A 53922-nucleotide genomic window follows, 5' to 3' on the forward strand; every position below is an offset into this window, starting at 1 on the left:
CATACAGCGTATCGTTGCCGGCAAGGCCCAGGATCGTCTCGTCGCCGTCACCCCCGGACAACAGATCGGGCCCGTCGGTCCCTTCCAGCGGCGGATTGGCCCTCAGGTCCGGCGGGATCGGGCTTCGCTCGGGGGCGGTCATCAGCGCCGCCCGCACGTTGGCCGCGCTGAGCGAGGTTCCGTTCAGGGTCTGGATCACCAGGGTCTCGCCGCGCCAGGTGACGATGGCGCCGTCGGGGGTGGGGGTGATCGTCAGTTGGGCCGGGTCGTACAGAAAGGGCCAGTCGGACAGGTCGATCCTGTCCCGGCCCGGTTCGAAATCGGTGATGACGTCGGTCTGCCCGTCCGCCCGGAGCACGAAGATGTCGCGCCCGGCACCCCCCGACAGGGTGTCGAGGCCGCGCCCGTCCTCGAGGATGTCGTCGCCGGAGGCGCCCTGCAGGAGATCGTTGCCGGCCCCGCCCAGCACGATGTCGTCCAGCGCGGTCCCTGACAGGGTGCCGCCCCCCTGCGCGGCGATGAGCACCGAGCCGTTTCGGGACGTGTCGAGCGTGATCGCGGTCACGCCGGCGCTGATCTCGGAGGACAGGTACAGGTGCAGGGCGTTGCCGCCGTGGAAGGCCACGACCGCCGTCACGTTCTCGAGCCCCGTGGCGGGCGTGTCGGCCATGACGTCGATGATCTGGAGCCGCCCGTTGGGCATCAGCAGGAACACGGTCAGGCCGTCGTCGCCGCCCGCCGCGACGACATAGGTGAAGCCGTTCGAGGTCACCACGTCGAGGGTCTGGATGCCGCCGAAGCGCGTGTGCAGGGTGTCGATGACGTGATCCGTCGGCACCAGCTGCCCATCCCCCAGCAGCTCCATCACCGTGATCGCGCCCGACTGGCCGATGCCGTCGCCCGGCGCGGACCCCAGCAGCACGAAGCATCGGTTGCCCACCATCGCCGTGGCCATCGCGGTCGGGGTCATGACGCCGATGCCTTCGGCGACGCCGAGGTTCCCGGTCGCCACGAAGCGGTCCGCCTCGATGCGGTAGGCGGTGACGCCCTGGTCGGTTGCGCTGGCGCCGATCAGGTAGTCGACGCCGCCGATCGCCACGGTTTCCAGCGCAAAGACCGAATCCGCGTAGGTCGCCTGCGTGTCGGCGGCCGCGAAGGCATGGGCCAGCGTGCCGCCCTGGGCGAAGCTGTAGGCCTGGATCGACCCGGTGCCGGCGTTGGCGAGGAACAGCATGTCGTCGCCCCACTGGTCCATGTCGAGGACCGCGCCTGCTTGGCTGGCCAGCCCGGACAGCGTGCTCGACCCGTCGATGCCGCCCTGCGCACCCAGCTGATAGCCCGTCAGGTTGCCCGCACCGTCCGCCGCCACCACGAGCTTCGGCCCGTCCGCCGTGTCGATCAGCGTGAGGGTCGGCAGGATGTCCGGCGCGAGGCCGGCCGCGAAATGGGCCTGGTCGATCAGCGCAAGGTCGCCGTCCGGTCCGATGGCATAGGCGGCCAGCCCCCCGTTTGGACCCGACAGGGTATAGAGCACGGCACCCGTCCCGGTGTCGTGGATCAGGAGGTCACTGATGCCGTGGTCCAGGATGGCCTGGTTGGTCTGGGTCTGTCCTGCGACGACAAGCTGCGGCATGGGCGGCTCCATCGTGGTGTCGATGGCGCCAAGGCTGCGATGCCGCCTGGGGATGGGTGGGGACGGAATGTGGTGTGGCTGCGGAGAACCGCTCGCATTGCCGCGGTCGCGTTAACCCTTTGCTCTACCGCGCCGGGAGGCGGGCAGGGCCATGTTCCGCTTGTGGACCTCGATGGCCTCGTCAAGATCCTCGAAATACTGCAGTTTTCCGTGTTCGAGGATCAGGGCTGCGTCGCAGAATTCCTTAAGCTCGCCAAGGTTGTGATTCACCATGATCGCGTCGGAGGTCGACATGCGCTCGTGGAACAGGGCCGCGCTGCGGGTGCGGAAGGAGGCGTCGCCCGCCGCCGTCACCTCGTCGATGAGGTAGGTGTCGAACTTGATCCCCAGCGACAGGCCGAAGCTGAGCCTTGCCTTCATCCCGGAGGAATAGGTCCGCAACGGCATGTGGAAATGCGGGCCCAGCTGGGCGAAGTCCTCGACGAAATCGACCAGCTCCTCGGTGTCGACGCCGTAGACCCGCGCGATGAAGCGCGCGTTCTGCGCGCCGGTCATGTTGGGGTGGGTCGAGCCGGCCTGCCCGATCGGCCAGGAGATGGTGCCGTCGCACAGGATTCGGCCGGAATCGGGGCGCATGTTGCCCGCGATGATCGACATCAGCGTGGACTTACCGGCGCCGTTGCGCCCGAGCAGTGCCAGCGACCGCCCTGTCGCCACCGTCAGCGTCAGGTTGTCGATCACCACCTTGCGCTGCCCGTTGACCTCGAAGCTCTTGGTCAGGTTCTCGAAGCGGATCATGGCGCGCGGCCCCGTGCCCCTTACTGCCGGTCCCGGATGCTGTAGTAGATCAGCGCGAGGATCGCCCAGCCCAGCGTCAGGAACAGGAGCGCCAGCCCCGAGATCATGCTGCGCTGGGGGTATTCGGCGCTCTGCGGCAGGGTGGGGCGGATGTAGACGGCGAGGTAGCGGCTCTGCCGGGCGGCGTTGGTCCGCGCCGCGTCGAGGGCCGTCAGGGCCGCGCGGTAGCTTTCCTCCGCGAACTCGCGATCCACCACGAGGCCCTCGTAGCGGGCGAGCAGGGTCGGGTAATCCTCGCCGTCGGACCCGATGTCCTCGGTGGCGAAGTTCTGCCGCTCCTGCCGGATCCGCTCGCGGATCACCTCGATCCGCCGGGCGGACTGCACCAGCCGGGGATCGTTGGGGTTGGTCGTGTTCTCGGACAGCAGGTCGAATTCGATCAGCGCCTCGGCCAGCTGCTGCTGCAGGGTGTTCAGCACGCCGGACCGGCCCTGCAGATCGCTGGCGGGGTCGACGATCTGGGTTTCCGTGCGGAACTGCGTCAGGGCCTCGCGGGCAAGGCGCAGGCGCGCGATGGCGGCCTCGAGGTCGGCCTCGGCGTAGCGCATGGAATCGGCGCGGGCCTGGTCGTTGAGCTCGTTGATCATCGACTGGCTTTCCTCGACGATCGCCCGCGCCAGCGTCTGCGCGGTGACCGGGTCGTAGGCCAGCACCTCGAGGTCGATGAGCCCGCTGCTCTGGGTGTAGGAGACCCGCACGACACCCTGCCAGTGGTCGACGAGATCCTCGAGGGTCGCGTCGGGTTGCAGGGCGAACAGCGGGTCGGCCTCGTGGGGGGCCGAGTAATGCGCCACCAGGTCCATGCGCTCGGACAGCCGCTGCACCAGCTCGGGGCTGGTGATGAACTCGAACAGGATGTCGCCGTCGGCGCCGACGGAGGACCCCGCGAGGGACGCCAGCCCCCCCAGCAGGTCGGTCGCCGAGCTGGTTTCCTCGGTCCGGATGGTGAACCCGGCGGTCGAGGCGTACTGGTCCTGCGCGAAGGTGTAGACGTAGTACACGGTCGCCAGGAACGGCACGATCACGAGCAGGATGAAGGACAGCACCAGGCCGTAATGCCGCCGCCGCATCCGGGCGGGCTGCGCGATCGGCTTGAAGGTGGGCGCCTCGGCTGGCTCGGGTGCGCGACCGGGCTTGTTCGGCCTTGGCCGGTTCGGATCCGGCTGGCCGGGTGCGTTCGGGGCCTGTGCCGGCTTCGGGCGTGCTTGCCCATCGCCTTGTGGCTGCGGCTGCTGCTGGTTCCTCGGTTGCCCCGCCTGTCCCGCCTGTCCCTGACGCGGGCCCTGCGCCGGGCGCGCCGCACCTTGGGCCGCCGGGCGGGCCTGCGGGTCGGCGCCCTGTCCGGGGGCTGCGGCCGGACCGCCGGCAGCCCGCGCCGCCGCCCCGGCCTGTCCGGGTCCGGCAACGGGGGTAGGCCGCTGCTGAGGCTGTTCGGATGGATCGGCCAAGGACGCGGCCCTGCTCTTGTCGTTTGAACTTACCCCGACCGTCATACATACTCGCGGGGTCCAATGCCATAGCGATGGAGACGAGCCTGTCCGCCGCAGACCCCCTGCAGCCGCGTCCGCCGGCCGGCCGCGCCGTGCACATGACACGGTCCTTCGCGAGCTTCCGCTCGATCATCGCGCTGATGCTGCGCGAGATGTCGACACGCTATGGCCGGACGCCCGGGGGCTACATCTGGGCCATCGCCGAGCCGGTCGGGGCGCTGATCGTGATGGCGGTGGTCTTCTCCTTCATGTTCAGGGCTCCGTCGCTGGGGAACTCCTTCATCCTGTTCTACGCCTCGGGCTACCTGCCCTTCACCCTGTTCAGCACCATCTCGGGGCAGGTGCAGAATTCGCTCTCCTTCTCGAAACCGCTCCTGCAATACCCGGCGGTGTCCTGGATCGACGCGGTCATCGCCAAGTTCCTGCTCAATTTCCTGACCGGCGTCGCCGTCTTCGCGATCGTCCTGTTCGGGATCCTGCAGTTCGCCGAGGCCACGGCCACGCTCGACTTCGGGCCGATCGTGACCGCCATCGTCCTGTCGGCGCTCCTCGGTCTCGGGATCGGGTCCCTGAACTGCCTGCTCGAGGGCCTGTTCCCTGCCTGGGGCAATCTCTGGTCGATCGCCACACGGCCGCTCTTCATCATCGCCGGGGTCTTCTTCACCTACGACGACATGCCGACCGTGCTGCAGGATATCCTCTGGTACACCCCGTGGATCCACATCACCGGCATCTCGCGCAGCGGCATCTACCCGACCTATTCCGCCGACTACACGTCGATCCCGCTGGTCATGGCCTGGGCCATGATCCCGATGTTCTTCGGGCTGCTCCTGCTGCGCCGCTATTACCAGGACATCCTGAACCGCTGAGGCGCCGTCACGCCCGGTGGTAGGGTCCGCCCGACAGGATGGAGGCCGCGCGGTAGAGCTGTTCGGCCAGCATCACCCGCACCAGCATGTGCGGCCAGACCATGCGCCCCAGCGACACCGCCAGCGACGCCTCGGCGCAAAGGTCGGCGGCAAGGCCGTCCGCGCCGCCGATGCAGATGGCGAGGTCGCCCTGTCCCGCGTCGCGCTGCGCCGCCAGCCGTGCCGCGAAATCGGGGGAGGTCAGGGTCTCGCCGCGCTCGTCCAGAACCCAGAGGGCGGCACCCTTCGGCACCGCCCGGCGCAGCAGCTCGGCCTCGGCCGGCTTGCCGCCGCCCTTGCGGTCCTCCACCTCGGTCACACCGCCCGAGGTCAGCCCCAGCGCGCGGCCGGTGCGGTCGAACCGCGCGAGGTAATCGTCGATCAACTGCTGTTCGGGCCCGCCCCTGAGGCGCCCGACAGCGCAGACGTGGACCTTCATGCCCGGCGCTCAGCGCGCGGCGGCGCCGGCCGGCATCCACATCTTCTCGAGCTGGTAGAACTCCCGCACCTCGGGGCGGAAGACATGGACGATCACGTCGCCCGCGTCGATCAGCACCCAGTCGCCGGTGTCCTTGCCTTCCATCTTGCAGCTCAGGCGGTAGTCTTCCTTGAGCCGCTCGGCCAGCTTCTCGGAAATCGCCGCCACCTGGCGCGAGGACCGGCCGGACGCGATCACCATGTAGTCGGCGATCGACGACTTGCCGCGCAGGTCGATCTGCACGATCTCTTCGGCCTTGTCATCGTCGAGGGAGGCGAGGACGCGTGCCAGCAGCTCCGCGCTGGTGGGGGCGTCCGGTTGGGCCGGCATGGCGGCCCGGGGGGCGGTGGTCATGGCCACCGCGGCGGTCTGTCCGGTCAGGAGCAGGTCCTCCAGTGTTGCGCGCCTGATCCACCCCGGCGCCGGGTCCCTTATAACGTAGCATCGCAGGGCCCCGATCTCAACCGCCCGCCGCCCGCGGGCCCGGCGGGCAGCCGCGGGACGACGGCCCGATCTATCCACAAGATCCGGTGACGCTTCGCATATCTTGGGGATAACAGGCCGGTTTCCGCCATATCCGGTAGGCGAGCGTTGACTCGGGCCTGCACCCCGGGGGTAGGATGACGCCTCAAAGGCGGATCGCCCCGAGGAGGCTGGCCCATGCGTTTCACCCGGCTCCGGCTGAACGGCTTCAAGAGCTTCGTGGACCCGACCGACCTGGTGATCCAGGACGGGCTGACCGGCGTGGTCGGCCCCAACGGCTGCGGCAAGTCCAACCTGCTCGAGGCGCTGCGCTGGGTGATGGGCGAAAACCGCCCCACCGCCATGCGCGGCGACGGGATGGAGGACGTGATCTTCGCCGGCGCCGCCACCCGGGGCGCGCGCAACTTCGCCGAGGTCGTCCTGCAGATCGACAACACCGAGCGGCTGGCGCCCGCGGGCTTCAACGACGCCGACACGCTCGACATCACCCGCCGCATCACCCGCGACGCGGGCTCGGCCTACAAGCTGAACGGCAAGGACGTGCGCGCGCGCGACGTGCAGATGCTGTTCGCCGATGCCTCGACCGGCGCGCATTCGCCCGCGCTGGTGCGGCAGGGACAGATTTCCGAACTCATCAACGCGCGGCCCAAGGCGCGTCGGCGGGTGCTGGAAGAGGCCGCGGGGATCTCGGGCCTCTACCAGCGCCGCCATGAAGCCGAGCTGAAGCTGAAGGGGGCCGAGGGCAACCTGACCCGCGTCGACGACGTGCTGGAACAGCTTGGCGCGCAGCTGGCCACGCTGGCCCGGCAGGCGCGGCAGGCGCAGCGCTACCGCGAGATCGGCGCCGAGCTGCGGCAGGCCGAGGGGCTGCTTTTGTGGCTGCGCTGGCGCGATGCGCAGGAGGGCGTGGAGCGGGCCGAGGCGGTGCTGCGCGAGGCGCTGGGCGGCGCGGCGCGGGCCGAGGCGGCGGCGCGGGCGGCCTCCGCGGCGCGCGAGGCGGCCGACGCCGCCCTGCCGCCGCTCCGCGAGGAGGAGGCGATCGCGGGTGCCATCCTGCAGCGGCTTCTGGTCGAGCGCGACAGCCTCGACGGCGAGATCGCGCGGGCCGAGGCGGCGGTGACGACACTGACCTCCCGGCTCGACCAGCTGACCCGCGACATCGAGCGCGAGGGCGCGCTGAACGCCGACGCGGGCGACAGCATCGCCCGGCTCGAGGCCGAGCGCGCGGGGCTCACGGCGGAGTCCGAGGGCCACGATGACCGGCTGGCCGCGGCGCTTGCGGCCGCCGAGGAGGCCGCCGGCGTGCTGCGGGCCCGCGAGAAGGACCTCGCCGAGGCGACGGAGGAGGCCGCGCGCCTGTCCGCCCGGCACCAGTCGGCCGAGCGCCGCGTGGCCGAGGCGCAGAAGGCGCGGGCCCGCCATGCCGCCGAGGCCGAGACCGCCGCCCGCAACGCCGAGGAGGCCGCCCTGCGCCTGTCCGCCGTCACGCGCGACGTGGCCGCGGCCGAGGAGGCGCTTGCCGCCGCCCGCGACCTTGCCGCCCGGGCCGAGGAGACCCTGACCGAGACCGAGGCCGCCCGCGCCGCCGCGCAATCCGCCGAGGCCGAGGCCCGCGCCGCCCGGTCCGAGGCCGAGGGCCGGGCCGGCACGCTGGAGGCCGAGGTGTCGGCGCTGAACCGTCTGCTGGAGCGCGAGCGCGGGCAGGGCGACCAGATCCTCGACCGGATCACGGTGGCCAAGGGCTACGAGGCCGCGCTGGGCGCCGCGCTCTCCGATGACCTCAAGGCGGGCGAGGCGTCCACGCCGGGCACCACCGGCTGGACCGGCCTTACCCCCTACGACGCCGCCGCCCCCCTGCCCGCGGGCGCCCGCCCCATCGCCGAGGTCGCGCAGGGACCCGCGCTCCTCGCCCGCCGCCTGTCGCAGATCGGGCTGGTGGACCGGGCCGAGGGCGCGCGTCTGCAACCGCTCCTGCAGCCCGGCCAGCGGCTGGTCAGCCGCGAGGGCGATCTCTGGCGCTGGGACGGCTATGCCGTGGCCGCCGCCGATGCCGTGTCCTCGGCCGCGCGGCGGCTGGAGCAGGTGAACCGGCTGGCCGAGCTGCGCGCCGAGGCCCACGAGGCCGCCGAGCGGGCCGCCGGCACCCGCGCCGCGCACGAGTCCCTGTCGCGCCGACTGGCCGATCTGACCGAGGCCGACCGCGCCGCGCGGTCTGCCCGGCGCGACGCCGACACGCGGCTGGCCGAGGCGTCCCGCAGCCTGTCCCGCGCCGAGGCCGAGCGCAGCGTGCTGGAGGGCAAGCTGGAAACCCTGCAGTCCGCCGCCGCCCGCCACGCCGACGAGGCCCGCGCCGCCGCGACGGAACTGGCCCGCGCCGAGGGCGCGCGCGCCGAGCTGGAGGATCTGGGCGATGCCCGCGCCCGGCTCGAGGACATCCGCACCACGGTCGAGGCGTCGCGCATGACCATGCTGGCGCGTCGCACCGCCCATGACGAGCTGAAGCGCGAGGGCGAGCGCCGCGTGGCGCGGATCGGCCGGATCGGCGACGAGATCGCGGGCTGGCAGACGCGGCTGGACAGCGCCGCCACCCGTCTGGCCGAGCTGGAGGCCCGTCTGGGCGAGACCGAGCCGCAGCTGGCCGAGGCACGCGCCCTGCCCGGCACGCTGGCGGCGAAACGCGCCGGGCTGGCCGAGACGATCGCCACCGCCGAGGCGCGCAAGGCCGCCGCCGCCGACGCGCTGTCGGGGGCCGAGGGCGCATTGCGCAACGCGACCGTCGCCGAGCGGGACGCCGAGCGCGCCGCCTCCGAGGCCCGCGAGGCGCGCGCCGCCGCCGAGGCCCGCCGCGACGCCGCCCGCGAGGGGGTGGAGGCCGCCGCGCAACGCATCGCCGAGGAGCTGGAGACGACGCCGCCCGCGCTCCGCGAGAGCCTGGGCGACCTGCCCGAGCCCGCGCCGCCGTCGGACCGGATCGAGGCCGAGGTGCATCGCCTCCGCCGCCAGCGCGATGCGCTGGGCGCCGTCAACCTGCGCGCCGAGGAGGACGCCCGCGAGGTGCAGGCCGAGCACGACCTGTTGTCGACCGAGAAGGCCGACCTCGAACAGGCCATCGCCAAGCTGCGCTCGGGCATCGCCAGCCTGAACCGCGAGGGGCGCGAGCGGCTGCTCAAGGCTTTCGACGAGGTGAACGCGAATTTCGCCAAGCTGTTCACCCACCTCTTCGGCGGCGGCGAGGCGCGGCTGGTGCTGGTGGAATCGGACGACCCGCTGGAGGCGGGGCTGGAGATCCTGTGCCAGCCGCCCGGCAAGAAGCTGTCGACGCTGTCGCTGCTGTCGGGCGGCGAGCAGACGCTGACGGCGCTGGCGCTGATCTTTGCCGTGTTCCTGGCGAACCCGGCCCCGATCTGCGTGCTCGACGAGGTCGACGCGCCGCTCGACGACGCCAACGTGACGCGGTTCTGCGACCTTCTGGACGAGATGACCCGCCGCACCGACACGCGCTTCCTGATCATCACCCACCACGCGGTGACGATGGCCCGGATGGACCGCCTGTTCGGCGTCACCATGGTGGAACAGGGCGTGTCGCAGCTGGTGTCGGTCGACCTGCGCAAGGCCGAGCAGATGGTGGCCTGAGCGCAGGGTTAACGGCCTGTTGACCAAGGGAGCCTAGCGTCCCTCCTGCCGCGACCCTTCGCGGTGATTGGAGGTGAGATGCTTGAGACAAGAACAGTACCGCAGGTGGATGGTGCTGCTGACGGCGGGAACGCTGGCGGTGGCCTTCGCCCGCCTCCTGATCGGGCACTAGCCTGAAAAGGAAAGGCCCCACGAAGGCGCAACTTCGTGGGGCCAACTTTGGTGAGTCCTTGAGGACTGACAGTTACCGCAGGCCCAGCCTATACCCGAAATCCTGCCAAAAAGTAAAGATTCGCGTCCCTCACAGCGCGTTCAGCAGCGCCCGCGTGGGCCAGGCATCCGCGGGCAGACCCAGCCGCCGCTGCTCCTCCCGCACCGCCGCCCGCGTGCCCGCGCCGAGGATGCCGTCGATCCGGCCGACGTCGTAGCCGCGGGCCTGCAGGCGCCGTTGCAACTCGCGCATCTCGTCGCCCGACAGGCCGGGCTCGGGGTTGCGGGCGTCGAAGACCGGCGCGCCCTCCAGCCGGGTGGCGAAATAGGCGGCGGTCAGGACGTAGGTGAAGCTCTGGTTCCACTCGAACAGCACGTTGAAGTTCGGATAGGCGAGGAAGGCCGGCCCGTTGCGCCCCTCGGGCAGCACGACCGACGCCTGCGCGCCCGGCATCGGCAGCGCGCCGCCCGCCCGCGCGCGGACGCCGGCGGCTTCCCACTCGGACACGCGGCGCGAGGTGTGGATGCCGGTCTGGTACCAGTCGAGGTCGCCCGGCACGGTGATCTCGACCAGCCACGGCTCGTTCGGCCGCCAGCCCAGCGACGACAGGATGTTCGCGCCCGACATCAGCGCGTCGGGGGCCGAGGTCTGCAGGTAGACATGCCCGTCTCCGTCGCCGTCGATGCCGTGGTTCACGATGTCCTCGGGCAGCATCTGCACCATGCCGATCTCGCCCGCCCAGGCGCCCTGCGTGTTCACCGGGTCGAAGTCGCCGTGGGTGTAGAGCTCCAGCGCGGCGAAGATCTCGGGGCGGAAAAGCTCGGGGCGGCGGCAGTCATGGGCGAGCGTCACCAGCGAATCCAGCGTGTTGTAGTCGCCCTGGAAGGCGCCGTAGTCGGTCTCGAAGGCCCAGAAGGACAGCAGGATCCCGCGGTTCACGCCAAAGCGGCGCTCGATCTCGTTGAACACCGCCGCCTGCCGCTCGGCGTTGCGGCGGCCGTTGTCGATGCGGTTCTGGGAGATCAGGCGGCGCGAGAACTCGGTGAAGGGCACGGTGAAGATGCCCTGCCGCCGGTCGGCATCCAGCGCGCGCTGGTAGAAATTCGCGTGGCGGAAGAAGCCGTCGATCGCCTCCTGGCTGAAGCCGCGCTGGGCGGCCTCGGCGCGCAGCCCCTGCACGAACTGGCCGAAATCGCCGCCGCACTGCTGGGCGCTGGCGGCGCCGGTGGAAATCCCGAGGGCGAGGCACCCGGCCGTCACGAAACGCATCATCTGGAAAAGCCCTGTTGGTTCCCTTTAGGGGGCCAGACTAACAAGGCTGTGCAATCCCGCAAGCTCGGCGGACGGTGGGGAAACCCCGCGCCTGACCGGCCTCAGGCCGTCTTGAGACGCTCGCGCCCGTGCGGTTCGGTCCAGTCGATGACCGGGTTGATCGGGATGATCCGGTGCGGATTGATGCTGTCGTGGCTGTAGTGGTAGTGCCGCACGATGTGGTCCAGGTGCACCGTGTCGGCGACGCCGGCCCACTGGTACAGCTCGCGCGCATAGGCCCAGAGGTTGGGATAGTCGATCAGCCGCCGCCGGTTGCACTTGAAGTGCAGGTGGTAGACCGCGTCGAAGCGCACCAGCGTGGTGAACAGGCGCCAGTCGGCTTCGGTCACGCGGTCGCCGGCGAGGTAGCGGTTGGTCGACAGGATGTCTTCGACCCAGTCGAGCGCGTCGAACAGCGCGTGGACGGCTTCGTCATAGGCGGCCTGCGTGATGGCGAAGCCGGATTTGTAGACGCCGTTGTTGATCTCGTCGTAGACGCGGGCGTTGATGGCGTCGATGCGGTCCCGCAGGGGCTCGGGGTAGTAATCGTCTGTGTTGCCGGTGATGCCGTTGAAGGACGTGTTGAACATCCGGATGATCTCGGAGCTTTCGTTGGACACGATCGTCTCGCGCTCCTTGTCCCACAGGATCGGCACGGTGACCCGTGTCGTCGCGCCGGGCTGCGCCTTGAGGTAGATGTCGCGCGCGAAGGGCAGGCCGTAGAGCCGGTCGCCGGTGGCCCCGTCGAAATCGGTGTCGAAGGTCCAGCCCTCGCCCAGCATGTCGGGATGCACGACCGACACGTCGATGTGATCCGTGAGCCCCTTCAGCGCGCGGAAGATCATCGTGCGGTTGGCCCAGGGGCAGGCATGGCTGACATAGAGGTGATAGCGGCCGCTTTCGGCCCTGAAGCCTCCCTCGCCCGTCGGACCGGCGCTGCCGTCCGGGGTGATCCAGTTGCGGAACTGCGACTCGGCGCGCTTGAAGGCCCCGTTCGACATCTCGTCGGGTTCATACCAGCGGTCGTGCCACTCGCCGTCGATCAGCAGGCCCATGTTGCACCCTCCATGTTCATTCCCTCCATAGCTATGGGATCGGCGGCGGTGACTTAACCGGTCTGACCGCAGGGCCGCCCCCGCAGGAGCGCACAGGTTCAACCCGTGGCCCGCTGCCGGGCGCGGAAGGTCTCGACCTTGGCGCGGTTGCCGCAGCGCGCCATGGAGCACCAGCGCCGTCCCTGCCCGCGCCCGTGGTCGAGGAACAGGTGGGTGCAGCGCCGGCATTCCCTCAGCCGGTCGAGGTCGGGGCGTCGGAGCAGGTCGAACAGCGCCAGCGCCAGCCGGTCGTGGATGCCGCCGAGCGGGCCGGGCGCGATCTCCATGCCGCCGGGCCGCAGGGCGAACGCCGCGTCCTGCAGGGCCGATTTCGTCGCTGCCTCGAGGCTCAGCGCCTCCTCCCGGCCGGGCCGGCGCCCTGCGGCCAGCGCCGAAAGCACCGCGTAGGCCACCTCGCGCAGCCCGATCAGCGCGGCGGTCTGCCCCGCCCCCGGCGCCGGCGTCCCGCGCGGCACAAGCCCCGCCGCCACCAGCATCGCGACCAGCCCCGCGCCATCGGCAAAGGCGTTCTGGCGACGGGTCTTGCCGTCATCCGTCACGCTGTTGACGAAGCGCAGGATCGGCGGGTCGGGGTCTGCGGGGGCCATGCGGGCGTGCCTCGGGCAGCGTGTGTAACCACCAACATGCCTGTTTCCGGTTCATCCGTCCAGCGCGGGTCCGCCCCTGTGGCCGCGCCGCGACGGATGCAGGTGCAGCATATTCAAATCATTGACCGAATCTCCGTTAGGTCCATTTATCCACATCAGGAGCCCATGGAGGACCCCGCGATGTCGAGCTTCCTGCCCCAGTCGGTCCGTGACGAGCTGGCCGCCGCGCAAAAGACCGCCCGCCGCCGCCGCGCGACGCGGGTGGTGCATGTGGGCGACGAGGCCTACCCGATCCTCGAGATGAGCGACCGCGGTTTTTCCGTCGATGCCGAGGACGCGCCGCGGCTGCGCGGGCTGATCGACATCTACGACGGGCCCCGGCACCTGTATCAGGCGCTGATCGTGGCCTCGGAACAGGCGGGTGACGTGATGCGCTACGAGTTCAAGCGCAACACGGCCGCCCATGCGCAGGCCCCGGTTGACTTTGAGGTGCCCGAGGGGCGGCCGGCGGGCTTCCTGCCGCCTGCCTGACCGGCGCGCGATTTTCGCGCAAGTGGGCGATCTGCTGCACGAATCTCCGACATGCCCCGCCGGATCGCGCGAAACTTGCGACCTCCCTGCGGCGATGGCGCGGTATCCTTCGCGGGTCGAATCCCGAAGCCGGAGTGCCCGCCATGATCGAGACCCCCTATCTTCTGTTCCTTGGCGATGCGCCCGACCAGCTGGCCGCCAAGGTGGCGCAGGGCATCCGCGACTGGCGCCCGGCCAATGCCGTCGGCCAGTTCCGCATGGAGGGCTGCAAGGCCGACGTGAAGCTGCCCGACATGGACCTTGCCGCCGCCAAGGCCGCGGGGGCGAAGACGCTGGTGATCGGCGTCGCCAACCGCGGCGGCGTGATCTCGGCGGCGTGGAAGAAGGTGCTGGTGCAGGCGCTCGAGGAGGGTTTCGACCTCGCGTCCGGCCTGCACAACCTGCTGCGCGACGAGGAGGACCTCGCCGCCGTCGCCCGCGCCACCGGGCGCAAGCTGCACGACGTGCGGGTGCCGTCGGTGAAATACCCCATCGCCAACGGCGTGAAGCGGACGGGCAAGCGCTGTCTTGCCGTCGGCACCGACTGCTCGGTCGGCAAGATGTACACCTCGCTCGCCATGGACGCCGAGATGAAGGCGCGCGGGCTCAAGTCGTCGTTCCGCGCCACCGGGCAGACCGGCATCCTGATCACCGGCGGCGGCGTGCCGCTGGACGCCGTGATCGCCGATTTCATGGCCGGCTCCATCGAGTGGCTGACGCCCGACAACGACGCCGACCACTGGGACCATATCGAGGGGCAGGGCAGCCTGTTCCACGTCTCCTATTCCGGGGTCACGCTGGCGCTGATCCACGGCGGCCAGCCCGACGCGCTGATCCTGTCGCACGAGCCGACCCGCGCCCACATGCGCGGGCTGCCGGGCTACGACCTGCCCTCGCTCGAGGCGCTGCGCGACACCGCCCTGCCGCTGGCGCGCATTGCCAACCCGGCCTGCCAGGTGGTGGGCGTGTCGATCAACACCTCGGGCATGGGCGAGGACGAGGCGCTGTCCTATCTCGAGTCGGTCGAGAAACGCATGGGCCTGCCCACCGCCGACCCATTCCGGCAGGGCGCCGGGCGGCTGGTCGACGCGCTGGACGCGCTATGATCTCGGTCACGCCCGACACCTTCCGGCTGGCCGAGGCCTTCACCATCAGCCGCGGCTCGCGCACCGAGGCGCGGGTGCTGACCGTCCGGGTGATCCGCGACGGCGTGACGGGCCGGGGCGAATGCGTGCCCTACGCCCGCTACGGCGAGACGCTGGACAGCGTGACCGCCGAGATCGAGGCCCTGCCGCCCGGCATCTCGCGGCAGGACCTGCAGGATGCGCTGCCCGCCGGGGCCGCGCGCAACGCAGTCGACTGCGCGCTGTGGGACTGGCACGCCAAGCACGAGGGCTGCCCGGTGCACAAGCTGGCCGGCCTGCCCGCGCCGCGCCCGGTGGTGTCCGCCTATACCCTGTCGCTCGACACGCCCGAGCGGATGCAGGCCGCCGCCGCCCGCCATGCGCACCGGCCGCTCCTGAAGATCAAGCTCGGCACGCCCGACGACATGCCCCGGCTGGAGGCCGTGCGCGCCGGCGCGCCCGGGGCCCGCATCATCGTGGACGCCAACGAGGGCTGGACGGCCGAGGTGTATTCCGACCTCGCCCCGCATCTGTTGCGCCTCGGCGTCGAGATGGTGGAACAGCCGCTGCCGGCGGGCGCCGATGACCTGCTGGCCGAGATCGACCGCCCGCTGCCGGTGTGTGCCGACGAATCCTGCCATGACCGCGCCAGCCTGCCGGGGCTGCGCGGGAAATACGACATGGTGAACATCAAGCTCGACAAGACCGGCGGTCTGACCGAGGCGCTGGCGCTGAAGGCGCAGGCCGAGGCCGAGGGCTATGGCGTGATGGTGGGCTGCATGGTCGGATCCTCGCTGGCCATGGCGCCCGCGGTGCTGGTGGCGCAGGGCGCGGCCATCGTCGATCTCGACGGGCCGCTCCTGCTGGCCGAGGACCGCGAGGACGCGCTGCGCTTCGAGGGGTCGGTCCTGCACCCGCCGCTGCCGGCGCTCTGGGGCTGAGGCGGGCGCCGCCGCCGCCTCGGCTGACACGGCCGGCCAGTCGCGCTTGACCTCGGGGCGGAACGGGCGGAAACAGCATCCGGTCCAGTCGCAAGGAGCACCGCGCATGTCCCGCACCGTCTATGTCAACGGCGAGTATCTTCCCGAGGAAGAGGCCAAGGTCTCGGTCTTCGACCGCGGTTTCCTGTTCGCCGACGGCGTCTACGAGGTGACGAGCGTGCTGGGCGGCAAGCTGATCGACTTCGCGGGCCACGCCAAGCGCCTCAAGCGGTCGCTGGACGAGCTGCAGATGGCGAACCCGGTGACCGAGGAGGAGCTGCTGGAGATCCACCGCCAGCTGGTGGCCCGCAACGGCATCGAAGAGGGGCTGGTCTACCTCCAGATCACCCGCGGCGCGGCCGACCGCGACTTCGCCTTCCCCAAGGACGCGACGCCCACCATCGTCCTGTTCACGCAGGCCAAGCCGGGCCTCGCCGACAGCCCGATGGCCAAGACGGGCATGAAGGTCATTTCCATCGAGGACCAGCGCTGGGGCCGCCGCGACATCAAGACGGTGCAGCTGCTGTATCCCTCCATGGGCAAGATGATGGCCAAGGCCGCCGGCTGCGACGACGCCTGGATGGTCGAGGACGGCGCGGTGACCGAGGGCACCTCGAACAACGCCTACATCGTGAAGGGCAAGACCATCGTCACCCGGCACCTCGGCACCGAGATCCTGCACGGGATCACGCGGGCCGCGGTGCTGCGCTTTGCCCGCGAGGCGCAGATGACGGTGGAGGAACGGCCCTTCACCGTCGACGAAGCCAAGGCGGCGGACGAGGCCTTCATCACCTCGGCCTCGGCCTTCGTCATGCCGGTGGTGGAGATCGACGGGCAGGCCATCGGCGCCGGCGCGCCGGGCCCGGTGACGGCGCGGCTGCGCGAGATCTACCTCGACGAGATGCGCAAGGCGGCGGTCTGACGGCGGGTCAGGCCGCGGTCCGCAGGCCGATCACGAGGCCCTCGGTGCTGTGAAGCCCGGGCAGGCGCACGTAGACGTCGCCGTCGATCAGAACCTCCACGCCCTCCGGCCCCAGCCGGGTCGTCACCGCATGGGGCGGGGCGTCGGCGTCGGTTTCGTCACCGCCGGGGATTTCCAGCGTCAGGGTGTCGGTGCCGGTGTCGAAGCCGGTGACGACGGCGGGGTCGTCGGCCCCGCCCATCGCCGAGTAGACGGTGACGGCGCTGTCGGGAGTGCCGGCCGGCTCCGGCTCCGGCTCCGGGTCGGCCCCGTCATCGTCAGGGCCAAACGCGATCGCGGCGTCGCCGGACGGGTCGGCGCCCCCGGCCGGTGCGGTCTCCATCGCGGCGGCGATCATGTCGGGGGCCTCGGCCCCGGGCGGGATGGCCGCGGGGGCGGGGTCGGGCGCGGGGGCATCGTCGTCGCCGGCAAGGCCGTCGAGCAGCAGCGTCAGGCCAAGCCCGACGACCAGGAGGGACAGAAGACCGATCGCCATGTCGTCACCCCGTGCCATGCTGGGCCCCGGTGCGCGGACGACATCCTGTCGCCGCCGAATCCCTGGTCGCACCGGGACGAACCGCGCCAGAATAGCCGAGGCGCCGGCGCCCCGGATAGGGGAAAAATCACGTATTTATAAAGGCTTCGCGCAACAGTCCGGGTGCATGTCCTGGCTTTGTCGGCGGCCGGGGAACGATGCCCGGGCTCAGCCGAAATCGCCCTGCGCGAACCAGCCGCCCGAGACCGCCCCGCCATGGGCGTAGAACAGCCACAGCCGCTGGCCCCCGGTGGTGACCACGCGCCAGTAGTCGCGCACGCCCGAGCGCCAGTTCGGGTCGTCGAGCCACCATTCCGGCGCCAGGCGCTCGGGGCCCTGGGCGGCGCGGGTCTCGAAGTCGCGCCCGCGCCAGCGGAACCGGGCTGGCACGTCGGGCATGTCGGGGGCGCCGACCGGCTCGGGGCGGAACAGGGTCAGGGGGCGGGGCCGCGTGGGGGCGGGCCAGCCGGTGGCGGGCGCGGTCCAGGCGGCGGCCTGGGTGGCCGAGGTCTTTTCGGGGATGTGGCTGTCGGCGGGATGTTCGCGGGTTATCCGCTCCAGCCCGGTGCGCGTGCCGATCCTGGCGACCAGGTCGTCCAGCGCCTGCGCCGCGCTGCGGTCGGCGCGGGCCTCGGCGGCCACCGCCCAGCCGCCCTTGTGCTCGGTGGCGTGCAGCGGCTCGGTCAGGGGCGCGACGAGGCGCAGCGTGTCGATGCCGAAGCCCGCGTCGAGGCCGCCGAGCTTCAGCTCGAACAGGGGGCGCAGGCTGTCGGGGCGGTCGGCGGGGCGGGCGAGGCCGATCTCGATGCGCTCGGTGCCGCCCTCGGCGCGGGTCAGTTCCAGCCGAAGCCTCCGCGCCCCGCGCCCGCGGGCGCGGAGCTTGTCGCAGAGCACGGGCAGCAGGCGGTCGAGCCCGGCGAGGATGTCGTCCTGCAGGCCGATGGGCTCCGGCAGGCTGAGGCGGACGGCGAAGTGCAGCGGCGCGCCGGCGGGCGAGATCGGCTCGGGTTCGACGCCGAGTGCCTGGTCCAGCCGGCGCACGAGGTCCTGCCCGAAGCGCCGCGCGAGGCCGGCCCGGGGCATGCCCCAGAGATCGCCGATGCGGCGGAGGCCCAGCCTTGCGAGCCCCGCGGCGGTGTCGGGCGTCACGCGCAGCGCGGCGATAGGCAGCGGGGCCAGCGACTGCCGCACGCCGCCCGGCGGCGCGATGCGGGCGACGGCCCCCGGCGCGGCGGCGGGTTCGGGCGCGGGGCCGCCCTTGACCCAGTGGCGCTTGCCGGCGCGGGAGCGGGTGGCGCGGGCCTCCTGGTCGATGGCGTCGCCGGTCGGGCCGCGGGCTATCCCGCCGCCGCCGGCGTAGCGCGCGAGCGCCCAGGCCGCCCCCGCGGTGTCGGCGATGCCGGCGCGCACGGTCAGGCCGAGATCGGCGCAATCCTGCTGCACCTGCGCGAAGAGCGCCGCCTCGCCGCCGAAGAGATGCGCGCAGCCGGTGAGGTCGATCAGCAGCGCCTCCGGCCCTTCCTCGGCGACCCAGGGGCTGAACTTGCCGGCCCAGCGGCGCAGCGCCGACAGGGTCTGCGCCTCGCGGTCGGGGTCGGCGGGGCGGGTGACGAGGTCGGGGCAGAGCGTGATCGCCTCGGTCAGCGCCTGCCCACGCGACAGGCCCCGCGCGCTGGCGGCGGCGGTGAGCGAGGCGAGCTGGCGCAGGTTGCCGGTCTCGGTCACGACGGCGAGCGGCACCTCGGCCAGCGCGGGCTCGGCGCGCAGCAGGCGTTCGGCCGCCAGCCGCGGGAACCACAGCGACAGGATGCGCCGGGTCACGGGCCGGGCGGGGCGGGGGTCGGGGGCGGACATGGGCGCGGGCAGCTCGGCATGTTCACTATATGTTCTCATTTCTAGGGCAGGAGGGGGTGGGAGTCGAGTCCGCGTCGTGGCAGGGTCGGGCGCATGGAGCGGATGGCGGACCTGATCGCGCGGCAGGCGCAGGACGGGCGGCTCGACTGGATCGGGCTGCGCCCCGCGCGGTTGGCCGTGCCTGTGGCGGTGGAAGCCGTGGAGGTGACGGCGGCGGGTCTGTCCGGCGACCACGCAAGGCCCGGGCCGCGGGCGGTGACGCTGCTGCAGGCGGAACACCTGGTCGTCATCGGCGCCTTCCTCGGGCGCGGGCCGGTGGCGCCCGGGGTGCTGCGGCGCAACCTCGTGGTGGCGGGGCTGAACCTGTCGGCGCTGCGCGGGCGGCGGCTGGCGGTCGGGTCTGCGGTGTTGCGCGTGACCGGCCCCTGCGCGCCCTGTTCGCGGATGGAGGCCGCGCTAGGCCCCGGCGGCTATTCGGCGCTGCGCGGGCACGGCGGCTGGTGCGCCGAGGTGCTGCTGCCCGGGCGGATCGCGCGGGGCGACGCGGTCAGGCCGCTGTCAGAGGAAGGCGGCGACGTTGTTGCGCAGGACGATTTCCAGCGCGTAGAGGCCGAGGATCACGACCAGCGGCGCCAGGTCGAGCCCCCCCATCGCCGGTAGCCGACGGCGGATCGGGCCGTAGATGGGCTCCACCATCCGGTTCAGACCGTCCCACAGCTGCGCGACGATCGGCTGGCGCAGGTTCAGGACGCCGAAGTTGATCAGCCAGCTCATGATGATGTGGGCGAGGATGATGAAGAACGCCACGTCGATCAGCAGCATCAGGATCTGGAAGAGCGAGGTCATCGGCGCGGGCATCCCTTGTGGCGTGTTTCTGCGAGATAGTCGGGCGGGGGGGCAGGTGCAAGCGGGGGTCTCCGCTGAGGGGGCGGTCTGCGGTGGCTGGCCCCCGGGGCTCTGCCCCGGACCCCGGAGTATTTTCTCAAGCAAAGATGAGGGGGGGCGGCGCGTTAACCTTGATGAAGGGTTGATGCTGGGGGGCAGACGGTCGGGGCCGGGTGTGACGCGACGGCGGGCTTGACCTGCGGCGCGGGGCGCGCTTCCTGCCGGCGAATGTACCCGTTCCTCCGCTTCGCCGCCGTCACCCTCTCCGAACGCCGCAAGCCGCGGCTGGGGTTGTTCGACACCCATGTGCTGCCGATGCGCTGCCTGCCGAACGATCTCGACGGGTTCCTCGAGATGAACAACGGCCGCATCCTGACGCTGTTCGACCTCGGGCGCTTTGCCATGGCGATCCGGGTGGGGCTGTGGGACGTGCTGCAGCGCGAGCGCTGGGGGCTGGTCGTGGCCGGCTCCTCGGTGCGTTACCGGGCGCGGATCACGGGGTTCCAGCGTTTCGAGATGCGGACGCGGCTGGTGGGCTGGGACGCGCGGTTCTTCTACATCGAGCAGGCGATGTGGCGCGGCGAGACCTGCTGCAACCACGCGCTGCTGCGCACCGGCGTGACCGAGAAGGGCCGCCTTGCCCCGGTCGAGGCGGTGGCGCGCGCGATGGACCATCCCGACCCCTCGCCGGCGCTGCCCGGGTGGGTACACGCCTGGGCCAACGCCGACGCGGAGCGCCCGTGGCCGCCGATGCAGGACGGGGCATCAAGCCGGTAGACAAATCGGGGGCCGATGGCGGATGGTGCGCGCCATGAGCGTGACCAGCCCCGACCCGTCCCTGCTGTCCCCCCACGCGGCGCGCCGCCGCATCTGGGGCTGGTGGGCCTTCGACTGGGCGAGCCAGCCCTATTTCACCCTGTGCCTGACCTTCGTCTTCGGCCCGTATTTCGCCGCCGTGGCGACCGAGACCTTCATGGCCCAGGGCCTGACCGAGCAGGTCGCCGACGCGCAGGCCCAGAGCCTGTGGTCGCTGGGCCAGACCGTTTCGGGCATCCTGATCGCGCTGTGTGCGCCGATCCTGGGCGCCTTCGCCGACAACACCGGGCGGCGGATGCCGTGGATCGTGCTGTTCTCGGCCTTCTACGTCGTCGGCGCCTTTTCGCTGTGGTGGATGGTGCCCGACGGATCCTTCCTCGTCGGCGCGCTGATCGCCTTCGGCATCGGCCTGATCGGGGCCGAGTTCACCACGATCTTCACCAATTCCATGCTGCCCGAGCTGGGCGACGACGGCGCCATCGGGCGGCTGTCGGGCACCGGCTTTGCCTGGGGCTACGCGGGCGGCGTACTGGCCCTGTTCCTGATGCTGATCTTCTTTGCCGAGGGCGAGAGCGGGCGCACCTTCGTCGGGCTGGAGCCGGCGCTGGGCCTCGACCCCGAGGCGCGGGAGGGCACGCGCTTTGTCGGGCCGTTCACGGCGGTCTGGTACGTCGTGTTCATGATCCCCTTCTTCCTCTGGGTGCGCGAGCCGCGGCGGCGGCCGACGCACCCGAGCTTCGGCGGTGCGCTGGGCGATCTCTGGGCCACGGTGAAAAGCCTGCCGCGGCGGCCCAGCCTGTTCGCCTATCTCGGATCGTCGATGTTCTACCGCGATGCGCTGAACGCGCTTTACGGCTTCGGCGGCACCTACGCGGTGCTGGTGCTGAACTGGTCGATCACGCAGGTCGGCATCTTCGGCATCGTCGGCGCAGTGACCTCGGCCATCGCCACCTGGATCGGCGGCAAGGTCGACAGCGCGGTGGGGCCGAAGCCGGTGATCATCGGCTCGATCGTGACCCTGATCGCGGTCTGCGCGCTGGTGCTGGGCATGACCCGCGAGACCCTGTGGGGGATCGCGCTGGCGCCCGGCTCGTCGCTGCCGGACATCGCCTTCTACGTCTGCGGCGCCATCATCGGGGGCGCGGGCGGCGTGCTGCAGTCGGCGTCGCGCACGATGATGTGCCGCCATGCGCCGCCGGCGCGGCCGACCGAGGCCTTCGGGCTCTACGCCCTGTCGGGCAAGGCCACGGCCTTCCTCGGGCCCGCGCTGATCGGGCTGACGACCTGGGTGACGGAAAGCGCCCGGCTCGGGATGCTGCCGCTGATCGGGTTGTTCACGATCGGGCTGGTTCTGCTCCTGTGGGTCCGGGCCGAAGGGGAGGGGCGGCCATGACCCTGCGGTCCAGACTGGGCACCGGCCTGCGCCTTGCCGCCCTGAGCCTCCTGGCGGCCTGCACCCCCTCGGGTGGCGGCGGCGGCGGCGACCGTGGCCTGCCGCCCCTCGACGCCACCATCTCGGGGCAGGAGGCGCGGCTCCTGTTCGGGGCCGAGGCGGGGCCGTCCACGGGCACGGCCGAGGCCATCGGCTTCTATTCCCGCGGCTGCCTCGCGGGCGCGCAGGAACTGCCCGAGACCGGGCCGACGTGGCAGGCGATGCGGCTCAGCCGCAACCGCAACTGGGGGCACCCGGAGCTGGTCGACTACGTGCAGGACCTGTCGCGGCGTGTCGCGGCCGAGACCTCGTGGACGGGGCTTTACGTGGGCGACATGCAGCAGCCGCGCGGCGGGCCGATGCTGACGGGGCACGCCAGCCACCAGTCGGGCCTCGATGTCGACATCTGGATGCTGCCGCCGGGCCGCCTCAACCTGAGCGAGGCCGAGCGCGAGAGCCTGTCGTCGATCTCCACCCGCTCGGCGGGCGGCGCGCGGGTGGGGGAGAACTGGACGGCCGAGCACATGGAGGTGATGCGCCTCGCCGCCTCCGACCCGCGGGTGGAGCGGATCTTCGTCTTTGCCGGCGCCAAGGTCTGGATGTGCGACAACGCCACCGGCGACCGGTCCTGGCTGCGCGCGATCCGGCCCGCGGCGGGGCACCACTACCATTTCCACGTCCGGCTCAGCTGCCCGGCGGGCTCGCCCGACTGCGAGGCGCAGGACCCGGTGCCGCCCGGCGACGGCTGCGACGAGGCGCGGGCCGCCGCCGCGGCGATCCTCAACCCCCCGCCGCCCGACCCGGACTACGTGCCGCCGCCGCCGCGGGGGCCGCTGACGCTGGCCGACCTGCCGCGGCAATGCGTGGGGCTGCTCAGCCCGTTGTGAGACGGCTGTTTCCCTTCCTGCTGGTCGCGGTGCTGGCCGCGCCGCCGCTCGGGGCCGACCCCGGGGCCCGGTTCCTCGGGGCGATCCGTCTTGACGCGGCCGGGCTGGAGTGGCTGGGCGGGTTCTCGGCCATCGAGATGGACGCCGATGGCGCCGCGGCGGTGATCCTGTCCGACCGCGGGCGCCTGTTCCCGGTGCAGCTGACCCGCGACGACGGGCGCATCGCCGCTGTGGCGGTGGGCGCCGGGGCGCTGCTGACCGACGCCGAGGGCCTGCGCCCGCCGGCGCGGGGGGCGATGGATTCCGAGGGGCTGGCGCGGCTGCCGGACGGGCGGCTGGCGTTGTCCTTCGAGGGCGACATGCGGGTGGCCGTGCACGGGCCGGACGGGCGCGAGACCTGGCGCGCGGCGCCGCCGGCGGGGTCCGGCGCGCTGCCGGGCAACGGCGCCTACGAGGCACTGGCCGCCGACGATCGCGGGCGGCTCTACACGCTGGCCGAGGATCCGCCGGGCGACGGGCCGGTGCCGCTCTACCGGCGGGCGACGCGGCGGTGGCAGGAGATCGGGGCCCTGCCCCGCAGCGGCGGGTTCCGGCCGGTGGGCCTGGATTTCGACGACCGCGGGCGGCTTTACCTGCTCGAGCGGCGCTTTTCGCTCCTGGGCGGCTTTGCGGCGCGGCTGACGCGGTTCGAGATGGTCGACGACCGGCTCGGGCCCGGCACGCTGATGTTCGAGACCACGCCGGGGCGGCACGGCAACCTCGAGGGCGTCAGCCTGTGGCGCACGGCGGACGGGACGCTGGTGGCGGCGCTGGTGTCTGACGACAACTTCAGCCCGCTCCTGCCGTCCGAGATCGTGGAATACGCGTTGCCGGACTAGCGCCCGGGGATGTCGCCGCGCTTGCCCGTGTAGGTCCAGCCGTCGATCACGGCGAGCGCGTCCTCGGCCGTCTCGACGAAGCGGAACAGGTCAAGGTCCTCGCGGGCGATGGTGCCGGCCTCGGCCAGCGCCTCCCAGTTCACGATGCGGCGCCAGAACTCCTCGCCGAACAGCAGGAGGGGCACCTGCTCCATGCGGCCGGTCTGGATCAGCGTGATGCTCTCGAACAGCTCGTCCAGCGTGCCGAAGCCGCCGGGGAACACGGCGATGGCCTTGGCGCGCAACAGGAAATGCATCTTGCGGATGCCGAAGTAGTGGAAGTTGAAGCAGAGCTCGGGCGTGACGTAGCCGTTCGGCACCTGCTCGTGGGGCAGCACGATGTTGAGGCCGATGGAACAGCCGCCCGCCTCGGCGGCGCCGCGGTTGCCGGCCTCCATCACGCCCGGGCCGCCGCCGGTGACGATGACGTTCTCGGTGCAGTTGGTGGCGACCGAGCGCTCGGTGATGGCGCGGGCGAAGCGGCGGGCCTCGTCGTAGTAGCGGCTCATCCCGGCCAGCGCGGGGCTGCGGGCCTTGTCCTTCGCCTCGGGGCTGGGGATGCGCGCGCCGCCGAACAGGACGACGGTGGAGCGGATGCCGCGGGCGTCGAGCTCCAGCGTGGGCTTCAGGAGCTCCAGCTGCAGGCGCACCGGGCGCAGCTCGTCGCGCAGGAGAAACTCGGGGTCGGCGAAGGCGAGGCGATAGGCCGGGGAGCGCGCCTGCGGCGTGTCGGGCAGGTGGCGTGCGAATTCGGTGTCCTGATGCGCGTCGCGGAACGGTTTGCGTTCGTCCTTCATGGCGGAGGGCTTCCTGCTTTGGTCCCGGGCTTGGTGACAGGAATGCCGCGCGATGTCCAATCACGTCGCTTGCGACATGCCCCTGTCGCGGACCTTCGCGACCGGGGCGGCGCCCGGCGCTATGCGCGACGACACCGGATACCCGTGCCTGTCCTTGTGCCGAGGGAATTCCCATGCGTTGCACACGCCTCGTCCCCGCCCTTCTCGCCTGCCTGATCGCCCCCGCGCTCTCTGCCCAGACCTGGACGGAAACCGGCGGCGGGGTGGTCGCGCTTCCGGCTGCGTCCGCGGGCGTGCCCGTCGCGGGCGCGCGGCTCGCCTGCATCGCCGATGCGTGGCGGCTGATCGTGCCCGAAGCGGCGGGCGTCGGCGCGGTGGTGCTGGGGATCGACGGACAGGTCTTTCCGACCGTGGCCGAGGGCGACGGGACGATGGCGATCCCCTCCGCCGCGCTCGACCCGCTGCGCGCCGGGTCGCGGCTGACGCTGACATGGACCGTCTCGGGCGCGACCGCCGAGGCGAGTTTCGGCCTGCGCGGCTCGCGGGCCGCCATCGACGGCGCGGCGGCGACCTGCGCGGCCCAGGCTCAGGCCGCGGCGGCCCCGGTTGCCGCCCCCGCCCCGGCCGCCGTTCCAGCCGAGGTCAGCGTGACCCTCGCGGCCGATCCCGTCGCCGGGCAGCCGGTCGAGCTGTCCTTCACCGGTCCGCTCGGGGCGCAGGACTGGGTCGGCATCGCCAGCCCCGGATCGGCCGGGTCGGCCTGGGTGGCCGGTGCCTGGTCCTACGTCTCGTCCGGGAGCCCCGCCCGCTTCCCCGCCCCGCCCGAGCCCGGCGCCTACGAGCTGCGCTACATCCGCGGCAGCGACAGCGCGATCCTGCTCGCGGTGCCGGTCACCGTGGCCCCGGCCGATCCCGCGGCCCGCCCGACCGCCACGCTGCAGCCGATGACGGCGCCGGCGGGCAGTGTCCTGACCGTCGCGCTCGACGGCACGCCCCGGACGCCCGGCGATTACCTCTACATCGCGCCTGCGGCCGCCGGCGACCAGGACTATTCCGGCGGCTATGTCGGCATCCCGGCCTCGGGCTCGGCCACCATCACCGCGCCCGCCGCGCCCGGCGATTGGGAACTGCGCTACGTCGTCAGCGCGGGTGGCGGCCTCTACACGGTCATCGGGCGCGCGCCGCTGACCCTGCAGTGAGTCCGCCGCCGCCGGTTCGGCGCGAAGGCCGGGGCCGGATTGCCAGCGGGGGGCGCGCCGGCTATGACCGCCCGGAACCGCAGGACGCCGGAGGGGAACCCATGTCGATCACTCATCTCGAGACCGCCATCGAAGCCGCCTGGGAGGCGCGCGACACCATCACCCCGCACACCAAGGGCGAGGCCCGCGACGCCATCGAGGCGACGCTGCACGCGCTCGACCAGGGGCAGCTGCGCGTGGCCGAGCGGCAGGCGGACGGGCGCTGGCACGTCAACCAGTGGGCCAAGAAGGCGGTGCTGCTGGGCTTCCGCATCCAGGACATGGGCGTGCAGACCGGCGGGCCGCAGGGCGGCACCTGGTGGGACAAGGTGGATTCGAAGTTCGCCCATTGGGGCGAGGCGCAGTGGAAGGCCGCGGGGTTCCGCGCGGTGCCGAACTGCGTGGTCCGGCGCTCGGCGCATATCGCCAAGGGCGTGGTGCTGATGCCGTCCTTCGTGAACCTCGGCGCCTATGTCGACGAGGGCACGATGGTGGACACCTGGGCGACGGTGGGCTCCTGCGCGCAGATCGGCAAGAACGTGCACCTGTCGGGCGGCGTGGGCATCGGCGGCGTGCTGGAGCCGATGCAGGCGGGGCCGACGATCATCGAGGACAACTGCTTCATCGGCGCGCGGTCCGAGGTCGTGGAGGGTGTCATCGTCCGCGAGGGCTCGGTGCTGGGCATGGGCGTCTTCATCGGCCAGTCGACCAAGATCGTGGACCGGGAGACCGGCGCGGTGATGTACGGCGAGGTGCCGGCGGGGTCGGTCGTGGTCGCGGGGTCGATGCCGTCGAAGAACGGGATCAACCTGTATTGCGCCGTCATCGTGAAGCGCGTGGACGAGAAGACCCGGTCCAAGACCTCGATCAACGAGCTCCTGCGCGACTGAGGGTCCGGGCGTCTCCGCGGTGTCGCGGAGGCGCGTTGACCGGTCGTCGGGTCCATCGTCGCGGCGGTGGTGGCGGGCCGTGCCCGCCCTACGAGCCGCGCAGGCGTTGCAGGACGCGGAGCGAGGCGTAGCCGTCGGGCACCCAGCCGATCGAGGCCTGGAAGCGGCGGACCGAGTCGATGGTCTCGGGGCCGACGATCCCGTCGACGTTGTGACGGTGGAACCCCGCCTGCACCAGCCGGCGCTGCAACTCCTGCCTCTCGGCGAAGCTCAGCGCGCGGTCCTCGCGCGGCCAGCTGGCCCGGAACGGGTCGCCGCCGGCGATGCGGTCGGACAGGTGGCCCACCGCGATGACATAGGCGTCGGCGGGGTTGTAGCGCTCGATCACGTGGAAATTGTCGAAGATCACCAGCGCGACCCCGCTGTGACCGGCCGGCAGCAGGATCGACGCCTCGCCATGGTCGGGGATGCGGCCGCCGTCGGCCAGCCGCACGCCGCGGTCGTTCCAGAAGGCGGCGCTCCGCTTCACCCGCTCGCCGGTCAGGCCGTAGTCGAAGCCCTCGGGCAGGCGCACCTCCATCCCCCAGGGCTGGCCGGTGGTCCAGCCGTGGTGGCGGAGGTAGTTGGCGGTCGAGGCAAGCGCGTCGATGGGATCGTCCGACCAGATGTCACGCCGCCCGTCGCCGTCGAAATCGACGGCGAGCTGCAGGTAGGAGGTGGGCATGAACTGGGTGTGGCCCATGGCGCCCGCCCAGGAGCCGGTCATCTGCCGCGGCGCGACGTCGCCCGCCTGCAGGATGCGGAGGGCGGCGATCAGCTGTTCCTCGAAGAAGTCCCGCCGGCGCCCGTCGTAGGCCAGCGTCGCCATGGCGGCGATGATGTCGGTGTCCCCGCGCATCGCCCCGTAGGCCGATTCGAGGCCCCAGACGGCGACCACCACCTCGGCCTCGACACCGTAGCGGCGTTCGATCCGGGCGAGCGCGTCGCGGTGCCGGGCCAGCGCATCGCGGCCGTTGGCGACCCGCGTGGCCGAGACGGCGCTGTCGAGATAGTCCCACAGCGCGCGGGAGAACTCGGCCTGGTTGCGGTCGCGCTCGAGGACGCGGGCCTGGACCTGCACGCCGGAAAAGGCCCGGGTCAGGGTGGCGTCGCTTATGCCCTGCGTGCGGGCGCGGGCGCGGAAGCCGTCGAGCCAGGTCGCGAACCCGGCATCGGTGACCGGGGCCTGAACCGGGGCCGCCACGGCCGCGGCCGTGGCGACGGGCCGCTCCGCGCCGCGCAGGAGCGGTCGGAGCGAGCGGGTGACGGCCAGCGGCGTTGCCTGGCTGGAGACCGTGACGGCGGCGGGCACGACGGCGGGCGCGCTGCGCACCGGCGCAGCACCCGGCCGCATCTCGGGCCGGAGCGAGGTGGCGGGCGGCAAGGCCAGCGCGGGCAGCGCAAAGGCGAGGAACCCGGCAAGGAAAACGGTCAGGGCGCGGCGCATCTTGGTGTCTGGCTGTCCGGCTGTGCTCGATTGCAAAACAGTATAGCGGAAAAGGCGCGATTGGGCAGTCTGGCTGATCAATCCGCCTGCCCAAGACATAGCCTGCGCAGCGAAGTCTTGAAACTCCGTTACCGCCCGCCCCGCCGCGCCGGCGCTTTCTTGCGCAGGCTGGCACGCCTGGCCGCCGCCTGGCCGGCCTTGCGCCGCATCGCGCCGCCCGGCTTGCCGCGCCCGCGGCGAACGGGCGACTGCCGCCCCTCGACCTCGACCAGGTCGAGGACGAGGCCGCCGGTGACCGGCATCGCCTCGGCCAGCTTGACCGTCACCTTGTCGCCGATGCCGATGGTCAGGCCGCTTTCGGAGCCCATCAGCGTCTGGCTGTCGGCGTCGAAGTGGAAATACTCGGCGCCGATGGCGCGCATCGGCAGGAGGCCGTCGGCGCCGGTCTCGTCGAGCTTCACGAAGGCGCCGAAGCGGGCGATGCCCGAGATGCGGCCGGTGAAGGTGCTGCCCACGCGGTCGGACAGGTAGGCGGCGAGGTAGCGGTCGGCGGTGTCGCGTTCGGCGGCCATCGACCGGCGCTCGGTGTCGGAGATGTGTTTCGCGGTTTCCTCCAGCCGGTCGATCTCGTCGGGGGAGAGGCCGTCGCGGCCCCAGCCGTGGGCCGAGATCAGCGCCCGGTGGACGACGAGGTCGGAATAGCGGCGGATCGGCGAGGTGAAATGGGCGTAGGCCCTGAGCGCGAGGCCGAAATGGCCGAAGTTCTGCGGGAAGTAGTAGGCCTGCTGCATCGACCGCAGCGTGGTCATGTTGATCAGCTCGTCGAACTCGGTCCCCTCGGCCTGGGCGAGCAGGCGGTTCAGCTGGCTCGTGTGCAGGACCTGCCCCTTGGCGAGGGTAAAGCCCGAGGCGGCGGCCGTTTCGCGGAGCGAGTCGAGCTTCTCGGGGCTCGGTTCCTCGTGGACACGGAACAGGAGCGGGGTGCGGCGGGCGATCAGTTCCTCGGCGGCGGCGACGTTCGCCAGCACCATGAAATCCTCGATCAGCCGGTGGGCCTCGAGCCGGTCCTTGAAGCCGACCGACAGCACCTCGCCCTCCTCGGACAGCTCGATCCGCCGCTCGGGCAGGTCGAGGTCGAGGGGCTGGCGGCGCGTGCGGGCGGATTTCAGCGCCTCGTAGGCGGCGAACAGCGGCGCGATGACATCGGCGACCAGCGGTTTGGTCTTGTCGTTCGGCTGCCCGTCCTGGGCGGCCTGCACCTCTTCGTAGGCCAGCGAGGCGACGGAGCGCATGAGGCCGCGGACGAAGCGGTGCGACCGCTTGTTGCCGTCGGCGTCGATCACCATGCGCACGGCGAGGCAGGCGCGCGGCACGCCCTCGTGGAGCGAGCACAGGTCGCCCGACAGCCGGTCGGGCAGCATCGGCACCACGCGGTCGGGGAAATAGGTGGAATTGCCGCGCTTGCGCGCCTCGCGGTCGAGGGCGGAGCCGGGGTGCACGTAATGGGCGACATCGGCGATGGCGACCCAGATGACGTGGCCGCCGGGGTTCCTGGGGTCGTCGTCGGGGTGGGCGAGGACGGCGTCGTCGCGGTCGCGGGCGTCGGCGGGGTCGATGGTGACGAGCGGGTGGTCGCGCAGGTCCTCGCGCCCCGTCAGGCCGGCGGGTTTCGCGGCGTCGGCCTCGGCGATGGCGGCGTCGGGGAAGGCGTCGGGGATGCCGTGCTCGGCGATGGCGATGAGGCTGACGGCGCGCGGCGCGCCGGGGTCGCCGAGGCGGGTGATGACGCGCGCCCGCGGCAGGCCCATGCGGCCCTTGGGGCCGATCTGTTCGGCCTCGACCAGTTCGCCGTCCTTCGCGCCGTGGGTGTCGCCGGGGCGCACCGTCCAGTCGCGGTCGGCGCCCTTGGCGATGGGGACGATGCGGCCGCCCTCGGCGCCCTTGCGGAAGATGCCCATGACCTTCTGCGGGTTGGTGCCGATGCGGCGGATCAGGCGGGCGACGTAGTGGTGATCCTCGCCCTCGACCTCCTGCATCCGTGCGAGGATGCGGTCGCCCTCGCCCACGGCGGGGTCGGTGGCGCGGAGCGACAGGAGGATCTTCGGCTCCGGCCCCTCGCCCTGCCATTCGAGCGGGCGGGCGAAGAGGTCGCCGAGGCTGTCGGCGGGCAGGACCTGCAGGACCGAGACGGGCGGCAGGCGGTCGGGGTCGCGGTAGGTGCGGTGGCGTTTCTCGAGGTGGCCCTCCTCCTCCAGCTCCTTGAGGAGGCGCTTGAGGTCTATCCGGGCGGCGCCCTTGATGCCGAAGGCCTTGGCGATGTCGCGCTTGGCGGTCGCGTGGGGGTGCTCGGCGATCCAGGCGAGGATCTGGTCTTTGGTGGGGAGCTGGGCCATGCGGCTGGCGTAGCATGGCCCGCCGGGGGCGTCATGCGGGAATTGGCGGGCGGTGCGCCGGTTGCGGCTGCGGGAGCCTCCGGCGGGAGTATTTGGAAAGCAAAGATGGGGAGGGCGCGCGTTAACCTTGATGCGGGGTTAACCGTCCTGGTCGAAATAGGCGCGCAGCATCCGGGCATAGATGCGCTTCAGGTCGTGGATGTCCTGCAGCCAGACGCGCTCGTCCACCTCGTGCATGCGGTGGCCGACGAGGCCGAATTCGACCACCGGGCAGTGGTCCTTGACGAAGCGCGCGTCCGAGGTGCCGCCGGTGGTGGAGAGGACGGGGGACTGGTTCGTCTCCTGCCCGATCGCGCGGGTGACGAGGTCGCTGAGGGCGCCGGGCGGCGTCAGGAAGGCCTCGCCCGACACCTGCGCCGTCATCTCGATCCGGGTGCCGGTCTCGGCGGCGACGCGGTCGGCCTCGGCGCGGAGCCAGTCGGTCAGCGACGCGCCGGTGTGCAGGTCGTTGAAGCGCAGGTTCACGGTCATCCGGGTGCGGGCGGGGATGACGTTCGACGCCGGGTTGCCGGTGTCGATGGTGGTCACCGACAGGGTCGAGGGGTCGAAGTGGTCGGTGCCCTCGTCCAGCACGTGGGTCGACAGGCGGTGCGCCAGCAGCGCGACCGCCGGCATCGGGTTCAGCGCCTTGTGCAGATAGGCGGAATGGCCCTGCTTGCCGATCACCTCGAAGCGGGCGGTCATCGAGCCGCGGCGGCCGATCTTGACCATGTCGCCGATGGTCTCCACGCTGGTCGGCTCGCCGACGATGCAGAGGTCCATCCGCTCGCCCGCGGTCGCCATCCAGTCGAGGATGGCGATGGTGCCGTCCTGTCCGGGCCCTTCCTCGTCGCCGGTTATGGCGATCAGGATCGCACCGTCGGGCGGCGTGTCGGTCACGTGGTCGATGGCGGCGGCGACGAAGGCCGCGACACCAGATTTCATGTCGGTCGCGCCCCGGCCGTAGAGCCAGCCGTCCTCCGCGTGGGCCGAGAAGGGCGGGTGGGTCCAGGCGGCCGCGTCGCCCACCGGCACCACGTCGGTGTGCCCGTTGAAGCCGAAGCTTTTCGCCGCGCCCCTCGCGCCCCAGCGGCCGAAGAGGTTGGGGGTGCCGTTGCGGTCGACCCGGGTGCAGGCGAAGCCCGCGGTCTCCAGCATCGCCTGCAGCAGCTGCAGCGCGCCGCCTTCCTCGGGCGTGACCGAGGCGCAGCGGACGAGATCGGCGGTGAGGCGGGCGGGATCGGTGGGCATCGGGGCGGCTCCTGCGGCGGTGGGGCCTTGGGTAGCGCTGTGACCGGGAAGGCACAATGGGGGGCGGCCCGGCCCGCGGGGCCGTGGCCGTGCTATGCCTGCGGCGGGAGGCTGATATTGTTTCCTCAAGGACAACAAAGGCCGAGGCAGGCCGCGGCGCAGGCCGCATCCGGGCAGGACAGGATCATGGGACCGAGCGGGACAAGCGCGCTTCGGCATATCGGCCGCGTCACGGCGGAGGCGACCCCGTGAGCTGGGCGGCGCAGGGCGCAGCCGACGCCGCGGTCGAGGGCCGGTGGTGCGCCATCTGGCGCGCCGGGGTGCTGGTCGCCCCCCTGCGCCCCGTCGATGCCCTGCCGCGCCCCGAGCTGACCCTGTGCCTCGAGTTTACCCTGCCGCCCCTGCCAAGGCGCGTGCCGCTGCGGCTGTGGCAGGGCGCGGCCGAGGCGTCGCGGGCGATCGGGCTCTATGCGCTGCCGGACGGGGCGCTGAGGCTGGTGCATGGCGAGATCGACCTTGTCACCCCCCCGGGCACCGCCCGGCCCGGCGAGACGGTGACGCTGCGCTACCGGGCCTGCGCGCGCGGGCGCGGCGACATCGCGGATTTCATCAACCACGACCGCCCCTTGCGCCACCGGCTGCGGGCCGGGCTGGCGCGCGCGGCGCGGCTGGACGAGGCGTTGCCGCGCGAGGCGGGGTTCCTGTCGGTCTGCCATGTGGCCGCGGTGGCCGAGTTCGGCCTCGCGCCGACCGATCTGCCCGCGCTGGCCACCGGCGCGATGCTGCCCACGTCGCAGGGGATGCGGCCCGTCGAGGCGCTGGAGCCCGGCATGGTGCTCAGGACGGTCACCGGCGAGCGGCTGCCGCTGCGCTGGGTGGCGCGGCGTCCGCGGCTCTGCCTTGGGCGGCTTGCCCCGGTGCGCCTGCGGGCGCCCTATTTCGGGCTGGCGCAGGACATCTGCGTCACCCCCGAGACCCGGATCCTGCGCAGCGGCCCGGCGGTCGAGTACCTGTTCGGGCATGAGAAGGTGCTGGTCCGCGCCGGCGACCTGACCGGCAGCCCGGGGGCCCACCCCGACCGCAACGCGCCGGTGCGCGTGGTCCATCACCTGATGCTCGACGATCCCGCCTGCGTGACCATCGACCGCTGCGGGGTTGAGACGGCACTGTTGTCCGATGTGGTCGCCGCCGAGGATGCCGGCCCGCCGCGCAACCTGTCCGACGCCGACCGCCAGCCCTGCCTGCCGGTGCTGGACCGTGCCGCCGCGCAGGCGCTGGTGGCGGCCTCGGCCCGGGGGCGGCGGGCGGCGGGCTAGAGTCCGTCAGTCGTAGAAGGGCGTCATCTGGGCGACGATCACGGCGTTCTCGGCCGCCGCGCGGTCCATCAGCGCGGCCTCCTCGGGGTCGATCTCCTCGCCGGCGGCCTCGCGCTCGGCGCGGGTGCCGTGGCCGGTCACGTCGAGCGGCGCAAGGTCGGCCTGCTTGAGGATCGCCACGGTCTCGCGCACCGCCTCGGCCTCGTCGACGCCCGAGGCGTAGCACAGCAGCGCTGCGCCGGTCGCCTTGTCCGGCAGCCCGTCGCCGGCCTTGCGGCCGACCTCGACGACGAGGGTGTAGACGTGCTGCGGGCGGCGGGGTTTCGGGGCGTCGGTCATGGGCGATCCCTGCGCCGGAACGGGGCGGGCGTCAATCCCGGTTGACCGGGGCGGCGGCGCTTGGGAAGTTGACCGGGTTCACGACCGGAGGGCCGCCATGATCCGCCGCTTCGCCGCCCGCGCGGGCGACGTGCTGTTCCAGCCCGGATCGGCCTGCCCGGGGTTCCTGGTGCTCGACCGCGGCACGATCCGCGTCAGCCTGACCGCCGCGAACGGGCGCGAGGTGGTGCTCTACCGCGTCTCGGCCGGCACGGTCTGCCTGCAGACCTTCACCTGCCTTGTCGAGGGGGAGCACTACAGCGCCGAGGGCGTGGTGGAGGAGGACGTGGCGGGCGAGATGATCCCCGCGGGCGAGTTCCGCGCCCGGCTGGCCACGGACGATGCGTTCCGCGGCAAGGTGTTCGAGGGGGTGGCCCAGCGGTTCGCCGAGTACCAGCGGCTGGTCGAGGAGGTGGCGCTGACCGGCTTCGACGCGCGGCTGGCGCGGGTGCTGCTGCGGCTGGCCGATGACGCGGGCTTCGTGGCGGCGACCCACGCGGCGCTGGCGGCCGAGACGGCCTCGGGGCGGGCGGTGGTCACCCGGCGGCTGGCCGAGTTCGCCCGCGCCGGCGTCGCGGTGCAGGAAAAGGGCGGCGTGCGCATCGCCGACCGCACGGGGCTGGAACGGATTGCCGCAGATACGCGGTGACAAGGTCACCGTGGCGACTCGGGCGCGGGCTGTAGGGTGTTCCCCATCGGACAGCCAAAAGGAGACGGTCCCATGTCCCGCAACGAAGGCACTCTCGACCGCGCGCTGCGCATCATCGCCGGTCTCGTCCTCATCTCGCTCGTGTTCATCGGCCCGCAGACGGCCTGGGGCTGGGTCGGCCTCGTGCCGCTGCTGACCGGCCTCGTGGGCGTCTGCCCGCTCTACAGCCTGCTCGGGATCAATACCTGCGCCCTGAAATCCTGAGACCAGGCCTGTGCCCCGTCCGCCCCAAAGGGTGGGCGGGGCCTATCGCCTGAGGCCGCGCCCCAGCGCGATCAGCAGGCAGGCGCCCACGGCGCCCGTGGCCAGCTGCCCGACGATCCCCGGAAAGGTGGTCTGCAGCAGCGCCTGCGCCAGGAAATTGCCGACCAGCGCGCCGACGATGCCGAGCACGATGTTCAGCAGGAGCCCGTGCCGCGCGCCCATCATCTTTTCCGCGATCCATCCGGCCAGCGCGCCGATGATGACGCTTCCGATCAGCCCGAAGCCTTCCATGTCCTGCCCTCCCGCAGCGTGATGCGCCCGAGTGTGCCCCGCCCGGCCGCGCGCGCCAAGCCTCAGCCGCCGTGCCCGGCGAAGGGGGCCGCGTCGCCCCAGAGCTCGGCCACCCGCGCATCGCGGCCGCAGGCCGCGCGGTAGAGCCCGTAGGCAACCGATTTCCGCCGCGGGCCGAAGCGGGTCAGGATCACCTCGTCCGAGCGGTGGTAATCCTGGTGGTAGATCTCGGCCGGGTAGAAGGGTGCGGCGTCGCGGACCGGCGTGACGACGGGCTGGCCGAGGGTGGCCTGCGCCTCGGCCAGCGCGGCCTCGGCGATGCGGCGTTCCTCGGGGGTCGTGACGAAGATGGCGGTGGCGTAGCTCGGGCCGCGGTCGCAGAACTGGCCGCCGGCGTCGGTGGGATCGACCGAGCGCAGGAACAGGTGCAGGAGCCGCGCGTAGGGCAGGCGCTGGGCGTCGTAGGTGATCTGCACCACCTCGAGATGCCCGGTGCCGCCGCGCACCACGTCGCGGTAGGACGGGTTCGCCACCGTGCCGCCCGCGAAGCCCGAGACCACGTCGATCACGCCCTCGACCCGCTCGAAATCGGCCTCGACGCACCAGAAGCAGCCGCCGGCCAGCACCGCGGTGCGGATGTCCTGCGCCTGCGCGCGGCCGGTCTGGGCGGCGAGGCCGGCCAGGATGGCGAGGGCGAGCGCCACGGCCTTGGCGGCGGCGGAGCGGGGCGTGCGGGGCATGGGCGGGCCTCCTGTCTCTGGGCTGTGGCGAGGGTCCGGCATCGCCCGGCGCCTGCCAAGCCACGGCTGCGTGAGGTCACGCAGGCGTGACCCCTTGCGGTCGCCGACGGGGCGCTGTTCCTATGCGGCACGCCGGGCAGGAGGGACGCCAGCATGAGGATCGCGATGTGGTCGGGGCCGCGGAACCTGTCGACGGCGATGATGTACGCCTTCGCCGCGCGGGGCGACTGCGCGGCGTCGGACGAGCCCTTCTACGCCGCCTACCTCGCCGCGACGGGGGCCGACCACCCGATGCGGGCCGAGATCCTGGCCGCGGGCGAGACCGACCCCGGACAGGTCGCCGCCGCCTGCGCCGGGCCGGTGCCGGGCGCGCGGCTGCACTGGTACCAGAAGCACATGGCGCACCACATGGTGGAGGGCTTCCCGCTGGGCTGGGCCGGGGTGTGCGTGAACGTCCACCTGATCCGCCACCCGGCGCGGGTGATCGCCAGCTACGCCGAGAAGCGGGGCGAGATGACGCTGGAGGACATCGGCTTTCCGCAGCAGGCGCGGCTCTGGGAGCTGCTGCCGGGGCCGGTGGTGGATTCGGCAGACATCCGGGCCGACCCGGCGCGGATGCTGGGGCGCCTCTGCGCCGAGATCGGGCTGCCGTATTCGGACGCCATGTTGCAGTGGGAGGCGGGGCCGAAGCCCTTCGATGGGTCGTGGGCGCCGCACTGGTACAACGCGGTGCACCGGTCGACCGGGTTCGCCGGGCCCGAGGGGCCGGTGCCCGAGGTGCCGCCCGGGCGGCGGGCGCTGCTGGACGCCGCGCTGCCGGTCTACGAGGCGATGCGGGCGGTGGCCTTGGGGTGAGGGGGTGGCGGGCCGAGGCCCGCCCTACGGCGTCAGGCCGGCGGTGCGCCCTGCGGAGAGGGTGCTCCCGAAGGGCGTATTTGGGGAAAGATGAATGGGCGGGCGGTCAGACCGTGGCGACGTGCCGGTCGAAGGCGGCCTTGGCGCGGGCCCAGACGCCTGCGTCGGGGCGGTCGAGGGTCAGGAGGGCCGGCAGGAGCTGGGCCGCGTAGTCCTGCGAGCTTTCGACCGGCAGCAGCGAGGGCAGGTTGTCGATCGCCATGACGTCGAGGGGCGGCGCGTCGTGGACGCGGAGGACAGGGGCAGACCAGTCGGTGGTGCGGTCGTAGACCTTGACCGGCGAGAAGTCCGAAGTCGGGTCGCAGGCGATGTCGCCGATGACGCGGAGCGCACGGGCGGCGGTGGTTGCCTCGGCGGGGACGAAGACCGGGACGCCGGGCAGGGCGAGGATGCAGTTGAGGAAGATCTCGTGGGCGAGAACCTCGGGGAAGGGGCCGCCATGGGCCGTCTCGGCCATGTCCCAGAGCGTCGTCTCGATTCCGACGGCGTGGCAGAAGGCGGTGGCGCCGGTGCCGACGCGGCCCTTGGCGCCGATGATGAGGGCGCGGGGGCGGGGGCCGGGGAGGGCGTCCAGCGCGGCGGCGATGCCGCGCGCCAGCGTGGGGGCGTCGGGGGCGGTCGCGACCGGGCCGCAGACCGTGCCCTGCGCCTGAGCGACAAGGGCGAGGGCCGATACGGCGGCGCCGGCGTAGCCCGCCCAGTAGCCGAAGGCCGCGATCCGGCGGCCGGTCTCGTCCACCAGCGATTCGAGGTCGTAGAGCGTGCCGCCGCCGGCCTTGAAGCGGCGCAGCAGGATGCGGCCCGCCGGCTGGCCCTTGTAGGCGTGGCCGAAGAGGATGTGGCGGTGGGTCAGCGGCGTGCCGTCCTCGGGCAGTTCCTTGAGGCCGAACACGATGGCGTCGGCGGGGGCGTCGGGCCAGCTGCCCTCGGGCGCGGTCTCGGCGCCGGCATCGCGGTAGCCCTGCAGGGGGATGGCGCGGGTGCGGCTCTCTTCCACCGTGACGCGGAAGCCCGCGGCGATCAGGGCGCGGGCGCCGTCGGGCGTGAGGCCGACGCGCTCCTCGTTCGGGCGCTGTTCGGCGCGGACCCAGAGATGCGGCATGGGATCAGTACTCCGTCCGGGCATGGAGGCGGTCGGGGGTGTCGAGGTGCGGGGTGGCGTTGAAGCCCGACAGGATCTGCGCCTCGGGCAGCACCATGACGCGGTGGATCGAGGCGTTGCGGATCGGCACCAGCAGATGCGCCATGCGCGCCGGGTCGAGGTCGAGCAGGTGGCGGGCCATCATGCCGATCACGCCGCCCGAGGTGACGCAGAGTACGCGGCGGCCGGGGCGGGCGGCGAGCGTCAGCATCTCGGCGACGCGGGCCTCGAAGGCAGCGTAGCTTTCGTTGCCCTGGATCTCGGCGCGGTGCCAGGCCTGCATGACGTCGGTGATGTGGCTGACGAAGGTCTCGGGCGTCGGAGCGGGCCGGCCGGTTGCCCGCGCATGGGCCTGGGCGAGGTTGAAGTAGTCGAGCTCGTTCAGGCGGTCGTCGATTTCCGCCTCGGCGCCCATGTCGCCCATTTCCGCGAGCGTCTCGCGGTGGCGGCGGAGCGAGCCCGTCAGAACCCGGTCGAAGGGCCGGTCATGGCCGCGCAGCCAGTCGCCGAGCCAGCGCGCCTGCTGCTTGCCGAGGTCGGACAGGCGGTCGTAGCCCGTTTCGTCCTGCGCGGCGGAATTCGCCTGCCCGTGGCGCACGAGTACCAGTTCGCCCATGTGTGTCCCCTTCGCGGTGTCGGCGCGGTGATGGGCGATCGGGCCTCAGAGCGCAAGGGCGGCGCGCAGGACGGGCAGGAGTGCGGCGGCCGCGATGCCGACCAGCGCGCCGACCCCCAGCCGCAGGAGCGGGGTGCCCAGCCGCGGGGCGGCGAGGCTCAGGAGCGCGCAGACGGCGGCGTAGAAGGCAAGCGCGGTCACATCCATGGGCTGGACCCTAGCACGGGACGGGGTATCAAGGCGACATGACCAATCTGCCCGTCGACCCCGCCCGCTTCCTTGCCGACCTGCACGCGCTGCGCCGGATCGGCGGCGACACCGCCACCAAGGGGGTGCGGCGGCGCGCCTTCACCGAGGCCGACCTCGCCGCGCGCGACTGGCTGGCCGCGCGGATGGCCGAGGCGGGGCTGACGCCGCATCTCGACCCGGTGGGCAACCTGTTCGGGCTGGCGGAGGGGCGGTCGCTGCTGCTCGGGTCGCACTCCGACACGCAGCCCGAGGGTGGCTGGCTCGACGGGGCGCTGGGCGTGATCGCGGCCCTGGAAGTGGCGCGCGCCGTGCGCGAGGCGGGCGGGCCGCCGGTGTCGGTGGTCAGCTTCCAGGACGAGGAAGGGCGCTTTGGCGCGCTGACGGGGAGTTCGGTCTGGTCGGGCAAGCTGTCGCTGGAGGTGGCCGACACGCTGGTGGCCAGTGACGGGACGGGGTTCGCCGCGGTGCGGGCGGCGATTTCGGGCCGGGCCGGGGGCTTCGTCGATCCGTCGCGGTTCAGCGGGTTTCTCGAGATGCACATCGAGCAGGGGCCGGTGCTGGACGAAGCCGGCGAGGCGGTGGGCGTCGTGACCGGGATCGTGGGCCTCAGGCAGCTGCAGGTGACGGTCGAGGGGCAGCAGAACCACGCCGGCACCACGCCGATGGCGATGCGGCGCGATGCCTTCACCGCCGCGGCGCGGGTCGCCGTGGGGCTGCCCGAGCGGCTGGCGGGGATCGTGACGCCGCAGTCGGTCTGGACGATCGGGCAGATCCGGCTGCATCCGGGCGCGTCTTCGGTGGTGCCGGGGCGGGCCGAGTTCTCGCTCCAGTGGCGGGACATCGACGCGGGCCGGCTCGACCGGATGGAGGCGGCGATCACCGCGCTGCTGGCCGATGTGGCGGCCGAAACCGGCTGCACCATCCGGGCCGAGCGGCTGCGCCACGACCTCGCGCCGATGCCGATGGACGCGGGGGTGCAGGCGGCGCTGTCGGCTGCGGCCGAGGCGGTGGCGCCGGGGCGCTGGCGGGCGATGCCGTCAGGGGCGCTGCACGACGCGTCGAACCTGGCCGCGCTGATGCCGGTGGGGATGCTGTTCGTGCCGTCCATCGGCGGGATTTCCCACGACTTCGCCGAGGACACGGGCGAGGACGACCTGGTGACCGGCCTCAGGGTGCTGGCCGAGGCGGTGGCACGGATGGCTTGATCGCGGCGGGGGTGCGGGGTCAGACTGGGGCCCCGAGACCCCGAGCGCGAGGCGTCCATGACCGACCCCACAGGCCCCCCCGACACTGCCCGCCAGGTCGCCGCGCTGGAGGTGCTGCTGGAGCACCTGTTGTCGGCGCGGTCCTCGCTCGACGGTCTGCTGGCACAGGCCGACGGCGAGATGCGGCCGCTCCTGCACAAGTTCCGCGAGGAGCATCACCAGCACGCCGAACGGGTCGCCGCGATGTTGTTCGCGCTGGGCGTCGATGCCGGCGTCGGCGAGGACCTGGGCGACCGCTTGCGGCGGACGCTGGGGCGGCTGTTCGGCCGGGCAACGGATGCGGCGGCGCTGGCCGAGGCGGGCGGGGCCCTGCTGGGGGAATTCGACGTGGCGATCCGGGCGACGCCGATGAACCGGCACCGCGCACAGCTGGAGGAGATGCGGGACGAGCTGGCGACCCTGGTGGCCGAGGCGCGGCGGCGGTAGGGGACGGAAAACTGCAGTTTTCCGTCCTCGCGAACCTGCAGTTTCGCGTCCCGTTTTCCTGCAGGAAAACGCCGCCTCACCCCCAGCTGACGTCGCCGAGGAAGATGTAGCCCGCGCCGTAGATCGTCTTGATCAGGCGGGGGTTCTTGGGGTCCTCGCCCAGCTTGGTGCGCAGCCGCGAGATGCGGACGTCCATCGCGCGGTCGAAGCTTTCGCCGGCCGCGCCGCCCAGGCTTTCCTGCATCTGCTGGCGCGAGATCAGCCGTTTCGGCGCCTCGAGGAACAAGCGCAGCACCTCGCCCTCGGCGTGGGAGAAGCTGACCTCGGTGCCGTCGTCGGCGACCAGCGCGTAGCGGTCGAAATGCGCCGTCCAGCCATTGAAGCGGGCGGTGTCGTGGCTGGGGCCGGGTGTCTTCGGCTGGCGCAGGCGGGCGCGGATGCGGGCCACCACCTCGGCGGGGTCGAAGGGCTTGATGATGTAGTCGTCGGCGCCCAGCTCCAGCCCCGTCACCCGGTCCTGCACCTGCGCGCGGCCCGAGATGATGATGATCGCGGCGCCGGATTCGAGCGCGAGCCGATGCACCAGCGCCAGCCCGTCGCGGTCGGGCAGGCCGAGGTCGACGAGGCAGACATCGGGGGTGGCGCGGGCAAGCGCGGCCTCGAACTCGGTCGCGCGGCCGTAGGTGGCGGTGCGGAACCCGGCCTCGGTCAGGGTATCGGACAGGAGCGCGCGGATCTGCGGCTCGTCGTCGAGGATGGCGACAAGGGGCGCGGTCATGCGGCGGCCTCGCGCGACAGGAGGGCGTGGAGCGCCGGCGCGTCCACCGGCTTGGGCAGCACGGGCCAGCGGGTCGCGCCCTGCGCGCGGAGCGGGTCGGTGGCGGGCAGCGAGGTCATCAGGGCAAGGTTCAGGCCGGGCTGGCGGCGGGCGATGCGGCCCAGAAGGTCCACCCCGTCGTCGGGGCCGAGGCGGATGTCGGACAGCACCCAGTCGATGCCGGGGATCTCGGCCAGCGCCAGCGCCTCCTCGGCGGTGGCGGCCTCGATCACCTGGTGGCCGAGGCCGGTCAGGCCGTCGCGGACATGGGCGCGGATCTCGGGGGTATCTTCCACAAGAAGGACGAGGCGGGGGCGCGCCTCGGCCTCGGCCGGTCGCAAGGGCAGGCGCAGGGTGACGCAGGCGCCCCCCGATGGCGCGTTGTCGAGGCGCACCTGCCCGCCGGCCAGCCGGGTCTGGTCGTAGACCATGCTGAGCCCGAGGCCGGACCCCTCCTGCCCCTTGGTGGTGAAGAACGGGTCGAGCGCGCGGGCCAGCGCCGTTTCGGTGAAGCCCGGGCCGGTGTCGGTCACGGTGATCTCCAGCCATGTCGCCTGCACCTCGGACAGCCGGATCGCGATCTCGCCCGGTCCCGCGCCGATGGCGTCGCGGGCGTTGAGGACGAGGTTCAGGAGACAGTCCTGCAACGACCCCGCATCCAGCATCAGCGCCGGCGCGCCGACCCGGTTGTCCAGCGTCAGGCTCACGTCGGGCGGCAGCGCGGCGCGGGCCAGAGGCGCGAGCGTGGCGAGGAAATCGGCCAGCACCGTCGGCGCCTCGCGCATCTCGCGCGGGCCGGACATGCGGGCGATCTTGTTCAGCAGGTCGCCGCCGCGCCGGGCCGCGGCCTTGGTCGCGCCGGTCAGCTCCTGCGCGCCGGCGGGCAGCGCCAGCCGTTCCAGCCGGCCCTGCAGCCCGAGGATGATCGTCAGCAGGTTGGCGAAGTCATGCGCCAGCCCGCTGGTCAGCTGGGCGGCCAGTTCGCGCTTGTGGGTCTGGGCCAGCGCGGCGCGGGCCTGGGTTTCCTCGGTCAGGTCGGTGGACAGGAGGTAGACGCCGGTGATCGGTTCCCCCGGCCCGGCCTGGTCGGGGGTGAAGGCGGTGCGGATGCGGCGGCCGGTCTCGTCCTCGGTGAATTCCAGCACGCTCGCCTCGCCGGCCAGCGCCCGGGCCAGCGTCGGGCGCAGGCGGGTGGCGGTGCGCTCGCCCAGCGCCTCCTCGAAGCTGAGGCCCACGATGTCGCTCTGCCGCCCGGGCAGGAGCGAGGACAGGCGGCGGTTGGTGTAGGTGTAGACCCCGTCGCGGTCGACGCGGGCGATGTGGGCGGGCGTCATCTCGGTGGTCAGGCGGATGCGCGCCTCCATCTCGGTCAGCTCGGCCTTGGCCTCCTCCAGCTGGGCGATGGTCGCCTCGAGCGCGCGGTTGGTCTGCGCCAGTTCCTCGGTGTAGCCGAGCACCTGGTCCGACAGCTCCTCGGACCTTGCCCGCAGCAATTCCTCCTGCCGCTTGATCGCGGTGATGTCGGTGTAGACGGTGACCCAGCCGCCCTCGGGCAGCGGCGAGCCCTCGACGCTGATGGTGCGGCCGTTGGCGCGGCGGCGTTCCATGTAATGCGGCTCGAAGGCGCGGGCCTGGTGCACGCGGGTGCGCACGAACCCCTCCACGTCGCCGACCTCGCCGTATTCGCCGGTCTCGGCGAGGTAGCGGATCGTGTCCTCGAATCGGGCGCCGGGCGTCACCAGCCGCTCGGGCAGGCCGAACATGGTCTGGAAGGGGCGGTTGCAGACCGCCAGCCGCAGGTCGGCGTCGTAGATCGACAGCGCCTGCTGGATCAGGTTCAGGCCCGCGCGCGTCAGGTGATCGGTGCCCGGCCTTTGCGGCATGTCTCGTCCTCCCGCCCTCATCGCTGCCCCCCTTGCCGGCACCCGTCAAGCGTGTCGGGGTCCATGTTACAATTCGTAAGGATTGCGCAAAACTGGGGCAAAACTTGACCGCGACCGATTGTGTGTCACGGTGGCGACGCGGGAGTCGCCTGCCCCAAGACGGGCGCGCCGTGGACGCCGGGAAGAGGAGCCCGGCGAAGGGAGGGAAAGCATTGGCCCAGAAAGACGCGCCCCAGGGTGTGCCGCAATCCGTGCCTGCGCTTCTGGCGCGGAACGTGGCGCAGTTCGGTTCCAAGCCCGCCTACCGGGAGAAGGAGCTGGGCATCTGGCAGAACTGGAGCTGGGCCGAGGCGGCCGAGGAAATCGACGCCATGGCCCATGGCCTGCTGGCGCTGGGCGCGAACCGCGGCGATTACGTCGCGGTGATCGGGCGCAACCGCCCGGCGCTCTACTGGTCGATGGTGGCCGCGATGAAGGTCGGCGCGATCCCGGTGCCGCTCTACCAGGATTCGGTCGCCGAGGAGATGGCCTACGTGCTGGAGCACTGCGGCGCGCGCTTCGTCGTCTGCGGCGACCAGGAACAGGTCGACAAGGTGATCGAGGCGCAGGAAACCCTGCACCACATCGAGCACATCCTCTACCTCGACGCCCGCGGCCTGCGGAAATACGACCATTCGCGGCTGCACGCGCTCAAGGACGTGCAGGCCGAGGGGCGCGCGGCGCGGGAGCGGTTCGCGGCCGAGCTGAAGGCGCGCGAGGCGGAGCTGGATTTCGACTCGACCTGCGTGATGCTCTACACCTCGGGCACGACCGGCAAGCCCAAGGGCGTGGTCCTGTCGAACCGCAACATCATCCTGACCTCCAAGGCGTCGTCCGAGTTCGACCGGCTGGATCCCCATGACGAGGTGCTGGCCTACCTGCCGATGGCCTGGGTGGGCGATTTCATCTTTTCCATCGGCCAGGCCTACTGGACCGGATTCTGCGTGAACTGCCCCGAATCGGCCGACACGATGATGACGGACCTGCGCGAGATCGGGCCGACCTATTTCTTCGCCCCGCCGCGCGTGTTCGAGAACCTGCTGACCAGCGTCATGATCCGCATGGAGGACGCGGGCGCGATCAAGCGGCGGTTGTTCCACCATTTCCTCGCCCACGCGAAGGTGGTGGGGCCGAAGCTGCTGGACGGCAAGCCGGTCGGTGCGCTGGACAAGCTGAAATACCAGCTGGGCAACCTGATGGTGATCGGGCCGCTCAAGAACGCGCTGGGCATGAGCCGGGTGCGCGTGGGCTACACCGCCGGCGAGGCGATCGGGCCCGAGATCTTCGATTTCTACCGCGCGCTCGGGATCAACCTGAAACAGCTCTACGGCCAGACCGAGGCGTCGGTGTTCATCACCCAGCAGCCCGACCACGAGGTGCGGCCCGACACGGTCGGCGTGCCCTCGCCCGGGGTGGAGCTGCGGATCGCGGACAACGGCGAGGTCTACTACCGCAGCCCCGGCGTGTTCGTGGAGTATTACAAGAACCCCGAAAGCACGGCCTCGACCAAGGATGCCGAGGGCTGGGTCGCCACCGGCGACGCGGGCTTCATCGAGCCCGACACCGGGCATCTGCGGATCATCGACCGGGCCAAGGACGTGGGCAAGATGGCCGACGGCAGCCTGTTCGCGCCGAAATACGTGGAGAACAAGCTCAAGTTCTTCCCCAACATCCTCGAGGCGGTCGTGTTCGGGAACGGGCGCGACTACTGCACCGCCTTCATCAACATCGACCTGACGGCCGTGGGCAACTGGGCCGAGCGCAACAACATCGCCTATGCGTCGTACCAGGAACTGGCCGGGCATCCGAAGGTGCTTGAGACGATCCAGTCCCACGTCGAGGAGGTGAACCGCAGCGTCGCCGCCGACCCGATGCTGTCGGGGTGCCAGGTCCACCGCTTCCTCGTGCTGCACAAGGAGCTGGACGCCGACGACGGCGAGCTGACCCGGACCCGCAAGGTGCGCCGCCGGATCATCGAGGAGAAGTTCGCCGACCTGATCGACGCGCTCTATTCCGGCAAGGCGCGGCAATACACCGAGACCGAGGTGACCTACGAGGACGGCCGCAAGGGCAAGATCAGCGCCACGCTGGAGATCCGCGACGCGGCCACGATGGCCGAGCGCGCGCCGGCCAAGGTGGCTGCGGAATGACCATCGCCGCGGTCGTCCTGTTCCTCCTCGGCTTCGCGGCCAGCTGGGTCGCGGGGCGCTACGTGGCCACGGGCGCGGCGGCCCTGCAGGGCGGCGCGATCGGGGTCTGCGGGGTGGCGGCGCTGTTGTTCGGGATGCCGCAGGTCTGGGAGGACAGCCTGATCTGGGCGCTGGTGGCGCTGCTGGTCTACGGGCTGATCGGGGCGCTGATATTCCGGTCTGGGCAGGCCGCACGGGAAAGGGCGAAGTAGATGCTGGATGCCTCGCAGGACGGCTACACCACCGCGGACGGCCGCAGGATCGGCGGCGTGGTGATGGAGATGCGGAACATCACGCTGCGGTTCGGCGGCGTGGTGGCGATCAAGGACATCAGCTTCGACATCCGCGAGGGCGAGATCCGCGCGATCATCGGGCCGAACGGCGCGGGCAAGTCGTCGATGCTGAACGTGATCTCGGGCTTCTACAACCCGCAGGAGGGCGAGGTGATCTACCGCGGCCAGAAGCGGCCGCCGATGAAGCCCTACCAGGTCGCCCGCCAGGGCATCGCCCGCACCTTCCAGAACATCGCGCTGTTCGAGGGGATGACGGTGCTCGACAACGTGATGACGGGCCGCCTGAACCACATGAGCGCCAGCATCTTCGACCAGGCCTTTTGGTGGGGCAAGGCGCAGCGCGAAGAGGTCGAGAACCGCAAGAAAGCCGAGGAAATCATCGACTTCCTCGAGATCCAGCACATCCGCAAGACGCCGGTGGGCCGGCTGCCCTACGGGTTGAAGAAGCGGGTGGAGCTGGCCCGCGCGCTGGTGAGCGAGCCGTCGATCCTGCTGCTCGACGAACCGATGGCCGGGATGAACGTCGAGGAGAAGGAGGACATGAGCCGCTTCGTCCTCGACGTGAACGACGAATACGGCACCACCATCGTGCTGATCGAGCACGACATGGGCGTGGTGATGGACCTATCCGACCGGGTGGTCGTGATGGACTACGGCAAGAAGATCGGCGACGGCACCCCCGACGAGGTGCGCCGCAACCAGGAGGTCATCGACGCCTACCTTGGGGTTGCCCATGACTGATCCCGCCCGTCACCGCCCGTACACAGCCCGTACACCGCGCGTACACACGCCGAGCCAGGGAGGCCGCGCATGCCCGACCAACTGATTTTCGCGATGGAGGTCACACTGAACGGCCTCCTGAACGGGGTGATGTATGCCCTCGTGGCGCTCGGCTTCGTGCTGATCTTCAAGGCGTCGGGCATCTTCAACTACGCGCAGGGGGTCATGGCGCTGTTCGCGGCGATGACGCTGGTGGGCATCCAGCAGGGGCGCGTGCCCTTCGGCCACCTGATCAACGAGATCTTCGGCACCGACATCCACTATTTCGGCTGGGAGGTGCCCGCGCTGCTGGCCATCCTGCTGACGGCGCTGGTGATGATCGCCTTTGCCTGGGCGGTGCAGCGGTTCGTGTTCAAGCACCTTGTCGGGCAGGAGCCGATCATCCTGTTCATGGCCACCATCGGGCTGGCGTATTTCCTGGAAGGCACGTCCGACCTGATGTGGGGGTCCGAGATCCGCAACATGGATGTGGGCCTGCCGCAGGGCATCAACGACGCCATCGACAGCGCGACCTTCGACATCTTCGGCTACGGCTTCTTCATCGACAACCTCGACATCTCGGCCGCGATCATCGCGGCGGTGCTGGTGGCGGCGCTGATCGCCTTTGCCCAGTACACCAAGCAGGGCCGTGCCATGCGCGCGGTGGCCGACGACCACCAGGCCGCGCTGAGCGTCGGCATCAAGCTGAACTACGTCTGGGTGCTGGTCTGGTCGCTGGCGGGCATCGTGGCGCTGGTGGCGGGGATCATGTGGGGCTCGAAATCGGGGGTGCAGTTCAGCCTGTCGCTGATCGCGCTCAAGGCGCTGCCGGTGCTGATGCTGGGCGGCTTCACCTCGATCCCGGGGGCCATCGTGGGCGGCCTGATCATCGGGGTGGGCGAGGCGCTGTTCGAGTTCTCCATCGGCCCGATGATCGGCGGCGCGACCGAGAACTGGTTCGCCTACGTGCTGGCGCTGGTTTTCCTCGTGTTCCGGCCGCAGGGCCTGTTCGGCGAGAAGATCATCGAGAGGGTATGAACCGATGCAGGGTCTTCGCCGTTCCGCCCGTCACGACTGCGCGCCGCTGGCCACGCTGCCCAGGAACAGCAGGCTGAGCAGCATGGCGTTCATCCCCAGCGCCACCACCGTGATGGCGAGGTCGGTGGGCACGCCGCCGAACACGACCAGCCCCGCGGTGCAGAACAGCGTGGCGATGGAGATGCCGAGGATCGAGCCGAACAGGGCCCGCAGCACGACCGTGAGCACGGCCAGGGGAAACAGGAGCACGCGGCGGGCAGGGCCCGGCTGTGCGGAGGGAGTGTCGGCCGGGGTCATGCGTGGCCTCTTCGTCTGTTTGATCCGGTCAACCGTATTTAACGAAGAAGGTTTCATTCGGGCGGAATCAGGGCGGACCCGGGCCCGGCCGGCCGCGAAAGTTGCTGACGCGCCGCACGCTCTGGTGCAGAGTGACCGGCAGCGGACAGGTATGGCAGATCCGCGCGGGCCCCGGCGGGGAGGGTCGGACCCGCGCGCATGGCGGAGGAACGTTGCCCATGGCACTGGACGACCTGCAGCAGCCGAACATCGGCACACCGGATTTCGCCCGCGGCGCATCGACGGCGATGCGCAAGACTTGGGCCATCGTGACCACCATCGGATTTGCGCTGTTCTGGGTCGCGGGGCTGTTCCTGGCGGCCAGCCTGGTGGGCGGGCAGCCGATGCACTGGTCCATGCCGGTGTTCTGCGCGGCGGGGCTGGCGCTGGGCCTGTACGGCCGGCGCAAGGTCGAGGCGCGCTGAGCGCCGCCGCGGCGCGCACACATCATCGAGATCACCGCACGTCATCGCGGGCGCCTGCGCCCCGCGGTGCCGGCGCGCGTGCGCACATGCTGGGAGGGTAAGCCGTGTTCTACCGCGAGGCGGGCGATTTCAAGACGTCCTACACCGACGACAGCCAGACCTTCCCGATCAAGTTCGACCGCTACCGCTACTACGTGGTGCTGCTGGTGGGGCTGGGGGTCATCCCCTTTCTCATCAACGACTACTGGGCGAACTCGATCCTGATCCCTTTCCTGATCTACGCCATCGCGGCGATCGGGCTGAACATCCTGACGGGCTATTGCGGGCAGGTGTCGCTGGGCACGGGCGGCTTCATGGCGGTGGGGGCCTTCACCTCCTACAAGCTGATGACGGCGTTTCCGTGGATGGACATGGTGACGGTCACGATCCTGTCGGGGGCGATGACCGCGATGGTGGGGGTGGCCTTCGGCCTGCCGTCGCTCAGGATCAAGGGTTTCTACCTCGCGGTGGCGACGCTGGCGGCGCAGTTCTTCCTCGTGTGGATGTTCAACAAGGTGCCGTGGTTCTTCAACTACTCGGCCTCGGGGCAGATCAACGCGCCCGAGCGCACGCTGCTCGGCGTGGCGGTCACGGGGCCGAACGCGGAGGCCTGGGTGAAGTACCTGTTCTGCTTTGCCTTCGTCTTCGTGCTGGCCTGGATCGCGCGCAACCTGACGCGCGGGTCGATGGGCCGGCAGTGGATGGCGATCCGCGACATGGACATCGCGGCCGAGATCATCGGGGTGAACCCGCTCAGGGCCAAGCTGATGGCCTTCGCGGTGTCGTCCTTCTACGTGGGCATCGCCGGGTCGCTGTTGTTCACCGTCTATCTCGGCGCGGTCGAGGTGGGGTCGGCCTACGGCATCCAGAAATCCTTCCTGGTGCTGTTCATGATCATCATCGGCGGGCTGGGGTCGATCTTCGGCAGCTTCGCGGGCGCGGCCTTCATGGTGCTGCTGCCGGTGCTGCTGCGGAACCTGATGGACAGCACGGGCCTCGATTCGGCCATCGCCACCCATTTCGAATTCGTCATCGTCGGCGCACTGATCATGTTCTTCCTGATCGTGGAGCCGCATGGCCTGGCGCGCCTCTGGGCGCTGGCCAAGGAGAAGCTGAGATTGTGGCCCTTCCCGCATTGACGGGCCACCAGAACGAGAAACCCGGAGCAGAACCGGGGCATGAGACAATCGGATCAACCCTAGGGAGGACAACCCCGATGAAGAGACTTGCAACCCTGGCCCTGGCCGGCGTGCTGACCGCCGGGACCGCCGCGGCGGACCTGGTGATCCCCGACCTGCATTACCGCACCGGCGCCTATGCCGCCGGCGGCATCCCGTTCTCGGACGGCTACCAGGACTACTTCAACCTGCTGAACCAGCGCGACGGCGGCATCGGCGGCGAGATGGTGCGCATCGTCAGCTGCGAGACCGCCTACGACACCGAGCGCGGGGTGGAGTGCTACGAATCGACCAAGGCCGAGGGCTCGCTGGTGTACCAGCCGCTGTCGACCGGCATCACCTACCAGCTGATCCCGCGCGCCACCGCCGACGGCATCCCGCTCCACACCATGGGCTACGGGCGCACCTCGGCCGCCAACGGCGACGTGTTCAGCCACGTGTTCAACTACCCGGCGAACTACTGGGACGCCGCGAGCGTGATCATCAACCAGCTGCTGGAGGAGAACGGCGGCTCGCTCGAGGGCAAGTCGATCACGCTGCTGTATCACAACTCGGCCTATGGCCGGGAGCCGATCCGCACGCTGGAGACGCTGGCCGCGCAGCATGGCTTCACCCTGACCCAGATCGCCGTGGACCACCCCGGCCAGGAGCAGGGCAACCAGTGGCTGCAGATCCGGCGCGAGCGCCCGGACTACGTGGTCATGTGGGGCTGGGGCGTGATGAACCAGGTCGCCATCCAGGAGGCCGTGAACATCCGCTTCCCGATGGAGAACTTCATCGGCAACTGGTGGGCCGGGGCCGAGCATGACGTGGCGCAGGCCGGGGCCGCCGCCGCGGGCTACCGCTCGCTCAACATGAACCGCCTGGGCGACATGCCGGTGTTCGACGAGATCCGCGAGTACGTCCATGGCCGGGGCCTGGCCGCCGGCGACGGCAGCAACGTGGGCTCGGTGCTCTACACCCGCGGCATGTACGCGGCGATGCTGGCCGCCGAGGCGATCCGCACCGCGCAGGAGATCCACGGCGTGGCCGCCATCACCCCCGCGATGATGCGGGACGGGATGGAGGCGCTGGTGATGACCAACGCGCGCATGGAAGAGCTGGGGATGCCGGGCATCGGCCCCGAGTTCGCGGTGACCTGCGAGGATCACGGCGGCACCGGCATGGCGATCATGCAGCAGTGGGACGGCAGCCAGTGGGTGACCCTCACCGACTTCGTCGCGCCCGACGACAGCGTGACCCAGCCGCTGATCGACGAGGACTCGGCCGCCTTCGCCGCCGAGAACAACATCGCCAGCCAGTGCGGCGACAGCTGACCTGACCCAACCCCGGCGGCGGCGCGGGCCGTCGCCGCCGGGACTTGCGTATTTTCGGAAAGATGAAGGACGGGGCGCGCCGGACCGGGCCCGTTAACCTTAACCCGATGTGACCGGGCCCCGTGGGGGGCGCGGGCGAGGAGGAGAGCCGCAAGATGCTGGACCAGCCTGCCGAGACCCATGGCGAGGGCGTGGCGCCCGAGTTTCGGGACGTCGAGACGCTGCTCGAGGTCAACAACATCGAGGTGATCTACAACCACGTGATCCTGGTGCTGAAGGGCGTGTCGCTGAAGGTGCCGAAGGGCGGCATCACCGCGCTGCTCGGCGGCAACGGGGCGGGCAAGACGACGACGCTGAAGGCGATTTCCAACCTGCTCCATTCCGAGCGCGGCGAGGTGACCAAGGGGTCGATCCTGTACCGCGGCGAGCCGGTGGCCGCGCTGACGCCGTCCGACCTGGTGGACCGGGGCGTGATCCAGGTGATGGAGGGGCGGCACTGCTTCGAGCACCTGACCGTCGAGGAGAACCTGATGACCGGCGCCTACACCCGCAAGGACGGGAAGGGCGCGATCGCGGCGGACCTGGAGATGGTCTACGACTATTTCCCGCGGCTGAAGGAGCGGCGGACGAGCCAGGCCGGCTATACCTCGGGCGGCGAGCAGCAGATGACGGCGATCGGGCGGGCGCTGATGAGCCGGCCCGAGACGATCCTGCTGGACGAGCCGTCGATGGGCCTTGCGCCGCAGCTGGTGGAGCAGATCTTCGACATCGTGAAGCGGCTGAACGAGGAGCAGGGGGTGACCTTCCTGCTGGCCGAGCAGAACACCAACGTGGCGCTGCGGTTCGCCCATTACGGCTACATCCTCGAATCGGGCCGCGTGGTGATGGACGGGCCGGCGAAGGACCTGCGCGAGAACCCGGACGTGAAGGAATTCTACCTCGGCATGTCCGAGGAGGGCCGGAAGAGCTTCCGCGACGTGCGGAGCTACCGGCGCCGCAAGCGGTGGTTGAGCTGATGCTGGACGAGAACCTCAAACATTACGACGCGCTGGAGACCCGGAGCGCGGATGCGCGCGCCGCCGACCAGCTGGCGCAGCTGCAGGGGCAGCTGGCGCGCAACGGCGTGCCGCCGGTGGCGTCGCTGGACGAGCTGAAGGACCTGCCCGTGCTGCGCAAGTCGGAGCTGGTGGCGCGGCAGGAGACCGAGCCGCCCTTCGGCGGGCTGCCGGTGTCGAACCTGGCCCACGTGTTCCAGAGCCCCGGGCCGATCTACGAGCCGGGCGGCGTCAGCCACGACTGGTGGCGGATGGGCCGGTTCCTGCACGCGGTGGGGATCGGGCCGGGCGACATCGTGCAGAACTGCTTCGGCTACCACCTGACGCCGGCCGGCATGATCTTCGAGAACGGGGCGCGGGCGGTGGGGGCGGCCGTGCTGCCCGCCGGCGTGGGCCAGACCGAGCTGCAGGTGCGGGCGGCCAAGGACGTGGGCTGCACCGCCTATGCCGGGACGCCGGATTACCTGAAGGTGATCCTCGACAAGGCCGACGAGCTGGGCGTGAAGCTGGCCTTTGCCCGCGCGGCGGTGGGGGGCGGGGCGCTGTTCCCCTCGCTGCGCCAGTACTACGCCGACCGCGGCATCGCCTGCCTGCAGTGCTATGCCACCGCCGATCTCGGCAACATCGCCTACGAGAGCCCCGCGATGGAGGGGATGATCGTGGACGAGGGCGTGATCTTGGAGATCGTGCGCCCCGGCACCGGCGACCCGGTCGCCCCGGGCGAGGTGGGCGAGGTGGTGGTGACCACGCTGAACCCCGATTACCCGCTGATCCGCTTCGCCACCGGCGACCTGTCGGCCGTGCTGCCCGGGGTCAGCCCCTGCGGCCGGACCAACCTGCGCATCAAGGGCTGGATGGGCCGCGCCGACCAGACCACCAAGATCAAGGGCATGTTCGTGCGCCCCGAGCAGGTGGCCGAGTTCGTCGCCCGCCACGCCGAGGTCGCCCGCGCCCGCGTCGTCGCCACCCGCGAGGGCGAGATGGACGTGATGACCGTGCAGGTCGAGGCGGTGGGCGTCGATGTCGGCCGGCTGGCCGACAGCGTGGCGGCGGTGATGAAGCTGAAGGGCCGGGTCGAGATCGTCGCGCCCGGCAGCCTGCCCAACGACGGCAAGGTGATCGACGATCAACGAAAGTATGACTGAGGCGGGACCCCCGGTTATCGGTTAACCGGGCGCGGCGTGCTAGGCAGCGGGCAGAGACGACACTGACCGGAGGCTTGCCATGCGTGCCCTTGTTTCCCTTGCCCTTGCCGTGCTGGCCGCGCCCGCGGCCTGGGCCGATACCGCGCTCCTGATCGCGAATACGCGCCACGATTCGGCGCAGACCCTGCGTTATGCCGGCGAGATCGCGGCGCTGGAGCGGCCGCTGTCGCAGGCGGGTTTCGACGTGATCGTGGTCGAGAACGGCACGGCCGAGGCGCTGCGGGCCGGGGTTTCGGCGCTGCTGGCCGCCGACGAGACCGAGCGCGTGCTGGTCGCGGTGGCGGGGCACGTGGTGCGGTCGCAGCGCGGCACCTGGGTGCTGGGCACCGATGCCGACACGCCGGACCTGGCCACCGTGGGCGGGCAGGGCATGGCGCTGGACGTGCTGCTGGAGATCGCGGGGCGCGCGCCGGGCCGGGCGCTGGTGCTGGTCGGGCAGGAGCCGCGGCGGATCGACCTCGGGCCGGGGCTTGCGCGCGGGATGGGGCCGGTGGAGGCGCCGCAGGGGGTGACCGTTCTGAGCGGGGCGCCCGACGACCTGGCCGACCTGGTGCTGGGCGTGGCGCTGCGCCCCGGCGCGGACCTGGCGGGCGCGGTGGCGTCGTCGCGCGACCTGCGGAGCCACGGCTTCCTGTCGCCGGCGCTGCCCTTCCTCGGGGCGCTGGACACGGCGCCCGCGGGGCCGGCGGCGCCGTCGGCCGAGGAGGCCGCGCTTTGGGCCGCGGTGCAGGAGCTGAACAGCGTGGGCGCCTACCGCGCCTACCTGGAGCAGTATCCCGAGGGCGCCTTTGCCGCCGAGGCGCGCGCGGCCGTGGCGGGGCTCGAGGCGCAGCCCTTCGACCCGCTGGTGGCCGCCGAGGCGGTGGAGACGGCGCTGGGGCTGAGCCGGGCCGCGCGGCAGCAGATCCAGCGCGACCTGACGCTGCTCGACTTCGACACGCGGGGGATCGACGGAATCTTCGGCCGCGGCACGCGGGGCGCGATCCGGGCCTGGCAGGAGGTGCGGGGCTTCGAGGCGACCGGCTTCCTGACCGGGCCGCAGATCGGCGTGCTGCGCGAGGCCGCGGTGCAGCGGGCCGCGGAGCTGGAGGAGGAGGCGCGGCGCCGGGCCGAGGCCGAGGCGCGGGCCGACCGGGCGTTCTGGCAGGCGATCGGCGAGGGGGCGGACGAGGCGGGTCTGCGGGCCTATCTGGAGCGCTACCCGTCGGGGCAGTTCGCGGCGATCGCGCGGGCGCGGCTGGATGCGATCGAGGCCGAGCGGCGGGCCCAGGCCGAGGCCGCCGAGCGCGCGACCTGGGACGCGGTGCGCCAGCGCGACACGGTCGAGGCCTACCGGCG

Annotated in this window: 53 protein-coding genes (2 of these 53 only partly in view); 29 read left to right on the forward strand and 24 right to left on the reverse strand. The window is 71.5% G+C overall.

Annotated elements, in window-relative coordinates:
* The 3 genes from HCU73_RS11445 to HCU73_RS11455 form a co-directional block, all read right to left on the reverse strand.
* On the reverse strand, nucleotides 1-1633 hold the 5' portion of the coding sequence (locus HCU73_RS11445; protein ID WP_168623589.1) for a calcium-binding protein. Its footprint begins 629 nt before the window's first position; the window shows 1633 of its 2262 coding nt (coding positions 1-1633); the start codon lies at nucleotides 1631-1633; the stop codon falls past the left edge of the window.
* Nucleotides 1634-1744: 111 nt separating this feature from the next.
* A complete protein-coding gene (locus HCU73_RS11450) occupies nucleotides 1745-2431 on the reverse strand; it encodes an ABC transporter ATP-binding protein (protein ID WP_168623590.1) in 687 nt (228 codons plus the stop codon).
* A gap of 20 nt (nucleotides 2432-2451) precedes the next feature.
* Nucleotides 2452-3561, reverse strand: coding sequence for a KpsE/RkpR family capsule polysaccharide export protein (locus tag HCU73_RS11455; RefSeq protein WP_168623591.1), 1110 nt, complete (start codon nucleotides 3559-3561; stop codon nucleotides 2452-2454).
* A 518-nt stretch (nucleotides 3562-4079) separates the two neighbouring features.
* Between HCU73_RS11455 and HCU73_RS11460 the strand changes: the two genes are divergently transcribed.
* Entirely contained in the window at nucleotides 4080-4850 is a 771-nt protein-coding gene (locus HCU73_RS11460; RefSeq protein WP_239025537.1) for an ABC transporter permease, read from the forward strand.
* A gap of 7 nt (nucleotides 4851-4857) precedes the next feature.
* Here HCU73_RS11460 and rlmH read toward each other — a convergent pair whose 3' ends face one another.
* Complete coding sequence (gene rlmH, locus HCU73_RS11465) at nucleotides 4858-5328, reverse strand: 23S rRNA (pseudouridine(1915)-N(3))-methyltransferase RlmH (protein ID WP_168623593.1); 471 nt, start codon at nucleotides 5326-5328, stop codon at nucleotides 4858-4860.
* 9 nt (nucleotides 5329-5337) lie between these two features.
* Entirely contained in the window at nucleotides 5338-5721 is a 384-nt protein-coding gene (rsfS, locus tag HCU73_RS11470) for a ribosome silencing factor (protein ID WP_210730602.1), read from the reverse strand.
* 306 nt (nucleotides 5722-6027) lie between these two features.
* Between rsfS and HCU73_RS11475 the strand changes: the two genes are divergently transcribed.
* Nucleotides 6028-9483: a chromosome segregation SMC family protein gene (locus HCU73_RS11475; protein ID WP_168623594.1), complete on the forward strand. Its 3456-nt coding sequence runs from the start codon at nucleotides 6028-6030 to the stop codon at nucleotides 9481-9483.
* A gap of 301 nt (nucleotides 9484-9784) precedes the next feature.
* Here HCU73_RS11475 and HCU73_RS11480 read toward each other — a convergent pair whose 3' ends face one another.
* The 3 genes from HCU73_RS11480 to HCU73_RS11490 form a co-directional block, all read right to left on the reverse strand.
* A complete protein-coding gene (locus HCU73_RS11480) occupies nucleotides 9785-10963 on the reverse strand; it encodes a lytic murein transglycosylase (RefSeq protein WP_168623595.1) in 1179 nt (392 codons plus the stop codon).
* A gap of 104 nt (nucleotides 10964-11067) precedes the next feature.
* Nucleotides 11068-12060 (reverse strand): glutathione S-transferase family protein, encoded by a 993-nt coding sequence (locus tag HCU73_RS11485; protein WP_168623596.1) that lies wholly within the window; start codon nucleotides 12058-12060, stop codon nucleotides 11068-11070.
* Between the two features lie 98 nt (nucleotides 12061-12158).
* The gene (locus tag HCU73_RS11490; RefSeq protein WP_168623597.1) at nucleotides 12159-12707 is read right to left on the reverse strand and encodes a CGNR zinc finger domain-containing protein; all 549 of its coding nucleotides are present in this window, start codon (nucleotides 12705-12707) and stop codon (nucleotides 12159-12161) included.
* A gap of 165 nt (nucleotides 12708-12872) precedes the next feature.
* On the opposite strand from HCU73_RS11490, the gene HCU73_RS11495 reads away from it, so the two are divergent.
* The 4 genes from HCU73_RS11495 (at nucleotide 12873) to HCU73_RS11510 (ending at nucleotide 16303) form a co-directional block, all read left to right on the forward strand.
* Nucleotides 12873-13238: a hypothetical protein gene (locus tag HCU73_RS11495; protein WP_239025538.1), complete on the forward strand. Its 366-nt coding sequence runs from the start codon at nucleotides 12873-12875 to the stop codon at nucleotides 13236-13238.
* Nucleotides 13239-13381: 143 nt separating this feature from the next.
* Nucleotides 13382-14383, forward strand: coding sequence for an N-acetyltransferase DgcN (dgcN, locus tag HCU73_RS11500; RefSeq protein ID WP_168623598.1), 1002 nt, complete (start codon nucleotides 13382-13384; stop codon nucleotides 14381-14383).
* Complete coding sequence (dgcA, locus tag HCU73_RS11505; protein ID WP_168623599.1) at nucleotides 14380-15342, forward strand: N-acetyl-D-Glu racemase DgcA; 963 nt, start codon at nucleotides 14380-14382, stop codon at nucleotides 15340-15342. The genes dgcN and dgcA overlap by 4 nt, the downstream gene beginning before the upstream one ends.
* Nucleotides 15343-15448: 106 nt before the next feature.
* Nucleotides 15449-16303 (forward strand): D-amino-acid transaminase, encoded by an 855-nt coding sequence (locus tag HCU73_RS11510; RefSeq protein ID WP_168623600.1) that lies wholly within the window; start codon nucleotides 15449-15451, stop codon nucleotides 16301-16303.
* Nucleotides 16304-16310: 7 nt separating this feature from the next.
* Here HCU73_RS11510 and HCU73_RS11515 read toward each other — a convergent pair whose 3' ends face one another.
* Together HCU73_RS11515 and HCU73_RS11520 are read right to left on the reverse strand one after the other, a co-directional pair.
* Nucleotides 16311-16838 carry a hypothetical protein gene (locus HCU73_RS11515; protein ID WP_168623601.1) on the reverse strand — a complete coding sequence of 176 codons (528 nt, stop codon included), beginning with the start codon at nucleotides 16836-16838 and terminating at the stop codon, nucleotides 16311-16313.
* Between the two features lie 207 nt (nucleotides 16839-17045).
* Nucleotides 17046-18731, reverse strand: a complete 1686-nt coding sequence (locus tag HCU73_RS11520) for a DUF6504 family protein (RefSeq protein WP_168623602.1) — start codon at nucleotides 18729-18731, stop codon at nucleotides 17046-17048.
* Between the two features lie 93 nt (nucleotides 18732-18824).
* Between HCU73_RS11520 and HCU73_RS11525 the strand changes: the two genes are divergently transcribed.
* A complete protein-coding gene (locus HCU73_RS11525; RefSeq protein ID WP_168623603.1) occupies nucleotides 18825-19391 on the forward strand; it encodes an MOSC domain-containing protein in 567 nt (188 codons plus the stop codon).
* Here the strand turns inward: HCU73_RS11525 and HCU73_RS11530 are convergent.
* Nucleotides 19290-19577, reverse strand: coding sequence for a YggT family protein (locus HCU73_RS11530; RefSeq protein ID WP_168623604.1), 288 nt, complete (start codon nucleotides 19575-19577; stop codon nucleotides 19290-19292). The genes HCU73_RS11525 and HCU73_RS11530 overlap by 102 nt on opposite strands.
* Nucleotides 19578-19844: 267 nt before the next feature.
* Here HCU73_RS11530 and HCU73_RS11535 point away from each other — a divergent pair, with 267 nt between their 5' ends.
* Genes HCU73_RS11535 through HCU73_RS11550 form a run of 4 tightly spaced genes read left to right on the forward strand, consistent with a single transcriptional unit; the run spans nucleotide 19845 to nucleotide 23629 of the window.
* Nucleotides 19845-20393 (forward strand): acyl-CoA thioesterase, encoded by a 549-nt coding sequence (locus HCU73_RS11535; protein WP_168623605.1) that lies wholly within the window; start codon nucleotides 19845-19847, stop codon nucleotides 20391-20393.
* Nucleotides 20394-20427: 34 nt separating this feature from the next.
* Nucleotides 20428-21825, forward strand: coding sequence for an MFS transporter (locus tag HCU73_RS11540; RefSeq protein WP_210730603.1), 1398 nt, complete (start codon nucleotides 20428-20430; stop codon nucleotides 21823-21825).
* A complete protein-coding gene (gene mepA / locus HCU73_RS11545; protein WP_168623606.1) occupies nucleotides 21822-22751 on the forward strand; it encodes a penicillin-insensitive murein endopeptidase in 930 nt (309 codons plus the stop codon). The genes HCU73_RS11540 and mepA overlap by 4 nt, the downstream gene beginning before the upstream one ends.
* A complete protein-coding gene (locus HCU73_RS11550; RefSeq protein WP_168623607.1) occupies nucleotides 22748-23629 on the forward strand; it encodes an esterase-like activity of phytase family protein in 882 nt (293 codons plus the stop codon). The genes mepA and HCU73_RS11550 overlap by 4 nt, the downstream gene beginning before the upstream one ends.
* On the opposite strand, the gene HCU73_RS11555 is transcribed toward HCU73_RS11550, so the two are convergent.
* Nucleotides 23626-24465 (reverse strand): LOG family protein, encoded by an 840-nt coding sequence (locus HCU73_RS11555; RefSeq protein ID WP_168623608.1) that lies wholly within the window; start codon nucleotides 24463-24465, stop codon nucleotides 23626-23628. The two genes, HCU73_RS11550 and HCU73_RS11555, sit on opposite strands and share 4 nt — an antisense overlap.
* Before the next feature lie 173 nt (nucleotides 24466-24638).
* Between HCU73_RS11555 and HCU73_RS11560 the strand changes: the two genes are divergently transcribed.
* Nucleotides 24639-25664: a hypothetical protein gene (locus tag HCU73_RS11560; RefSeq protein ID WP_168623609.1), complete on the forward strand. Its 1026-nt coding sequence runs from the start codon at nucleotides 24639-24641 to the stop codon at nucleotides 25662-25664.
* Nucleotides 25665-25765: 101 nt separating this feature from the next.
* Complete coding sequence (dapD, locus tag HCU73_RS11565; protein WP_168623610.1) at nucleotides 25766-26593, forward strand: 2,3,4,5-tetrahydropyridine-2,6-dicarboxylate N-succinyltransferase; 828 nt, start codon at nucleotides 25766-25768, stop codon at nucleotides 26591-26593.
* An 88-nt stretch (nucleotides 26594-26681) separates the two neighbouring features.
* Here the strand turns inward: dapD and HCU73_RS11570 are convergent, their stop codons facing one another.
* The 3 genes from HCU73_RS11570 to dapE all read right to left on the reverse strand — a co-directional run bounded on the left by HCU73_RS11570 (nucleotide 26682) and on the right by dapE (nucleotide 31762).
* Nucleotides 26682-28079 (reverse strand): lytic murein transglycosylase, encoded by a 1398-nt coding sequence (locus HCU73_RS11570; RefSeq protein ID WP_168623611.1) that lies wholly within the window; start codon nucleotides 28077-28079, stop codon nucleotides 26682-26684.
* A gap of 128 nt (nucleotides 28080-28207) precedes the next feature.
* Nucleotides 28208-30472: a ribonuclease R gene (gene rnr / locus HCU73_RS11575; RefSeq protein WP_168623612.1), complete on the reverse strand. Its 2265-nt coding sequence runs from the start codon at nucleotides 30470-30472 to the stop codon at nucleotides 28208-28210.
* Nucleotides 30473-30610: 138 nt separating this feature from the next.
* Entirely contained in the window at nucleotides 30611-31762 is a 1152-nt protein-coding gene (gene dapE, locus HCU73_RS11580; RefSeq protein ID WP_168623613.1) for a succinyl-diaminopimelate desuccinylase, read from the reverse strand.
* Between the two features lie 248 nt (nucleotides 31763-32010).
* Between dapE and HCU73_RS18845 the strand changes: the two genes are divergently transcribed.
* On the forward strand, nucleotides 32011-33078 hold the full coding sequence (locus HCU73_RS18845) for a Hint domain-containing protein (RefSeq protein WP_168623614.1): 1068 nt from the start codon (nucleotides 32011-32013) through the stop codon (nucleotides 33076-33078).
* Nucleotides 33079-33084: 6 nt separating this feature from the next.
* On the opposite strand, the gene HCU73_RS11590 is transcribed toward HCU73_RS18845, so the two are convergent.
* A complete protein-coding gene (locus tag HCU73_RS11590; protein WP_168623615.1) occupies nucleotides 33085-33417 on the reverse strand; it encodes a hypothetical protein in 333 nt (110 codons plus the stop codon).
* Nucleotides 33418-33514: 97 nt separating this feature from the next.
* Between HCU73_RS11590 and HCU73_RS11595 the strand changes: the two genes are divergently transcribed.
* Together HCU73_RS11595 and HCU73_RS11600 are read left to right on the forward strand one after the other, a co-directional pair.
* On the forward strand, nucleotides 33515-34105 hold the full coding sequence (locus HCU73_RS11595; protein ID WP_168623616.1) for a Crp/Fnr family transcriptional regulator: 591 nt from the start codon (nucleotides 33515-33517) through the stop codon (nucleotides 34103-34105).
* Between the two features lie 72 nt (nucleotides 34106-34177).
* A complete protein-coding gene (locus tag HCU73_RS11600) occupies nucleotides 34178-34369 on the forward strand; it encodes a YgaP family membrane protein (RefSeq protein ID WP_168623617.1) in 192 nt (63 codons plus the stop codon).
* A 42-nt stretch (nucleotides 34370-34411) separates the two neighbouring features.
* On the opposite strand, the gene HCU73_RS11605 is transcribed toward HCU73_RS11600, so the two are convergent.
* Together HCU73_RS11605 and msrA are read right to left on the reverse strand one after the other, a co-directional pair.
* Entirely contained in the window at nucleotides 34412-34660 is a 249-nt protein-coding gene (locus HCU73_RS11605) for a GlsB/YeaQ/YmgE family stress response membrane protein (RefSeq protein WP_168623618.1), read from the reverse strand.
* 62 nt (nucleotides 34661-34722) lie between these two features.
* Complete coding sequence (msrA, locus tag HCU73_RS11610) at nucleotides 34723-35400, reverse strand: peptide-methionine (S)-S-oxide reductase MsrA (RefSeq protein ID WP_168623619.1); 678 nt, start codon at nucleotides 35398-35400, stop codon at nucleotides 34723-34725.
* Between the two features lie 153 nt (nucleotides 35401-35553).
* On the opposite strand from msrA, the gene HCU73_RS11615 reads away from it, so the two are divergent.
* A complete protein-coding gene (locus HCU73_RS11615; RefSeq protein WP_168623620.1) occupies nucleotides 35554-36255 on the forward strand; it encodes a sulfotransferase-like domain-containing protein in 702 nt (233 codons plus the stop codon).
* Between the two features lie 106 nt (nucleotides 36256-36361).
* Here the strand turns inward: HCU73_RS11615 and HCU73_RS11620 are convergent, their stop codons facing one another.
* The 3 genes from HCU73_RS11620 to HCU73_RS11630 are packed head-to-tail and all read right to left on the reverse strand — an operon-like array spanning nucleotide 36362 to nucleotide 38279.
* Entirely contained in the window at nucleotides 36362-37417 is a 1056-nt protein-coding gene (locus HCU73_RS11620) for a saccharopine dehydrogenase (RefSeq protein ID WP_168623621.1), read from the reverse strand.
* 4 nt (nucleotides 37418-37421) lie between these two features.
* Complete coding sequence (locus HCU73_RS11625; RefSeq protein ID WP_168623622.1) at nucleotides 37422-38072, reverse strand: histidine phosphatase family protein; 651 nt, start codon at nucleotides 38070-38072, stop codon at nucleotides 37422-37424.
* A gap of 45 nt (nucleotides 38073-38117) precedes the next feature.
* Nucleotides 38118-38279 carry a hypothetical protein gene (locus HCU73_RS11630; protein WP_168623623.1) on the reverse strand — a complete coding sequence of 54 codons (162 nt, stop codon included), beginning with the start codon at nucleotides 38277-38279 and terminating at the stop codon, nucleotides 38118-38120.
* Nucleotides 38280-38317: 38 nt separating this feature from the next.
* Between HCU73_RS11630 and HCU73_RS11635 the strand changes: the two genes are divergently transcribed.
* Entirely contained in the window at nucleotides 38318-39526 is a 1209-nt protein-coding gene (locus HCU73_RS11635; protein WP_168623624.1) for a hydantoinase/carbamoylase family amidase, read from the forward strand.
* A 57-nt stretch (nucleotides 39527-39583) separates the two neighbouring features.
* Nucleotides 39584-40012 carry a hypothetical protein gene (locus tag HCU73_RS11640; protein ID WP_168623625.1) on the forward strand — a complete coding sequence of 143 codons (429 nt, stop codon included), beginning with the start codon at nucleotides 39584-39586 and terminating at the stop codon, nucleotides 40010-40012.
* 76 nt (nucleotides 40013-40088) lie between these two features.
* Here the strand turns inward: HCU73_RS11640 and HCU73_RS11645 are convergent, their stop codons facing one another.
* Both HCU73_RS11645 and HCU73_RS11650 read right to left on the reverse strand, forming a co-directional pair.
* On the reverse strand, nucleotides 40089-40790 hold the full coding sequence (locus HCU73_RS11645; protein ID WP_168623626.1) for a response regulator transcription factor: 702 nt from the start codon (nucleotides 40788-40790) through the stop codon (nucleotides 40089-40091).
* Nucleotides 40787-42712: a PAS-domain containing protein gene (locus HCU73_RS11650; RefSeq protein ID WP_168623627.1), complete on the reverse strand. Its 1926-nt coding sequence runs from the start codon at nucleotides 42710-42712 to the stop codon at nucleotides 40787-40789. Before HCU73_RS11650 ends, HCU73_RS11645 begins: the two co-directional genes overlap by 4 nt.
* Before the next feature lie 212 nt (nucleotides 42713-42924).
* On the opposite strand from HCU73_RS11650, the gene HCU73_RS11655 reads away from it, so the two are divergent.
* From HCU73_RS11655 to HCU73_RS11670, 4 genes are all read left to right on the forward strand, one after another.
* Entirely contained in the window at nucleotides 42925-44901 is a 1977-nt protein-coding gene (locus HCU73_RS11655) for an AMP-binding protein (protein WP_168623628.1), read from the forward strand.
* A complete protein-coding gene (locus tag HCU73_RS11660; protein WP_168623629.1) occupies nucleotides 44898-45152 on the forward strand; it encodes a hypothetical protein in 255 nt (84 codons plus the stop codon). Before HCU73_RS11655 ends, HCU73_RS11660 begins: the two co-directional genes overlap by 4 nt.
* Nucleotides 45153-45974, forward strand: coding sequence for an ABC transporter ATP-binding protein (locus HCU73_RS11665; protein ID WP_168623630.1), 822 nt, complete (start codon nucleotides 45153-45155; stop codon nucleotides 45972-45974).
* A gap of 69 nt (nucleotides 45975-46043) precedes the next feature.
* Nucleotides 46044-47030 carry a branched-chain amino acid ABC transporter permease gene (locus tag HCU73_RS11670; RefSeq protein ID WP_168623631.1) on the forward strand — a complete coding sequence of 329 codons (987 nt, stop codon included), beginning with the start codon at nucleotides 46044-46046 and terminating at the stop codon, nucleotides 47028-47030.
* A 30-nt stretch (nucleotides 47031-47060) separates the two neighbouring features.
* Here HCU73_RS11670 and HCU73_RS11675 read toward each other — a convergent pair whose 3' ends face one another.
* The gene (locus HCU73_RS11675; RefSeq protein ID WP_168623632.1) at nucleotides 47061-47279 is read right to left on the reverse strand and encodes a hypothetical protein; all 219 of its coding nucleotides are present in this window, start codon (nucleotides 47277-47279) and stop codon (nucleotides 47061-47063) included.
* A 266-nt stretch (nucleotides 47280-47545) separates the two neighbouring features.
* Here HCU73_RS11675 and HCU73_RS11680 point away from each other — a divergent pair, with 266 nt between their 5' ends.
* From HCU73_RS11680 to HCU73_RS11705, 6 genes are all read left to right on the forward strand, one after another.
* Nucleotides 47546-47791: a hypothetical protein gene (locus HCU73_RS11680; protein ID WP_168623633.1), complete on the forward strand. Its 246-nt coding sequence runs from the start codon at nucleotides 47546-47548 to the stop codon at nucleotides 47789-47791.
* Between the two features lie 104 nt (nucleotides 47792-47895).
* Entirely contained in the window at nucleotides 47896-48969 is a 1074-nt protein-coding gene (locus HCU73_RS11685) for an ABC transporter permease subunit (RefSeq protein ID WP_168623634.1), read from the forward strand.
* A gap of 77 nt (nucleotides 48970-49046) precedes the next feature.
* Entirely contained in the window at nucleotides 49047-50324 is a 1278-nt protein-coding gene (locus tag HCU73_RS11690) for an ABC transporter substrate-binding protein (protein WP_168623635.1), read from the forward strand.
* Nucleotides 50325-50479: 155 nt separating this feature from the next.
* A complete protein-coding gene (locus tag HCU73_RS11695; RefSeq protein ID WP_168623636.1) occupies nucleotides 50480-51340 on the forward strand; it encodes an ABC transporter ATP-binding protein in 861 nt (286 codons plus the stop codon).
* Nucleotides 51340-52524: a phenylacetate--CoA ligase family protein gene (locus HCU73_RS11700; protein WP_168623727.1), complete on the forward strand. Its 1185-nt coding sequence runs from the start codon at nucleotides 51340-51342 to the stop codon at nucleotides 52522-52524. Before HCU73_RS11695 ends, HCU73_RS11700 begins: the two co-directional genes overlap by 1 nt.
* Before the next feature lie 79 nt (nucleotides 52525-52603).
* Nucleotides 52604-53922, forward strand: the 5' portion of a protein-coding gene (locus tag HCU73_RS11705) for a peptidoglycan-binding domain-containing protein (RefSeq protein WP_168623637.1). 334 nt of this gene lie beyond the right edge of the window; 1319 of the gene's 1653 nt are visible here — the first part of the coding sequence; the start codon lies at nucleotides 52604-52606; the stop codon falls past the right edge of the window.

Origin of the sequence: Roseicyclus persicicus (genome assembly GCF_012395815.1) — a bacterium.
GTDB lineage: Bacteria > Pseudomonadota > Alphaproteobacteria > Rhodobacterales > Rhodobacteraceae > Roseicyclus > Roseicyclus persicicus.

Excerpts from the sequence above, each read along its gene's own strand:
- HCU73_RS11450 (WP_168623590.1), bottom strand. The coding sequence starts at position 2,431 with ATGATCCGCTTCGAGAACCTGACCAAGAGCTTCGAGGTCAACGGGCAG.
- HCU73_RS11455 (WP_168623591.1), bottom strand. The coding sequence starts at position 3,561 with ATGCGGCGGCGGCATTACGGCCTGGTGCTGTCCTTCATCCTGCTCGTG.
- HCU73_RS11460 (WP_239025537.1), top strand. The coding sequence starts at position 4,080 with ATGACACGGTCCTTCGCGAGCTTCCGCTCGATCATCGCGCTGATGCTG.
- rlmH (WP_168623593.1), bottom strand. The coding sequence starts at position 5,328 with ATGAAGGTCCACGTCTGCGCTGTCGGGCGCCTCAGGGGCGGGCCCGAA.
- rsfS (WP_210730602.1), bottom strand. The coding sequence starts at position 5,721 with ATGACCACCGCCCCCCGGGCCGCCATGCCGGCCCAACCGGACGCCCCC.
- HCU73_RS11475 (WP_168623594.1), top strand. The coding sequence starts at position 6,028 with ATGCGTTTCACCCGGCTCCGGCTGAACGGCTTCAAGAGCTTCGTGGAC.
- HCU73_RS11480 (WP_168623595.1), bottom strand. The coding sequence starts at position 10,963 with ATGCGTTTCGTGACGGCCGGGTGCCTCGCCCTCGGGATTTCCACCGGC.
- HCU73_RS11485 (WP_168623596.1), bottom strand. The coding sequence starts at position 12,060 with ATGGGCCTGCTGATCGACGGCGAGTGGCACGACCGCTGGTATGAACCC.
- HCU73_RS11490 (WP_168623597.1), bottom strand. The coding sequence starts at position 12,707 with ATGGCCCCCGCAGACCCCGACCCGCCGATCCTGCGCTTCGTCAACAGC.
- HCU73_RS11495 (WP_239025538.1), top strand. The coding sequence starts at position 12,873 with ATGGAGGACCCCGCGATGTCGAGCTTCCTGCCCCAGTCGGTCCGTGAC.
- dgcN (WP_168623598.1), top strand. The coding sequence starts at position 13,382 with ATGATCGAGACCCCCTATCTTCTGTTCCTTGGCGATGCGCCCGACCAG.
- dgcA (WP_168623599.1), top strand. The coding sequence starts at position 14,380 with ATGATCTCGGTCACGCCCGACACCTTCCGGCTGGCCGAGGCCTTCACC.
- HCU73_RS11510 (WP_168623600.1), top strand. The coding sequence starts at position 15,449 with ATGTCCCGCACCGTCTATGTCAACGGCGAGTATCTTCCCGAGGAAGAG.
- HCU73_RS11515 (WP_168623601.1), bottom strand. The coding sequence starts at position 16,838 with ATGGCGATCGGTCTTCTGTCCCTCCTGGTCGTCGGGCTTGGCCTGACG.
- HCU73_RS11520 (WP_168623602.1), bottom strand. The coding sequence starts at position 18,731 with ATGTCCGCCCCCGACCCCCGCCCCGCCCGGCCCGTGACCCGGCGCATC.
- HCU73_RS11525 (WP_168623603.1), top strand. The coding sequence starts at position 18,825 with ATGGAGCGGATGGCGGACCTGATCGCGCGGCAGGCGCAGGACGGGCGG.
- HCU73_RS11530 (WP_168623604.1), bottom strand. The coding sequence starts at position 19,577 with ATGACCTCGCTCTTCCAGATCCTGATGCTGCTGATCGACGTGGCGTTC.
- HCU73_RS11535 (WP_168623605.1), top strand. The coding sequence starts at position 19,845 with ATGTACCCGTTCCTCCGCTTCGCCGCCGTCACCCTCTCCGAACGCCGC.
- HCU73_RS11540 (WP_210730603.1), top strand. The coding sequence starts at position 20,428 with ATGAGCGTGACCAGCCCCGACCCGTCCCTGCTGTCCCCCCACGCGGCG.
- mepA (WP_168623606.1), top strand. The coding sequence starts at position 21,822 with ATGACCCTGCGGTCCAGACTGGGCACCGGCCTGCGCCTTGCCGCCCTG.
- HCU73_RS11555 (WP_168623608.1), bottom strand. The coding sequence starts at position 24,465 with ATGAAGGACGAACGCAAACCGTTCCGCGACGCGCATCAGGACACCGAA.
- HCU73_RS11560 (WP_168623609.1), top strand. The coding sequence starts at position 24,639 with ATGCGTTGCACACGCCTCGTCCCCGCCCTTCTCGCCTGCCTGATCGCC.
- dapD (WP_168623610.1), top strand. The coding sequence starts at position 25,766 with ATGTCGATCACTCATCTCGAGACCGCCATCGAAGCCGCCTGGGAGGCG.
- HCU73_RS11570 (WP_168623611.1), bottom strand. The coding sequence starts at position 28,079 with ATGCGCCGCGCCCTGACCGTTTTCCTTGCCGGGTTCCTCGCCTTTGCG.
- rnr (WP_168623612.1), bottom strand. The coding sequence starts at position 30,472 with ATGGCCCAGCTCCCCACCAAAGACCAGATCCTCGCCTGGATCGCCGAG.
- dapE (WP_168623613.1), bottom strand. The coding sequence starts at position 31,762 with ATGCCCACCGATCCCGCCCGCCTCACCGCCGATCTCGTCCGCTGCGCC.
- HCU73_RS11590 (WP_168623615.1), bottom strand. The coding sequence starts at position 33,417 with ATGACCGACGCCCCGAAACCCCGCCGCCCGCAGCACGTCTACACCCTC.
- HCU73_RS11595 (WP_168623616.1), top strand. The coding sequence starts at position 33,515 with ATGATCCGCCGCTTCGCCGCCCGCGCGGGCGACGTGCTGTTCCAGCCC.
- HCU73_RS11600 (WP_168623617.1), top strand. The coding sequence starts at position 34,178 with ATGTCCCGCAACGAAGGCACTCTCGACCGCGCGCTGCGCATCATCGCC.
- HCU73_RS11605 (WP_168623618.1), bottom strand. The coding sequence starts at position 34,660 with ATGGAAGGCTTCGGGCTGATCGGAAGCGTCATCATCGGCGCGCTGGCC.
- msrA (WP_168623619.1), bottom strand. The coding sequence starts at position 35,400 with ATGCCCCGCACGCCCCGCTCCGCCGCCGCCAAGGCCGTGGCGCTCGCC.
- HCU73_RS11615 (WP_168623620.1), top strand. The coding sequence starts at position 35,554 with ATGAGGATCGCGATGTGGTCGGGGCCGCGGAACCTGTCGACGGCGATG.
- HCU73_RS11620 (WP_168623621.1), bottom strand. The coding sequence starts at position 37,417 with ATGCCGCATCTCTGGGTCCGCGCCGAACAGCGCCCGAACGAGGAGCGC.
- HCU73_RS11625 (WP_168623622.1), bottom strand. The coding sequence starts at position 38,072 with ATGGGCGAACTGGTACTCGTGCGCCACGGGCAGGCGAATTCCGCCGCG.
- HCU73_RS11630 (WP_168623623.1), bottom strand. The coding sequence starts at position 38,279 with ATGGATGTGACCGCGCTTGCCTTCTACGCCGCCGTCTGCGCGCTCCTG.
- HCU73_RS11635 (WP_168623624.1), top strand. The coding sequence starts at position 38,318 with ATGACCAATCTGCCCGTCGACCCCGCCCGCTTCCTTGCCGACCTGCAC.
- HCU73_RS11640 (WP_168623625.1), top strand. The coding sequence starts at position 39,584 with ATGACCGACCCCACAGGCCCCCCCGACACTGCCCGCCAGGTCGCCGCG.
- HCU73_RS11645 (WP_168623626.1), bottom strand. The coding sequence starts at position 40,790 with ATGACCGCGCCCCTTGTCGCCATCCTCGACGACGAGCCGCAGATCCGC.
- HCU73_RS11650 (WP_168623627.1), bottom strand. The coding sequence starts at position 42,712 with ATGCCGCAAAGGCCGGGCACCGATCACCTGACGCGCGCGGGCCTGAAC.
- HCU73_RS11660 (WP_168623629.1), top strand. The coding sequence starts at position 44,898 with ATGACCATCGCCGCGGTCGTCCTGTTCCTCCTCGGCTTCGCGGCCAGC.
- HCU73_RS11665 (WP_168623630.1), top strand. The coding sequence starts at position 45,153 with ATGCTGGATGCCTCGCAGGACGGCTACACCACCGCGGACGGCCGCAGG.
- HCU73_RS11670 (WP_168623631.1), top strand. The coding sequence starts at position 46,044 with ATGCCCGACCAACTGATTTTCGCGATGGAGGTCACACTGAACGGCCTC.
- HCU73_RS11680 (WP_168623633.1), top strand. The coding sequence starts at position 47,546 with ATGGCACTGGACGACCTGCAGCAGCCGAACATCGGCACACCGGATTTC.
- HCU73_RS11690 (WP_168623635.1), top strand. The coding sequence starts at position 49,047 with ATGAAGAGACTTGCAACCCTGGCCCTGGCCGGCGTGCTGACCGCCGGG.
- HCU73_RS11695 (WP_168623636.1), top strand. The coding sequence starts at position 50,480 with ATGCTGGACCAGCCTGCCGAGACCCATGGCGAGGGCGTGGCGCCCGAG.
- HCU73_RS11700 (WP_168623727.1), top strand. The coding sequence starts at position 51,340 with ATGCTGGACGAGAACCTCAAACATTACGACGCGCTGGAGACCCGGAGC.